General features: G+C 61.8%; 53 protein-coding genes (2 of these 53 cut by a window edge). 30 read left to right on the forward strand and 23 right to left on the reverse strand.

The features are described from left to right. The 3 genes in view from ACZ9HU_RS02600 to ACZ9HU_RS02610 are tightly spaced (at most 6 nt apart) and all read left to right on the forward strand, a layout consistent with a single transcriptional unit that may run on beyond the window. A protein-coding gene (locus ACZ9HU_RS02600) for a polysaccharide deacetylase family protein (protein ID WP_476102002.1) crosses the window boundary here: on the forward strand, window positions 1-485 show its 3' portion. 400 nt of this gene lie to the left of the window's left edge; only the last 485 of its 885 coding nucleotides appear in the window; its start codon lies off the left edge, out of view; it ends in the stop codon at window positions 483-485. Continuing rightward, entirely contained in the window at window positions 482-1402 is a 921-nt protein-coding gene (locus ACZ9HU_RS02605) for a polysaccharide deacetylase family protein (protein ID WP_476102004.1), read from the forward strand. Before ACZ9HU_RS02600 ends, ACZ9HU_RS02605 begins: the two co-directional genes overlap by 4 nt. Before the next feature lie 6 nt (window positions 1403-1408). After that, window positions 1409-2428 (forward strand): zinc-dependent alcohol dehydrogenase family protein, encoded by a 1020-nt coding sequence (locus ACZ9HU_RS02610; protein ID WP_476102006.1) that lies wholly within the window; start codon window positions 1409-1411, stop codon window positions 2426-2428. An 18-nt stretch (window positions 2429-2446) separates the two neighbouring features. Here ACZ9HU_RS02610 and ACZ9HU_RS02615 read toward each other — a convergent pair whose 3' ends face one another. Genes ACZ9HU_RS02615 through ACZ9HU_RS02645 form a run of 7 tightly spaced genes read right to left on the reverse strand, consistent with a single transcriptional unit; the run spans window position 2447 to window position 8632 of the window. Continuing rightward, entirely contained in the window at window positions 2447-3682 is a 1236-nt protein-coding gene (locus ACZ9HU_RS02615) for an MFS transporter (protein WP_476102008.1), read from the reverse strand. Then, window positions 3682-4404, reverse strand: coding sequence for a hypothetical protein (locus tag ACZ9HU_RS02620; protein WP_476102010.1), 723 nt, complete (start codon window positions 4402-4404; stop codon window positions 3682-3684). The genes ACZ9HU_RS02615 and ACZ9HU_RS02620 overlap by 1 nt, the downstream gene beginning before the upstream one ends. A 17-nt stretch (window positions 4405-4421) precedes the next feature. Then, entirely contained in the window at window positions 4422-5264 is an 843-nt protein-coding gene (locus ACZ9HU_RS02625; protein WP_476102012.1) for an alpha/beta fold hydrolase, read from the reverse strand. Beyond that, a complete protein-coding gene (locus tag ACZ9HU_RS02630) occupies window positions 5261-6142 on the reverse strand; it encodes a VOC family protein (RefSeq protein ID WP_476102014.1) in 882 nt (293 codons plus the stop codon). The genes ACZ9HU_RS02625 and ACZ9HU_RS02630 overlap by 4 nt, the downstream gene beginning before the upstream one ends. Next, a complete protein-coding gene (locus tag ACZ9HU_RS02635) occupies window positions 6139-7500 on the reverse strand; it encodes an MmgE/PrpD family protein (RefSeq protein ID WP_476102016.1) in 1362 nt (453 codons plus the stop codon). The genes ACZ9HU_RS02630 and ACZ9HU_RS02635 overlap by 4 nt, the downstream gene beginning before the upstream one ends. Further along, window positions 7500-8327: an SDR family NAD(P)-dependent oxidoreductase gene (locus ACZ9HU_RS02640; RefSeq protein ID WP_476102018.1), complete on the reverse strand. Its 828-nt coding sequence runs from the start codon at window positions 8325-8327 to the stop codon at window positions 7500-7502. Before ACZ9HU_RS02640 ends, ACZ9HU_RS02635 begins: the two co-directional genes overlap by 1 nt. After that, complete coding sequence (locus ACZ9HU_RS02645) at window positions 8324-8632, reverse strand: REDY-like protein HapK (RefSeq protein WP_476102020.1); 309 nt, start codon at window positions 8630-8632, stop codon at window positions 8324-8326. The genes ACZ9HU_RS02640 and ACZ9HU_RS02645 overlap by 4 nt, the downstream gene beginning before the upstream one ends. Window positions 8633-8825: 193 nt before the next feature. On the opposite strand from ACZ9HU_RS02645, the gene ACZ9HU_RS02650 reads away from it, so the two are divergent. The 10 genes from ACZ9HU_RS02650 to ACZ9HU_RS02695 all read left to right on the forward strand — a co-directional run bounded on the left by ACZ9HU_RS02650 (window position 8826) and on the right by ACZ9HU_RS02695 (window position 19464). Next, window positions 8826-10052, forward strand: coding sequence for a class I SAM-dependent methyltransferase (locus tag ACZ9HU_RS02650; protein ID WP_476102022.1), 1227 nt, complete (start codon window positions 8826-8828; stop codon window positions 10050-10052). After that, a complete protein-coding gene (locus ACZ9HU_RS02655) occupies window positions 10049-10411 on the forward strand; it encodes a hypothetical protein (protein WP_476102024.1) in 363 nt (120 codons plus the stop codon). The genes ACZ9HU_RS02650 and ACZ9HU_RS02655 overlap by 4 nt, the downstream gene beginning before the upstream one ends. Next, complete coding sequence (locus tag ACZ9HU_RS02660) at window positions 10411-11781, forward strand: FAD-dependent oxidoreductase (RefSeq protein WP_476102026.1); 1371 nt, start codon at window positions 10411-10413, stop codon at window positions 11779-11781. The genes ACZ9HU_RS02655 and ACZ9HU_RS02660 overlap by 1 nt, the downstream gene beginning before the upstream one ends. A 94-nt stretch (window positions 11782-11875) precedes the next feature. Then, window positions 11876-13483 carry an FAD-binding oxidoreductase gene (locus tag ACZ9HU_RS02665; protein WP_476102028.1) on the forward strand — a complete coding sequence of 536 codons (1608 nt, stop codon included), beginning with the start codon at window positions 11876-11878 and terminating at the stop codon, window positions 13481-13483. After that, window positions 13480-14493: a zinc-binding dehydrogenase gene (locus tag ACZ9HU_RS02670; protein ID WP_476102030.1), complete on the forward strand. Its 1014-nt coding sequence runs from the start codon at window positions 13480-13482 to the stop codon at window positions 14491-14493. The genes ACZ9HU_RS02665 and ACZ9HU_RS02670 overlap by 4 nt, the downstream gene beginning before the upstream one ends. Beyond that, the gene (locus ACZ9HU_RS02675; protein ID WP_476102032.1) at window positions 14493-15875 is read left to right on the forward strand and encodes a 3-isopropylmalate dehydratase large subunit; all 1383 of its coding nucleotides are present in this window, start codon (window positions 14493-14495) and stop codon (window positions 15873-15875) included. The genes ACZ9HU_RS02670 and ACZ9HU_RS02675 overlap by 1 nt, the downstream gene beginning before the upstream one ends. Then, window positions 15872-16459, forward strand: a complete 588-nt coding sequence (gene leuD / locus ACZ9HU_RS02680; RefSeq protein ID WP_476102034.1) for a 3-isopropylmalate dehydratase small subunit — start codon at window positions 15872-15874, stop codon at window positions 16457-16459. The genes ACZ9HU_RS02675 and leuD (ACZ9HU_RS02680) overlap by 4 nt, the downstream gene beginning before the upstream one ends. After that, window positions 16456-17373, forward strand: a complete 918-nt coding sequence (locus ACZ9HU_RS02685; RefSeq protein ID WP_476102036.1) for a hydroxymethylglutaryl-CoA lyase — start codon at window positions 16456-16458, stop codon at window positions 17371-17373. Before leuD (ACZ9HU_RS02680) ends, ACZ9HU_RS02685 begins: the two co-directional genes overlap by 4 nt. Further along, the gene (locus ACZ9HU_RS02690; RefSeq protein ID WP_476102038.1) at window positions 17370-18551 is read left to right on the forward strand and encodes a CaiB/BaiF CoA transferase family protein; all 1182 of its coding nucleotides are present in this window, start codon (window positions 17370-17372) and stop codon (window positions 18549-18551) included. The genes ACZ9HU_RS02685 and ACZ9HU_RS02690 overlap by 4 nt, the downstream gene beginning before the upstream one ends. Before the next feature lie 22 nt (window positions 18552-18573). Beyond that, on the forward strand, window positions 18574-19464 hold the full coding sequence (locus tag ACZ9HU_RS02695; RefSeq protein ID WP_476102040.1) for a hypothetical protein: 891 nt from the start codon (window positions 18574-18576) through the stop codon (window positions 19462-19464). Window positions 19465-19620: 156 nt separating this feature from the next. On the opposite strand, the gene ACZ9HU_RS02700 is transcribed toward ACZ9HU_RS02695, so the two are convergent. The 3 genes from ACZ9HU_RS02700 to ACZ9HU_RS02710 form a co-directional block, all read right to left on the reverse strand. Then, window positions 19621-20298, reverse strand: coding sequence for a hypothetical protein (locus ACZ9HU_RS02700; RefSeq protein ID WP_476102042.1), 678 nt, complete (start codon window positions 20296-20298; stop codon window positions 19621-19623). A gap of 192 nt (window positions 20299-20490) precedes the next feature. Beyond that, complete coding sequence (locus ACZ9HU_RS02705; protein ID WP_476102044.1) at window positions 20491-21237, reverse strand: maleate cis-trans isomerase family protein; 747 nt, start codon at window positions 21235-21237, stop codon at window positions 20491-20493. A 93-nt stretch (window positions 21238-21330) separates the two neighbouring features. Beyond that, window positions 21331-22536: an FAD-dependent oxidoreductase gene (locus tag ACZ9HU_RS02710; RefSeq protein WP_476102046.1), complete on the reverse strand. Its 1206-nt coding sequence runs from the start codon at window positions 22534-22536 to the stop codon at window positions 21331-21333. A gap of 161 nt (window positions 22537-22697) precedes the next feature. On the opposite strand from ACZ9HU_RS02710, the gene ACZ9HU_RS02715 reads away from it, so the two are divergent. After that, window positions 22698-23921: a serine hydrolase domain-containing protein gene (locus tag ACZ9HU_RS02715; protein ID WP_476102048.1), complete on the forward strand. Its 1224-nt coding sequence runs from the start codon at window positions 22698-22700 to the stop codon at window positions 23919-23921. Here the strand turns inward: ACZ9HU_RS02715 and ACZ9HU_RS02720 are convergent. The 4 genes from ACZ9HU_RS02720 to ACZ9HU_RS02735 are packed head-to-tail and all read right to left on the reverse strand — an operon-like array spanning window position 23911 to window position 28233. Continuing rightward, window positions 23911-24879 carry an alpha/beta fold hydrolase gene (locus tag ACZ9HU_RS02720; protein WP_476102050.1) on the reverse strand — a complete coding sequence of 323 codons (969 nt, stop codon included), beginning with the start codon at window positions 24877-24879 and terminating at the stop codon, window positions 23911-23913. The two genes, ACZ9HU_RS02715 and ACZ9HU_RS02720, sit on opposite strands and share 11 nt — an antisense overlap. Then, window positions 24876-26120 (reverse strand): LLM class flavin-dependent oxidoreductase, encoded by a 1245-nt coding sequence (locus ACZ9HU_RS02725; RefSeq protein ID WP_476102052.1) that lies wholly within the window; start codon window positions 26118-26120, stop codon window positions 24876-24878. Before ACZ9HU_RS02725 ends, ACZ9HU_RS02720 begins: the two co-directional genes overlap by 4 nt. Beyond that, window positions 26120-26938 (reverse strand): LLM class flavin-dependent oxidoreductase, encoded by an 819-nt coding sequence (locus tag ACZ9HU_RS02730; RefSeq protein WP_476102054.1) that lies wholly within the window; start codon window positions 26936-26938, stop codon window positions 26120-26122. The genes ACZ9HU_RS02725 and ACZ9HU_RS02730 overlap by 1 nt, the downstream gene beginning before the upstream one ends. Beyond that, window positions 26935-28233 (reverse strand): M24 family metallopeptidase, encoded by a 1299-nt coding sequence (locus ACZ9HU_RS02735; RefSeq protein WP_476102055.1) that lies wholly within the window; start codon window positions 28231-28233, stop codon window positions 26935-26937. The genes ACZ9HU_RS02730 and ACZ9HU_RS02735 overlap by 4 nt, the downstream gene beginning before the upstream one ends. Before the next feature lie 119 nt (window positions 28234-28352). Here ACZ9HU_RS02735 and ACZ9HU_RS02740 point away from each other — a divergent pair, with 119 nt between their 5' ends. Both ACZ9HU_RS02740 and ACZ9HU_RS02745 read left to right on the forward strand, forming a co-directional pair. After that, window positions 28353-29207, forward strand: a complete 855-nt coding sequence (locus ACZ9HU_RS02740) for an alpha/beta fold hydrolase (RefSeq protein ID WP_476102057.1) — start codon at window positions 28353-28355, stop codon at window positions 29205-29207. Then, window positions 29204-30550: an MFS transporter gene (locus tag ACZ9HU_RS02745; protein ID WP_476102059.1), complete on the forward strand. Its 1347-nt coding sequence runs from the start codon at window positions 29204-29206 to the stop codon at window positions 30548-30550. The genes ACZ9HU_RS02740 and ACZ9HU_RS02745 overlap by 4 nt, the downstream gene beginning before the upstream one ends. Window positions 30551-30602: 52 nt before the next feature. Here ACZ9HU_RS02745 and ACZ9HU_RS02750 read toward each other — a convergent pair whose 3' ends face one another. After that, window positions 30603-31820: an alpha/beta hydrolase gene (locus tag ACZ9HU_RS02750; protein WP_476102061.1), complete on the reverse strand. Its 1218-nt coding sequence runs from the start codon at window positions 31818-31820 to the stop codon at window positions 30603-30605. A 96-nt stretch (window positions 31821-31916) separates the two neighbouring features. After that, window positions 31917-33422 carry an aldehyde dehydrogenase family protein gene (locus ACZ9HU_RS02755; protein WP_476102063.1) on the reverse strand — a complete coding sequence of 502 codons (1506 nt, stop codon included), beginning with the start codon at window positions 33420-33422 and terminating at the stop codon, window positions 31917-31919. 258 nt (window positions 33423-33680) lie between these two features. Here ACZ9HU_RS02755 and ACZ9HU_RS02760 point away from each other — a divergent pair, with 258 nt between their 5' ends. The 5 genes from ACZ9HU_RS02760 to ACZ9HU_RS02780 all read left to right on the forward strand — a co-directional run bounded on the left by ACZ9HU_RS02760 (window position 33681) and on the right by ACZ9HU_RS02780 (window position 40559). Further along, entirely contained in the window at window positions 33681-35729 is a 2049-nt protein-coding gene (locus tag ACZ9HU_RS02760; protein ID WP_476102065.1) for a hydantoinase/oxoprolinase family protein, read from the forward strand. Between the two features lie 16 nt (window positions 35730-35745). Further along, window positions 35746-37608 (forward strand): hydantoinase B/oxoprolinase family protein, encoded by a 1863-nt coding sequence (locus ACZ9HU_RS02765; protein WP_476102067.1) that lies wholly within the window; start codon window positions 35746-35748, stop codon window positions 37606-37608. A 62-nt stretch (window positions 37609-37670) separates the two neighbouring features. Beyond that, the gene (locus tag ACZ9HU_RS02770) at window positions 37671-38525 is read left to right on the forward strand and encodes an isocitrate lyase/PEP mutase family protein (protein ID WP_476102069.1); all 855 of its coding nucleotides are present in this window, start codon (window positions 37671-37673) and stop codon (window positions 38523-38525) included. Between the two features lie 4 nt (window positions 38526-38529). Beyond that, entirely contained in the window at window positions 38530-39651 is a 1122-nt protein-coding gene (locus ACZ9HU_RS02775) for a zinc-binding dehydrogenase (protein ID WP_476102071.1), read from the forward strand. A gap of 113 nt (window positions 39652-39764) precedes the next feature. Beyond that, the gene (locus ACZ9HU_RS02780) at window positions 39765-40559 is read left to right on the forward strand and encodes an IclR family transcriptional regulator (protein ID WP_476102073.1); all 795 of its coding nucleotides are present in this window, start codon (window positions 39765-39767) and stop codon (window positions 40557-40559) included. A gap of 61 nt (window positions 40560-40620) precedes the next feature. Here the strand turns inward: ACZ9HU_RS02780 and ACZ9HU_RS02785 are convergent, their stop codons facing one another. From ACZ9HU_RS02785 to ACZ9HU_RS02800, 4 genes are all read right to left on the reverse strand, one after another. Continuing rightward, a complete protein-coding gene (locus ACZ9HU_RS02785) occupies window positions 40621-42123 on the reverse strand; it encodes an aldehyde dehydrogenase family protein (RefSeq protein WP_476102075.1) in 1503 nt (500 codons plus the stop codon). Next, window positions 42120-43271: an FAD-dependent monooxygenase gene (locus tag ACZ9HU_RS02790; RefSeq protein WP_476102077.1), complete on the reverse strand. Its 1152-nt coding sequence runs from the start codon at window positions 43269-43271 to the stop codon at window positions 42120-42122. Before ACZ9HU_RS02790 ends, ACZ9HU_RS02785 begins: the two co-directional genes overlap by 4 nt. Then, entirely contained in the window at window positions 43268-44194 is a 927-nt protein-coding gene (locus tag ACZ9HU_RS02795) for a polysaccharide deacetylase family protein (RefSeq protein ID WP_476102079.1), read from the reverse strand. The genes ACZ9HU_RS02790 and ACZ9HU_RS02795 overlap by 4 nt, the downstream gene beginning before the upstream one ends. A 104-nt stretch (window positions 44195-44298) precedes the next feature. After that, window positions 44299-45753, reverse strand: coding sequence for a flavin monoamine oxidase family protein (locus tag ACZ9HU_RS02800; RefSeq protein WP_476102081.1), 1455 nt, complete (start codon window positions 45751-45753; stop codon window positions 44299-44301). Window positions 45754-45990: 237 nt separating this feature from the next. Here ACZ9HU_RS02800 and ACZ9HU_RS02805 point away from each other — a divergent pair, with 237 nt between their 5' ends. Genes ACZ9HU_RS02805 through ACZ9HU_RS02820 form a run of 4 tightly spaced genes read left to right on the forward strand, consistent with a single transcriptional unit; the run spans window position 45991 to window position 49661 of the window. Further along, window positions 45991-46983, forward strand: coding sequence for an alpha/beta fold hydrolase (locus tag ACZ9HU_RS02805; RefSeq protein WP_476102083.1), 993 nt, complete (start codon window positions 45991-45993; stop codon window positions 46981-46983). Window position 46984: 1 nt separating this feature from the next. Further along, window positions 46985-48415: a 3-isopropylmalate dehydratase large subunit gene (gene leuC / locus ACZ9HU_RS02810; RefSeq protein ID WP_476102085.1), complete on the forward strand. Its 1431-nt coding sequence runs from the start codon at window positions 46985-46987 to the stop codon at window positions 48413-48415. After that, window positions 48412-49035: a 3-isopropylmalate dehydratase small subunit gene (gene leuD, locus ACZ9HU_RS02815; RefSeq protein ID WP_476102087.1), complete on the forward strand. Its 624-nt coding sequence runs from the start codon at window positions 48412-48414 to the stop codon at window positions 49033-49035. The genes leuC and leuD (ACZ9HU_RS02815) overlap by 4 nt, the downstream gene beginning before the upstream one ends. Beyond that, on the forward strand, window positions 49032-49661 hold the full coding sequence (locus ACZ9HU_RS02820) for an isochorismatase family protein (protein WP_476102089.1): 630 nt from the start codon (window positions 49032-49034) through the stop codon (window positions 49659-49661). Before leuD (ACZ9HU_RS02815) ends, ACZ9HU_RS02820 begins: the two co-directional genes overlap by 4 nt. On the opposite strand, the gene ACZ9HU_RS02825 is transcribed toward ACZ9HU_RS02820, so the two are convergent. Next, window positions 49648-50607 (reverse strand): VOC family protein, encoded by a 960-nt coding sequence (locus tag ACZ9HU_RS02825; protein ID WP_476102091.1) that lies wholly within the window; start codon window positions 50605-50607, stop codon window positions 49648-49650. The genes ACZ9HU_RS02820 and ACZ9HU_RS02825 overlap by 14 nt on opposite strands. A 118-nt stretch (window positions 50608-50725) precedes the next feature. On the opposite strand from ACZ9HU_RS02825, the gene ACZ9HU_RS02830 reads away from it, so the two are divergent. Both ACZ9HU_RS02830 and ACZ9HU_RS02835 read left to right on the forward strand, forming a co-directional pair. Next, on the forward strand, window positions 50726-51490 hold the full coding sequence (locus ACZ9HU_RS02830; protein ID WP_476102093.1) for an SDR family NAD(P)-dependent oxidoreductase: 765 nt from the start codon (window positions 50726-50728) through the stop codon (window positions 51488-51490). Window positions 51491-51514: 24 nt separating this feature from the next. Continuing rightward, a complete protein-coding gene (locus ACZ9HU_RS02835) occupies window positions 51515-52417 on the forward strand; it encodes a DUF1838 family protein (protein ID WP_476102095.1) in 903 nt (300 codons plus the stop codon). A gap of 40 nt (window positions 52418-52457) precedes the next feature. On the opposite strand, the gene ACZ9HU_RS02840 is transcribed toward ACZ9HU_RS02835, so the two are convergent. Further along, complete coding sequence (locus tag ACZ9HU_RS02840) at window positions 52458-53291, reverse strand: formylglycine-generating enzyme family protein (RefSeq protein ID WP_476102097.1); 834 nt, start codon at window positions 53289-53291, stop codon at window positions 52458-52460. Then, window positions 53285-54313, reverse strand: a complete 1029-nt coding sequence (locus ACZ9HU_RS02845; RefSeq protein ID WP_476102099.1) for a Gfo/Idh/MocA family protein — start codon at window positions 54311-54313, stop codon at window positions 53285-53287. Before ACZ9HU_RS02845 ends, ACZ9HU_RS02840 begins: the two co-directional genes overlap by 7 nt. A gap of 167 nt (window positions 54314-54480) precedes the next feature. Here ACZ9HU_RS02845 and ACZ9HU_RS02850 point away from each other — a divergent pair, with 167 nt between their 5' ends. The 3 genes in view from ACZ9HU_RS02850 to ACZ9HU_RS02860 are tightly spaced (each overlapping or abutting the next) and all read left to right on the forward strand, a layout consistent with a single transcriptional unit that may run on beyond the window. Then, the gene (locus ACZ9HU_RS02850; RefSeq protein WP_476102101.1) at window positions 54481-55281 is read left to right on the forward strand and encodes an alpha/beta fold hydrolase; all 801 of its coding nucleotides are present in this window, start codon (window positions 54481-54483) and stop codon (window positions 55279-55281) included. Further along, entirely contained in the window at window positions 55256-56269 is a 1014-nt protein-coding gene (locus ACZ9HU_RS02855) for a phosphotransferase enzyme family protein (protein WP_476102103.1), read from the forward strand. Before ACZ9HU_RS02850 ends, ACZ9HU_RS02855 begins: the two co-directional genes overlap by 26 nt. Further along, on the forward strand, window positions 56269-56774 hold the start of the coding sequence (locus tag ACZ9HU_RS02860) for an MFS transporter (RefSeq protein WP_476102105.1). It continues 829 nt past the right edge of the window; only the first 506 of its 1335 coding nucleotides appear in the window; its start codon is at window positions 56269-56271; its stop codon lies off the right edge, out of view. Before ACZ9HU_RS02855 ends, ACZ9HU_RS02860 begins: the two co-directional genes overlap by 1 nt.

Consider the following 56774-nt stretch of genomic DNA (forward strand, 5'->3'; position numbering starts at 1 on the left):
AGCGCGCCATCATCGAGGATTCCATCCGCACCGTGCGCGAGGCCACCGGGCAGACGATCCGGGGCTGGCTTGCGCCCGCGCTGACGCATACGCCGCGCACGCTCGATCTGATTGCCGAATATGGCATGGATTACACCTGCGACCTCTATCACGATGACCAACCGTTTCCGGTCAAGGTGAACAAGGGCCGCCTGCTGTCGATGCCCTACAGCCTTGAGGTCAATGACCACTATGGCTTCTTCATCTATAACATGAGCCCGCGCGAATATGCCCAGACCCTGATCCGCCAATATGAGCGGCTCGCGGCTGAGGAAAGCGGCACCGTCATGTGCATCCCGCTCCATTCCTATCTGATCGGCCAACCCCACCGCATTGGCGCCTTTGAGGAAGTCTTGCGCCATATCGCGCAAGACGATCGCGCATGGATCACCCGCGCCGGCGACATCGCGGACGCATGGTATGCCGTTCAGGGAGAAGCGCAATGAGCCTCGACCCCACCTATCTGGAATATACCAAGCGCGGATTGGGCTATGACCATTCGCTTTATCCCTATGCCACCCTGCCCAGCCGCCCGCCGCTGAATTGGCCCTCGGGCAAGCGCGTGGCGGTGTGGTTCACCGTCAGCCTGGAGTGGTTTCCCATCACGCCGTCGGACACGCCTTTCCGCGCTCCGGGGCATATGCAGACCGCCTATCCCGATTACCGCCATTACACGTCGCGCGAATATGGCACGCGGGTGGGATTCTATCGCCTGCTCGATGCGTTCGACAAAGTGGGGGCCAAGGTCAGCGTCGCGGTCAATGCCGCGATTGCCGAGCGTTACCCCCAGATCATCGCCGATATTGTGGCGGCCGGTCACGAAATCATCGCCCATTCCACCGATATGAACGGCACCATCGCCTCCACCCTGCCGGTGGAACAGGAGCGCGCCCTGATCGCGCAAAGCCTGAACACGCTGGAGGCGGCCACCGGGCAGCGCCCGCGTGGCTGGCATTCGATAGCCCGATCACAAAGTTTCGCGACGGTCGATCTGCTCAAGGAAGCGGGCGTCGAATATTGCGTCGATTGGGCCAATGACGAAATGCCCTTTGCCTTCAACAATGGCCTCGTGAACGTACCGCTCAATCACGAATTGTCCGACCGCCAGATCATCAATGTTCAGCAGCAGTCGGTCGACAGTTACGCCCAGCAGGTGCTCGACGCCCATGACTGGCTGAGTGCCGAGGCGCTGGCGCAGGGTGGCGGGCGGATGCTGCCGCTGCATATCACGCCCTATATCATCGGCCTGCCCTATCGCATGGATGCGTTCGAAGGCTTGCTGGCGGACCTCGCCGCCCGCCCCGACACATGGTTCGCGCGCGGCGGCGACATTTTCGATGCCTTTGTGGCAAACCAAGGATAATCCGACATGAAAGCCTATGAAATCGGCCCCCAAACCGGGCTGGACAGTTTGCGCGCCGTAACGCGCGAAACCCCCAAGCCGGGCTTTGGCGAAGTGCTGCTCAAAACCCGCCTCGTTGCGCTCAACAATCGCGACATTCAGGTGCTGGAAGGCCGTTATGGCGCGAAAAAGCCCGAGGACCGCATCCCCGTCTCCGAAGGTGTGGGCGAAGTGGTGGAACTGGGCGAAGGCGTCAACGGTCTGGCACTGGGCGACCGCGCGGTCTTTGCCCATTTCGTCAATTGGATCGATGGGGCGTTTTCGCTTTCACATTTCGGCACCGATTACGGCATGACCCATGATGGCTGGCTGGCCGAGTATATCAAGGTTCCCGCCGCCGCACTGGTAAAAGTGCCCGAAAGCCTGTCCGATGAACAGGCCGCACCTTTGGCCTCATCGGCTCTGACCGCTTGGCATGCCGTGGTCGAAGTAGGCGCGATCAAGGCCAGCGACACCGTGCTGGCGCTGGGCACCGGGGGCGTGGCGATCTGGGCGCTGCAAATCGCCAAGGCGCATGGGGCGCGGGTCATCATCACCAGTTCGAGCGATGAAAAGCTGGAACTGGCGCGCAAGCTGGGCGCGGATATCACCATCAACTATCGCACCCATCCCGATTGGGAAGCCGAAGTGATGAAGGCAACGAATGGCGCGGGGGCCGACATCATCGTTGAAACCGGTGGCTATGACACTCATGCCAAATCGGTGCTTGCCGCCGCGGCCAACGCCCGCATCAGCTTTATCAGCGTAGCCCCGCGTGAAGGCGCCCCGGCGATCAACGTGGGGCTGGTGATCTATAAGAATCTGGTTCTCAAGGGCATTGCCGAGGGCAGCCGGGCAATGCTGACACGCTTGGTTCGCACGATCGAGCAGCAGAACATCCAGCCGGTGATCGACAGCACCTTTGCCTTTGACGATGCACCTGCCGCCTATGCCCACCTCAAATCGGGCAGCCATGTCGGCAAGATCCTGATCCGCGTCGCGTCCTAAAACCCCAAAGGGGCGGGTTTAATCGCCCGCCCCTTCGTCCTGCGCCGGATAGGCGCCCATGCCCAGCAACAGCAGCGCCGAGAGCAAAATACAGCCCATGCCGCCCATCAGCGCGGCACGATAGGCCCCGGTCATATCAAAGACCTTGCCATAGGCGACCGGCCCGATCCCGGCCCCAATCGCGATCATCACATAGAAAATGCCGTAGATCGCGCCATAGTGCTTCTGGCCAAAATAGCGCGCGACCAAATAGGCCAGCAGGTCAAATTCAAACCCAGACCCCAACCCCATGCCGATGATGGCCAGTGTCGCCATGCCGGTCGACACCCCATGTCCCGCCAGAACCCAGTTACCCAAAATCGGCAGGATCAAGACCCCGAAAGCCGCACCCGGCGCCCAGACCCGGTCCAACACCCAGCCCCCGGCCACCCGCCCGGCCACCACGGCCAACCCGAATGCCGAAGCCACCGCACCGATCTGGGGCAAGGTGAAGCCCTGCGTTTTGAGGATGTTTTCCAGATTGGGAATCGGTGCCGTCAGGGCAAAGGGCAGCAGCAAAAAGGCAACCGCCATCAGCCAGAATTGCCGCCCGACCATCACCATTTTCAATGATGGCCCGCGTTCAACCGGCAAAGCCCCCTTGACCTGAGCCACCGGAGGATCACGGAACAAGGCAAAGACAACCGGCCAAGCGACAATCAACGGCAAGGCCCCGATCACCGCAAAGCCTGTCCGCCAGCCATATTGGCCAATGAGCCAAGCGGTAAAAGGCTTGATCAAAAAGCCCGTCACGCCGGTCCCGGCGCTGACCAAACCAATCGCCAACCCACGATGGCGAAAGAACCACGCATTGGCCAACCGCGTCCATGTCGCATTGAGCGTTCCGGCCCCGACCAACCCCATCACCGCCCATTGCGCATAGAACAATGGCAAGGAACCATTGGTCAGCGCCAGGCTCATGAAGGAAAAGGCAAACAGCGGCACCGACCACAGCGCCACCGCCCGCGCACCAAACCGATCCAGCGCAAAACCCGCCAGCGGCCCCGACAGCATGACCATCGCGGTCTGTACTGTCAGGCAAGTCATCAATTCGGTAAAGGTCCAGCCAAATTCTCGCGCCAATTCGGGCGCGAACATGCCCACAGTGTAAAAGGGCACCGGGCTAAGCCCCAGCGCGATGCCCACCATGGCGGCAAAAACCACGCTCCACCCGCGAGCGCTGTCGATGGGGCTGCGATCGGCGGCGGCGACCATCAGCGTGTCAACTCAACCAGTTCGTACCAGGTCTGCATATAGCCACCCACGCCGCCCTGAACGAAAATCGCGTCATCATCGGCCGTAACCCACAATTCATAGGGCGGATGCGGTTGCCCCCCTGATACCATCGCACCGTGGGGATCGGTAAATTCATACTTGTGGCAATCAAAAGTTCCGGCCGGAACGGTGATCGTTTCACTGCCGCAATAGCCAAGGCGCATCACACTTTCGGCGATAACCGGCGGGGTTGCCCCGCGATGGTCGGGCGAAGGCAGGAAGCAACGGAAATTGCGTGGCTCAGTCGACGAATTGTCGATCTTGCGGGTGATATAGGCGTCGGCCACGATGGGGTGCGTGCCGAATCCGTCAAATTCACCCTCAATCGGCATGCGTTGTGACAAACGCCCGATAGAGGGGCCATAGCTTTCGCATTCCACCATATCCGGCGTAAAGCGGAACCAGCCCGACCCCATGAACTTGTCCCCGATCACCAGCCGGACGAAGCAATCCATCGGCATGTCGTTTTCGTCCATGCTATAGGTGATGTCGCGGTGGACGGTGGGCGCGGGCTCATCAATCTCGCAGCGTGCGCGCAATGTCTTCTTGCCATCGTGGTGATGGGTCCATGTGAAGAATTCACGGCCGCGCTCTTCGCCTTCGCGCCCCGGCTTGCGCGAGGTATAGAGGATCTTGCCGGTGATCGTGCGGTGTTGCTGCATGGGTTTCTCCGTAAAATTCAGGCAGGCGCGGCCAGAGACAGGATCAGGTCACGGCGCGCGGCGACATACTCGGGCGCATCAAACCGGGGCAGCGGCGCAAAAGTCCGCCCCGCATCACGCGCCACATTGGCGGTTGCATCAAATAGAGGATCATTGGCGCCGCAAGTCACGACCATCGGACATTGAACCAAAGGCAACCTGTCACGCCCGCGCCAGCGAAACGCCGCGTGATAGGCGCTGGCATACGAGCCCCGCGACTTGAGCACGTCGTCCACCCAGCCATAGAGATCATCGGCAGGCGGCAGGCCCGTGTCACGGCGCGCCTTGGCATTACGGGCATACCAGGGGAAAAACAGAAACTGGTCGCGACAGAACTGGAACATGCGGGTCAGGCTGGCCCCATCAAGATCAGCCTCAAAGCGCGGGGCATAGTGGGCCAGCACATCATCAAGCGCCGCCCCATCGAAATCGGACAGGCCATCGACAACCACCCCCGCCACACGATCAGGCGCAAGGATTGCCAGTTCCGCAGCAATCGCCGCGCCCGTATGCATGCCGTAAACCAGCACCCGGCCCAGCCCCAGAGCGTGGATCAGATCCCGCAGGGCCGCCGCATAATCGGCCATCGAAGGATTATCACCGGGCAACGGGTCACTGTCCCCGCAGCCTGCGGTATCGGGGGCAATCACCCGTCCAAGGGCCGACAGGCCATCGACCATCCGCACCATCTGCCGCGATGACACCGGCGAGGGATGCAAGACCAGCAAAGCATCCGCCACCCCCGCAAAGGCGCCCGTGCCGGCATGCCGATAATGCATCTGACCATGGGCCAGATCGGCAAAGGCGCGGCGCAGGCTCACGCCTCGATCACCTCCAGCAGAGCGCCTTCCGGGGTCAGCAACATGCCGGTGCGCCGCCCTTGATACATCACGCCTTCACGCGGTGCGGGCGGCACCGCCCAATGCGCGGAAAGGCGGGAAAAGTCGGGATGCTCCATCGTTGTTATCGCCACGCCGGGGGGCAATTGCCCCTCGATACGGGGGCGGGGGCAAGCACCTTGCGGATATTGGTCAAATTCCAGAAAAACGTGATCGCCCCAACGCCCGGTCGAAATCTCCGTCTTCTGCCCGTCGGGCAGATCAAAGCTCTTGGCGATCATCGAATATCGAATGGCAATCGGGTCGATCACCTCAAGCCCCAGAACGTCACGCGCCCACGCCATCGCCGCGCGCAGATCGGGGCAGGCCAGCACCATGATAAATGGCCGGTCCACCAATGACTGGGGTGCGGGCAATCCGTGTTCGGCCCCCGGCGCAAGGATCTGGGTCAGATAGACCACTTCCTTGTCCGCACCCTTGACCTGCATCGGCTTGACGATGGCAAAGCCGTCAAGGGGCTTGGGCGGCCCGATAATCTCGAAGGGGGACGCCGCCATGCGTTCGTTCACCGCATTGACATCGGTGACGCAAAGCTCGATCGCGGCCCAGCCATAGCTGCGGATCGGTTCATATTCCGCCACCTCATCGCCTTCGACAAAGCGCAGATAGGTCGTGGCGCCAGAGGCCGGTTGCAGCATGGCATAGCGCTTGCCCGCGCTGTTCGGGGCCATCCATGACGCGGCCAAGGCGGCATCCACCGTCCCGCTTTCCACAACCGCATAATCCATCCACGACGCATAACGCGCCACGGCAAGGTCAAGATCGGCCACAACATGCGTGGCGCATTTCAGCAAAGTCATCCCATCACTCCCGATGCGCGGATCGCGGCCATGGCGTCAGGCGCCGCCGCGAAACCGGCAATGGCCTGTGCCAAAGGTGTGGCCACCCCGCCCATTCCCGCAAAATCCAGACATGCCCGCGCCTTGGCACCATGTTCCTGTGGCGAAAGCGGCCATGAGGGCGAACCGAATTGCGCGGCAACGTCTTCGATCATCTGTGTGCCATTGGTCAGCCTGACGATAGCGCTGGCCGGAACAAAGGCTGCGGCGTCGGGATTGTCATCGGCGACAACGCGGATCTTTTTCGCCATTGCCAGAACCGCCGGATCATCCAACGCCTCCCGCGTGAAATCGCCAAGGCCGATACTTCCGCGAACCAGAACGCTGGCGGTCAAATAGGCCAGACAAAGCCGCGCATAGCCCGGTTCCATCCCCGCCTTTGCCGGCCTGCCGACAAGGCGGTGGATCAAAGGCGGCGCATGATATTCAAGGCTTTCCACCGCATCGGCCGTCAAACCGCGCGCCATCAACCGTTGCACCGCGACAATCCCGCCATGGCCTGCTCGACCCGTAGGGAATGGTTTCCAGCTCACCTCGGCAATCCGATGCCCCTGCGCCAAAAGGCCCAGCGCGGAATCGAGCTCCTCACGCACCTCCATCAACGGGAAATAGCCAAAAGGCCCGACAAGAGGATCGCGCACCCCCGGCATCCCGGCGCGGGCCAGATCCACGGCGATCAGCGCATTGCGCGCGGCAGCGGCCACCTGCACCGGCAAGGCGGGCTTACCCTCCAGATGCGCCTGCATCGTGCCGGAAACCAGCGCCAGTGCATGACCAAACGCGTTCAACGCGACATCGCGGTCCATCCCGCGCATCGCGGCAATACCGGCAACACAGCCGAATATACCCGCCGTTGCGGGCCGGAAAAACCGCAGGGCACCCGGCGCGGCAAGGCCAAGCGTCACCGCAACATCGACCCCGGCAACGATAGCGGTTAGAAACCGCTCGCCGCTCACCACCTCACCGCGCTGCGCCTCGGCCATCAAGGCGGCCAGCAATGTGGCCATCGGATGCAGAACCGCCGGTTCGTGGACGCAATCAAATTCCTGTCCGTGGATCTGATAGGCATTCACAAATGCGGCGGAGGCCGACGGCAGGCGAACATCGGGGCGCCCCAGAACGCCCGCCTGATCCCCCGCGCCCCAGCCCTGCGCCATGGCCAGAACGCCATCGGCATGGGCCGCCCCCACCCCCGCCGCGCCAACGGCCAGCGAGTCATGCAGGAAGGTCAAAGCCTTGTCCCGCGCAACCATCGGCACATCGGCCCAGCGCAGGTTCAGCGCATGATCGACCAAAACCTCTGCGGGATTGGGCGCCATCAATGCGGCTCCTCGCCGCCCGAGACGTTCATGCTTTCACCCGTGATATAGGCGCCATCATCGCTGCACAGGAAAGCCACTGCGCCCGCCGTATCGCCCGGCAAACCGGGGCGGCCCAGTGGGATACGCGCGGCCATGCGCTTCAAATATTCCTCAACGCTGATGCCTTGCAACTCGGCAAAATGCTCATTCTGCCACGCGCCAAGGCCGGTCGTGACATGGTTGGGGCAAACATTGTTGACCGTGATCCCATGTTCGCCAAGCTCAATGGCGGCCGAGCGGGTCAGACCTACCAAACCATGCTTGGAGGCGGTATAGGCCTGCGCATGGGGAAAGCCCGACTTGGCGGCCTGGCTGGCGATATTGATGATGCGCCCGCCGCGTCCCTGGCGGACCATGATCTCGGCGGCAGCCTGAAGGCCAAACCATGCGCCCGTCAGGTTGACGTCGATCACCGCGCGCCAATCCTGCGGCGAAACCTCGGCCAGAGGCTTCATGATATAGCCGATACCCGCATTGTTGACCCAGATATCGAGCGAACCATGCGTGGCCACCGCGTGATCGGCCAGAGCCTTGACACTGTCGGGATCGCGCACATCGCAGACGCAGGTGCTGGCCGGATTGGGCAGGCTGGCCGCGATGGCCTTCATCTCATCGGCGGCGCCAATCATATTGTCCGGCGTGGCGACGTCGCGACTGGCGCCAATGTCGGAGATGACAAGGGTCGCGCCCTCTTCGCTCAACCGACGCGCAATCGCCTCGCCCAGACCGCCCCGGCGGCCCGAGCCGGTGACAACCGCCACCTTGCCCGCGAAACGCCCGCTCATGCGACGATCTCATCGGTGGTGATGAAGGTCACATCGACCATGTCCTGAAACGCGGCGGCAACGGCCTGCATTGCCTCGGTCGCCACATCGCGGCCAAATTGATCCATGTCGGCAATGTCGAGCACTTCGATATGGCTGTACGGCGGCTTGGCATCGCTGCCCAGCAGGCCGGTGGTCTTGAACAGGCGGAACGAGTCAATCGAGGGCAGCCCATTGGCCGTGGGCAGATCCACCGTTTTGGCCCATTGCGTATAGGCGGCTTCATCCACGCCGGGCTTCAGATTGAACAGGGCGAAAATCCGCATCAAATTTCTCCGCATCTGGGTGTGGCGGGGAAATTGGGCCGGATTGGGCGCGCGATGCAGGGGCGCGCGGATGTGTAACCGCCTGTCGGTCAGGTCCGGGGTGGTTTTCGGATGAAACGTCCGGGCGGGCTAGTTTGCGCCCCGCGACAAGGCAATCGATCCCCTATTCTTTCCCTTATCAAGGACTCTGCCCGTGGCCGAAGTAAAGCGCCCCAACAGTCCCGCCGCATCCTATGACGGCCCGCCCGATTACCGGGTGATTGGCCGACACGGCGTCTTTCCCCAGACGAACCATGACGAGATCGAGCGGATCAATTTCCTTGCCCAGATGAACCGCCATCTGGCCGCGCGTGTCGTGCCCGGCGTCAAGGCCGCCTATGATGCCCGCGTCGTTCCCGCATTTGCCGCCACCCATGGCCGCCCCATCGCCAACCGCCACGAAGCGCGCAAGGCGATGCTGGAGGATCAGGCGTTTTGCACATGGTCGGCCCTGCGCCGCATGACGATGGAACAGCGTCAGCAGGCTGGCCGCTGGACCGTGATCCGCCAGCGAGAGGAACTGAATGCGCGCGGCAAGGAACTGATCGAGGGCGATGACCGTCTGGTGCTGAACCCCGCCCTCGACATTCCGCGCTATGTTTCGGCGGTCGATCACCATTGCATGCCGGGCAGTTATCACACCGAATATGCGCCCGACGATTTCACCAATGGCGCCAATTATGACCATGCCGGATTTGTCACCACGGGCGGCCTGCTGGGCAAATATTCCGATGGCGGCGGCCATGCCGTCGTACAGTGGGTCAAAAAGAACCTGCCCGATTTCGCGCCCAAGAAGATCCTCGAATTTGGCGGCACGGTGGGGCATTCCAGCCTGCCTCTGGCGCAGGCTTTTCCCGATGCCGAACTGACGATCGTGGACCTTGGCGCGCCGATGCTGCGCTATGGTCTGGCGCGGGCCAAATCGCTTGGCATCAACAATGTCCGTTTCGTTCAGGCCAGCGCCGAGAACCTGAAGGGCATTTTCGAGGATGCCAGTTTCGACTGGGTGCAGACGACGATGTTTCTGCACGAATTGTCCACCCGCGCGCTGCGCAACATCTTTGCCGAAAGCCACCGCCTTCTGCGCCCCGGCGGCATCGTGCTGCATGTCGAACAGCCGCAATATGCCCCCGATATGCCGCTGTTTGAACAGGCGATGCGCGACTGGGACGCGTTCTACAACAACGAGCCGTTCTGGAGCCGGATGCACGAGATGGATCTGGACGCGGAAATGGAACTGGCCGGGTTTGACCGGGCCAAGATCATCCATGGCGGCGTTTACGGCGTGGTGGACCGCGAAATCTTCCCCGACGCCGCCGAGGACAACACCGAGGATTATGGCCGCAAGGCCGCATGGCATGTGATCGGAGCCGTGGCATGAGCTTTAACGACGCCTTGAACGAAGCCGGGGCCAAGCCCGCCGGCAAGCGCCCCTATTTCCTTGAACCGCAGGTCGAGCGCGTTCTGGCCATCACCATGAGCATCGCGCAGGAACTGGCCGTGGCGCATCAGCGCGCCGATACGCTGGAACGCTTGCTCAAGGCCAAGGGCATTCTGGTGGAAGGCGAGATCGACGCCTTTACCCCCGATGCCGCCGCCAGCGCCGAGCGCCAGATGTGGAATCAGGAATATATCGCCCGCATCCTGCGCATTGTTCAGCAGGAAAACGAGGCCGCCGCCCTGTCAAATGATGTGGCCAGCGGCGAAATGGCCGATGACATGGTACGGGAAACCAATTGATGGAGTTTGAATTTTCCATCCCCGTTCTGGTAGTGGGAGGGGGCGCTTGCGGTTGCATCGCAGCGCTCTCCGCCCGCGATGCCGGGGCCGAAGTCCTGCTGGTCGAAGCCGATGAACGCCCGATGGGCACGACCGGCATGTCGATGGGCCTGATCTGTGCCGCAGGCACGCGCGCGCAGGCCGAAAAGGGTATCAGCGACAGCGCGGATGCCTATTTCAACGACATCATGGCCAAGACCCGCGGACAGACCGATCCCGTCATCGCCCGCGCGATTGCCGACCATTCCGGGCCGACGCTTGACTGGATGGCGGATCGTCTGTCCATGCCTTGGGAACTGGATATGGGGTTCCGCCCCTCCTATGGCCTGTCCACCTATCGCATGCATGGCTGGCACGGCCATGATGGCCAGGACATGGTGGATCTGTTGCACCAGCGTCTTGAAGATGAAGGCGTCATGGTCATGCTCGGCGCGCGGCTGGAGGAGGTTCATGCCGATGATGAAGGCCGCGTTCTGGGCGTCAGCCTGAGGCGGCCCGATGGCTCGGTCGAACATGTGGGCTGCGAAACCTTGATTCTGGCCAGCGGCGGCTATGCGGCCAACCACGAATTGCTGGCGCGCTATATCCCCTCGATGGCCGATGGCCGCAACAATGGCCATGAGGGCAGCGACGGCACAGCGGTGCTGGTCGGCCAGAAGCTGGGCGCGGCATTGGGCGACATGGGGGCCTATCAAGGCTATGCCATGTTGACCGATCCGCAAGGGATCTCCGTGGTACCCGGTGTGATCGTCGATGGCGGCATCATCGTGAATGCCAAGGGCGAACGCTTTTGCGACGAGAGCGAAGACATTGCCGGGATGGTCCATCCGGTCATGGCGCAAGGGGGGCCGTGCTGGGTCATCCTTGATGAACGCATTGAAGCGGTACAGGCCTATACGCCTGAGATGAAGACTCTGGCCGACCTGAATGCGGCCAAAAGGGGCGCTGACGCGGCGACTTTGGCACAGGCCATCGGGGTGCCGGATGCAGCGCTGACGAATGCTCTGACGCAAGCTGCACAGGCCAAGGCACAGGGCGTAGCCGATACGCAAGGGCGCCGATGGGATGACGCCACACCGCCCCAAGGCGCGTTGCTGGCCTTCAAGGTCGTTGGCGCGATCTATCACACACAGGGCGGACTTCAGATTGACGGCAATGCCCGTGTGCTGCGTGAGGACGGCTCGCCCCTGCCCAATCTGTTTGCCGGCGGCGGCGCGGCGCGCAGCGTCTCTGGCCCGGCCCATTGGGGTTATCTGCCTGCGATGGGGCTTTGCACGGCGGTCACTCTGGGGCGGCTTGCGGGCCTGTCCGCGGCGCGGTTGGCGGGCTGATCACTTCATCCGACAGGAGGATAGTTCAGCCGCCTGCCCCCCGCCTCATCATCAATTTCCATATTCATCGATCAAATCGATCCGAAAGGCCGTCATGTCTCAGGAAACCGCCACTCTCTCCGCCACCTGCCCTGCCGACCTGCGTTCGCGCCTTGCCTCAATCGTGGGTGAAGCCAATCTGCGCGAGGATGAAGCAAGCCGCCGCCTGTTCAGCGAAGATATCTGGAGCGCGTCGGATCACACGGTGATGATGATCGTTGCGCCGGGCAATACGGCGGAACTGGCCGCGGTGGTCAAGGCCGCCGCCGAAGCGGGCGTCGATCTGGCGCCGCGCGGCGCGGGCATGAGCTATACCAGCGGCTATATCCCGGCGACCGGCACGACGATCTCCATCGATACCCTTCGAATGAACCGCATCCTTTCGATCCGCGAAGAGGATATGACGATCACCGTCGAGGCGGGCGCGTCATGGAAGAGCATTGATGACGCATTGAAGCCGCTTGGCCTGCGCCTGCCATTCTGGGGGCCGATGAGCGGGATCTGGTCCACCATCGGCGGGGGGCTGTCGAACCATAACGCCATGTTCGGTTGTGGCCATTACGGCACGTCGACGGAAAGCGTGATCGCGATCACGATGGTGCTGGCCGATGGATCGGTGTTGAAAACGGGCGCGCGCGGGCCTGATGGGGAAACGCCTTTCTATCGCCACTTTGGCCCCGATCTGGCGGGCCTGTTCATGGGCGATGCCGGAACGCTGGGGATCAAGGCCGAGGTCACCTTCCGCATGATGCGCCGCCCGCAATTCGAGGACAGCGTCAGCTTCAGCTTCAAGACCGGGCCGGTCATGCTGGAGGCTCTGGCCGAAATGGCCCGCGCGGGGATTGCCTCGGAAACCTGCGGCTTTGATCCGGGGCTGACCAAAGTGCGGATGCGCCGCATGGGCATGACCAATGACGTCAAGGCTCTGGGCGCGGTCATGGCCAAGGAAAAGTCGGTGTTCGGCGCGATCAAGGCAGGCCTGAAAATCGCCACCGCCGGGCGCAGCTTTATCGAGGAGGAGGAATACCCCCTCCACATCAGCGCCGAGGGCCGCTGCAAGGAAGCGGTGGCCGCCGATATCGCCACAGCGCGTGAAATTGCCGCGAAATATGATGGCGTCGAGATCGCCAACACCATCGCCAAGGTGATCCGGGCGATGCCCTTCCCGCCGCCCAACTCGATCCTTGGGCCGGATGGCGAAAGCTGGATCCCGGTCCATGGTCAGGTCTCGCTGTCCAATGCGCCCAAGATGTTTGCTGACATCAAGGCCTATTTCGACGGGATGCAGACCGAGTTTGACTGTCTGGGTATCCACACCGGCTTCCTCTTTTCCACGCTGCACAACAATGCCGTGGTGATCGAGCCGGTGTTCTTCTGGCCGCAGGGCTATCGCCCAGTGCATGAAAGCTTTGTCGAACCGGCCCATCTGGCGCGCCTGAAGCAATTGGGCGAGGCACCCGAAGCCACCGCCGTCGTCCATGCCGCGCGCGAAAAGGTGAAACGCATCGCCGAAAGCTATGGCTGCGCCCATTTCCAGATCGGGCGGGCGTATAAATATCGCGAGAGCCGTGACGAGGCTTTCCTGCGCGTGCTGGATGCGGTCAAGGCGGTGGTCGATCCCAAGGGTCAGTTCAACCCCGGCTGTCTGGGTTTCCCCGCGTGAGTACCTATCGCGCAATCCGTCTGGAAACCATCGCGCCTTCGTTCCGCGAAGGCTGCGTCATCCGTGAATTGCCTCTGACCGATCCTGCCCCGGGGGAATTGCGCGTGCGCAACCTCTATTGCGGCATCAACGGCATATTCGACACACAGATTGCGCGTAATGCGGTGGATTACGTCAAGATTGCCCTGCCCACCTACACCGGGGTCGAAGCACTGGGCGTGGTTGAGGCAGTGGGCGCGGACGTAACGGACTTTGCGACGGGCGATGCAGTGGTGACGACGCGTTTTACCGGCGGCTATCGTGAAGCCAACATTGCCCCTGCCGCCAATTTCCTGAAAGTGCCTTCGACCAATCCCGACTGGCTGGCGCTGTGCAGCACCGGGGTTTCGGCCATGGTGGCGCTGGACGCCATTGGCGAATTGAAACCGGGCGAAACCATCGCCATTTCGGCGGCGGCCGGTGGGCTGGGCCATTTTCTGGTCCAGATTGCCGCCGCACGCGGATGTCATGTCGTTGCCGTTTGCGGCGGCCCGGAAAAGGCCGAATTTGTCCGAAGTCTGGGCGCCGCGCGCGTAATCGATTACCGCGCCGAGGATGTCCGCGCCGTTTTGGACGCGGAATATCACAATGCCATCGACGTGGCGGTCGATACGGTTTCAGGCGCCATCCATGATGCATTTCTGGCCAATCTGGCCAACCATGGGCGATTGGTGGTGGGTGGGGCGGCGGCCGACCTCAACGGACGCCCCGAAATCATCAACGGCCCGCGCATTGCCAATGCGATCTATTACAAAGGCGCTTCGGTGCGCGGCTTTATGAACGGCCTGATGACGGCCCATTGGCCAGAGGCGCGTGAAAAGCTCTTCGCCCTTTATGAAAGTGGCAAGATCGCCGTTCATTTCGACCAGCCCCGTTTCAGCGGACTGGAAGGGATTTATGACGCCGTTGAACGCCTTTTGTCGGGCGCCTCATCGGGCAAGGTCATCGTTGATCTGGGAGGCGCAGAGTGATGGCGCAAAATATGCCTTTGACCTTGGCCGACAAGATCTGGGACGCGCATGTTACGACCACAACGCCTGCGGGCGCCGATCTGGTGGCGATTGACCGCGTCTTTCTGCACGAACGAACCGGCGCTTCGGCGCTCAAAAGCATGGCGGCAGCAGGCAGGCCGGTGGTTGATCCAAGGCGCGTCTTTGCGGTGATGGATCATATCGTCGATACACGCCCCGGACGCGGCGATCAGACATTGATGCAGGGCGGACAGGCCTTCATCACCGAAACCCGCGCGTCGGCGCTGGCGGCGGGCATCACCCTGTTTGACGTGAACGATCCCGATCAGGGTATCACCCATGTCATCTCGCCCGAATTGGGCATTGTCCTGCCCGGATGCACGCTGGTTGCGCCCGACAGCCATACCTGCACGCAGGGCGCTCTGGGCGCGCTGGCATGGGGCATTGGTTCATCCGAGGCCGAACATGCCATGGCCACCGGCGTCCTGCGCCTGCCTCGGCCCAAAACGATGTTGGTGCGGTTTGAGGGCGAATTGGGCACCGGCGTGACGGCCAAGGATATGGCGCTGGCGCTGCTGGGTTCCTATGGCGCGGGCGGCGGCGCGGGCCATGTGGTCGAATTTGCCGGGTCCGCCGTCACGGCCCTCGATATCGAGGCCCGGATGACCTTGTGCAATATGGCGACCGAATTTGCCGCCATGGCCGCCATCATCGCGCCCGATGCCAAGACTTTCGCCTATCTGGCGGGGCGGCGTTATGCTCCGGCTGATTTCGATGCTCCCTATTGGCAGGGTTTGCATTCGGACGAAGGGGCCAATTTCGACCGCGAGATCGTGATCGATGCCGCCAGCATCGCCCCCATGATCACGTGGGGCACCAGCCCGGAACATGCCATCCCCATCGACGCCGCCGTACCCCAAGGGCCGCAGCGCGCCCATGACTATATCGGCCTTGCACCCGGCGCCTTGATCGAGGGCACGCCAATCGATGTTGCCTTCATCGGTTCCTGCACCAATGCACGCCTGTCCGACCTGCGCCGCGCCGCAGCCTTGACCAAGGGGCGCCATATCGCGCCGTCGATCAAAAAGGCGATGGTCGTGCCCGGCAGCGGGTCCGTCAAGCACGCCGCCGAAGCCGAAGGGTTGGACAAAATATTCGAGGCCGCCGGTTTTGAATGGCGCGAAAGCGGCTGCTCGCTCTGCTTCTTTGCCGGGGGCGAGAGCTTTCCCGCGGGCAGTCGCAGCATATCGAGCACCAACCGCAATTTCGAAGGCCGCCAAGGCCCCGGCATCCGCACCCATATCGCCAGCCCCGAAGTCGTCGTGGCCAGCGCCATTGCCGGTGTGATCGCCGATCCGCGCAAGCTGGAGATTCTGGCATGACGCCTTTTACCACCCTTTCGGCGGTCGCCGCGCCGCTTCTGGCCGACAATGTCGACACCGATGCGATCATTCCCAGCCGCGAGATGAAATCAACCGGACGCACCGGCCTTGCCGAGGGTCTGTTCGCGCCGTGGCGTTATATCGAAGGGCGCGTCCCCAACCCGGATTTCGTTCTGAACCAAAACGCCTATGCCGGCGCGCAAATCATCGCGGGCGGGTCCAACTTCGGCTGCGGGTCAAGCCGTGAACATGCCGTATGGGCTTTGGCCGAATATGGCGTGCGCTGTGTGATCGCCTCCAGCTTTGCCCCCATCTTTGCGGCCAACTGCATTCGTAACGGCCTGTTGCCGCTGGTCTTGCCGCGCGAGGCGGTGGAAAGCGTCGCAGGCCAGATGGTCCATATCGATCTGGCAAGCCAGACGCTCACCTGCGGCGATGCCAACCATCCTTTTCCGATCGAGGCCGAAGCCAAGGATATGCTCCTTGAAGGGCTCGACGCCATTGACCTCACCCTGAAATCGCGCCCCGCCATTGCCGCATGGCACGATGCGGACCGCGTGGCGCGCCCATGGATTTACCTATGACTTTCATCACCCTATCCGAAGTTGGCCCACGCGATGGGCTGCAATCGATCAAGGCGGTCATGCCGTTGGAGGCCAAAAAGGCCTGGATCGCGGCCGAAGCGGCCTGCGGCGTGCCCGAAATCGAGGTGGGCAGCTTTGTGCCCCCCAGCCTCTTGCCGCAAATGGCCGATACCGCCGAACTGGTACGCTTTGCGCGCGGTATTCAGGGGTTGAACGTCGTGGCGCTGGTGCCCAATGCCAAGGGTGCAGCGCGTGCCGTCGAGGCCGGCGTCCACGGGTTTTCCGCCCCCTTTTCGATGAGCGAAACCCATTCGATCCGAAATGTCCGCAAGGACCACGCGCAAATGATCGAAGAGATCCGCGCCATGGCCAATATTGCGCGCGATGGCGGCGTGCATTTTGCGGTGGGCCTTTCCACCGCCTTTGGCTGCACCATCGAGGGCGCGGTTCCGGAGGCAACCGTTGTCCGCATGGCCGTGGCCAGCATAGAGGCGGGCGCCCAGGAACTCTCGCTATCCGACACCACCGGCTATGCCGATCCGGCGCAGGTCCGCCGTTTGGTGCGCGCCGTTCGGGCAGAGGTGGGTGAGGCGCTGACCACTCTCCACCTGCATAACACCCGCGGGCTTGGGCTGGCCAATGCGCTGGCCGGGCTGGACGAAGGGATCACCACGTTGGATGCCTCGCTGGGTGGCCTTGGCGGATGTCCCTATGCGCCGGGGGCGTCGGGCAATCTGGTGACCGAGGATCTGGTGCTGATGCTCAACGCCATGGGCTATCAGACCGGCATCGATCTGGAAAAGCTGCTGAAAGTTCGCGGCATTCTGGCCGAAGCCCTGCCCGGCGAGCCTTTATACGGTTTCACCCCGGATGGGGGCGTGATGATGGATTATCATGAAAGGATGGCCAAATGAGCCAGAACCCCACCCCTCTGGCGGGCCTGCGCGTTATTGAATTCACCCACATGGTGATGGGGCCTGCGGTTGGCCATATTATGGCCAGCCTTGGTGCAGAAGTCATCCGCATCGAACCGATTGGCGGGGATGCCACGCGGCGTCTGCTGGGTTCGGGATCGGGCTATTTCCCCATGTATAACCGGGGCAAGCAATCGATCTGCCTCGACCTCAAGTCGCCCGAAGGGGTGGCCGTAGCGCGCGATCTGGTCGTTGGTGCCGACATTCTGGTCGAGAATTTCCGCCCCGGCGCGCTCGACCGCATGGGCCTGTCCTATGAAGCCATGAGTGAGGCCAACCCGCGCCTCATCTATTGCAGCGAAAAGGGCTTTTTGCCCGGCCCGTACGAAAACCGCACCGCGCTGGACGAAGTGGCGCAGATGATGGGCGGCCTTGCCTATATGACCGGGCCTCCGGGGCGGCCTTTGCGCGCCGGATCCAGCGTGATCGACGTGACGGGCGCGATGTTTGGCGTGATCGGCATCCTGGCCGCGTTGGAAGAACGCCACCGCACCGGGCGCGGCCAAAAGGTCGTGGCCAGCCTGTTTGAAACAACCGCCTATCTGGTCGGTCAGCACATGGCCCAATTTGCCGTGACCGGAAAGCCTGCCGCACCCATGCCCGCGCGCATTTCCGCATGGGCGATCTATGACGTGTTTGAAACCCAGGATTTGCCGGTTTTCATCGGTGTTGTTTCCGACACGCTTTGGGAAAAATTCTGCGCGCTGCTGGGCTTTGACGATTTGTGGGCCGATGAAACCATCCGCGCCAACAACCAGCGTGTTTTGGCCCGCGATCGCATTCTGCCCATCGTACGCGAAAAGGTGGCCACCTTTACCCGCGCAGACATCATCGCGCGGTTGGAAGGCACCGGCATCCCCTTTGCCCCGGTCAGCAAGCCCGAAGAATTGTTTGAAGACCCGCAGTTGGTGGCGGGCGGTTTGGAAACGGTGTTTCTGGACGATGGCCGCGAAACGCAATTGCCAACGGTTCCCCTTGAAATGGCGGGCAAACGAACCGGGGGAGAAAACCATCTGCCCATGCCCGGGCGTGACGCGCGCCAAGTGTTAGGCGCCCTCGGCTATCATCACGATAAAATTGAAGAATTGATCGGGTCCGGGGCGGTTGGCGCCCTGTAATTCCGACAATGGGGGAAAAGCGATGAGCGATACTTGCGATGAAACACTGCTCCTGAGCCGCCGCATGCTGATGGCAAGTGGCGCGATGCTGGGCGCGGCCATGGCTATGCCGGAAATGGCATCTGCCGCCTCGATCAGCCGCGAAGAGGGTATCCCCACCGACGCAGCCGCCCGTATCGCCATCATGCGGCGGATGCGGATGCGTACCGATGCAGGCCCGGTGTTCTGGTGGTTCCGCGGGCGTAACTATGCCCAGCAAGGTGCCAAACTGATCCCGATCTGCGACATGATCTATGGCGCTTTGATGGACATTCGCCCGACCGCCGACGGGGGTTTGTCCACCACGCAGTATGAATTGGCGTTCCGTTGCGCGCTGGACACCGGCGTGCGCGCGGAAAAGCTGTACAACCCGATCACCGACACGATGGTCGATGTGCCCTTTGCCCCCGTTGGCCCGACCACGGTGTCTTATTCGCCCGACAATACGCTGCAATTGCCCTCCAGCATTGGCGGATCGACCTTTACGGCCGAACATGTCCCCGAACTGTTCTACCGCCTTGGCGACACGGTCTGTTTCCAGACCCACAGCCGCGCCCGCGCACAGACGCCGGGCCAGACCGACCGCGTGCTCAACGATATGAGCATGATTTGCAGCCCGGCGGCTCAGGCGCTTGACCCGAAATGCGCCTTTGCCAGCGCGACTGCCTATGGCACGGATGTCACCGATTATGCGCGCTGGTGGAAAATGCCGGCGGGATCCGGCACGCAAACGCTGCGCAGCGCCGGGCAAAAGGTCGCGCGCTATGCCGACATGCCCGAAGACTGGCGCGCGATGGTGGCCAAGGCGGATCCGGCAATGGCGGCCGATCCGCTGGGCGTTTTGAAGCGCGCCGCAACAACCTATCGCAATTAAGCATCGGGGGCCTTTGCTCCCAAACCTACCCGCACTTGACCCCGGCGCCTCGCATCCGAAGCGCCGGGGTTCTTTTGTTGGCGCATAAAGAAAGTGCGGCAGGTCGCCCCGCCGCACTTCATTTGGACCGATGTCCTGCCCTTTGAGCGGGTTTCCTCAGATCGGCTTGACCGTGCCGAGGAAGCAGATGCCCGAAATCGTGATCCAATAGACATAGGCCATGCAGCGCCCAAGGAAGAAGTCGCGTTCAAGAACGGCTTCGATCTTGGGGTTCGGGCCTTGGGCCAGAATGCGGAACGCCGTGGTCCAGCGGCGCATGATCCAGCGCAGACCAAGACCGATGCACAACGTAAAGCCGTAAAGCGTGAACTTGGTGGCATACCAGCGCTGGCCTTCACCCGCCTCGAACGGACCGTGGCCCAGCAGCGAGGAAATCCCGACAAAGAAGATCGTGGGGATCAGGAAATAGCGCACCGCTTCATCGATCTTGGTCAGTTTGATACCAATATCGGTTTCACGCTTGATGAACGCGCCCCAGCACAGGCCAAGCCACAAAGCGACGAAAATCCACATCCCGGTCAGGAAGTTGCCGCCATAGGGCTGAAGCCCATAGATGTTGCCCATATGCAGCCCCAGCGGCAGCAGCGTGATAATGCCGGTACGCGCCAGAATATCGATGCGATAGGCCGTTTCCATATGGCGACGGCGCTCTTCCATCGAAAGATTGCGGTTGAGGATATTATAGCTGGTTTGAAACACACCCCATTCGCCGCCCAGCCAATAGACCATGCAGATGATGTGCACCCAGCGCAGTACGAGAACTTCCTGAATCACGGTTTTCTCCCTGAGTTGGGACCGGATGGCGGCGATCGCGCCGTCCGGTCCGTCACCGGCGGGTCGGGCGGTTGATGGCCACGACCTCCTGCTGTGCCCGATGCCTGCCATGAATTGCGCAGGTTCAGGTAGGTGTCCCCAAGTCTTCTCTCGCCTGTCGGTCAGGCAACTTCACCTATCGGATAAATGGGCTCAGAACTCTGCCAACAGGCGGCCCACGCCCTCGATTTTGTCTTGGATGCCGCAGGCGCGCAGGCCGTGCCAATAGGTGGCCGTGTTTATGGCGATCACCGGCTTGGAGAGCTTTTGCTCATATTCGACCGCCAGATCGACCATTGAAAGGTTGGTGCCGACCTGAACAATGGCGTCCACATCGTCGCCGTCCAAATAATCCAGCACCGGACGCAAGTCGTCGGGCGTCACCTTGGCGATGTCGGTCCAGCGCTTGCATTCCAGCGGCTTGTCGCGCTTCACCTCAAAGCCTGATTCCTCAAGGAAACGGCGGACTTCTGTGTTGGCCACCGGATAGTAGGGCGAAACGAAGCTGACAGTCTTCACCCCGCCATAGGCTTTCAAGGCAGCGGCGACCGATTCGGCGCCCGTGCTGGCGCCAACGCCCGCGACGGCCTCGACATCGGCCTTCCACTTTTTGCTGCCTTCAACGCCACCATAGAAAGTGACCGCCGACATGCCCAGAACCAGATAATCAACCTTGGCCGTCATCACGCTGCGCACCGCATCATGGGTGGCGTCGGAAATGGCCTGCGTTCCGACCAGGAAATCCTCGTTCGACAACGCCAGCGGGTCCTCGACATAGATGCGGCTGAAATGGTTCGTCACGCCGACGGGGCGCATACGCTCCATGTCGGGCTGCACCGTCGTGTTGGTCGAAGGCGCGATCACCCCCATCAGCTTGCGCCAGCCCAGAACGTCACCCATGCGAATATACTCCTTGTTACAGGCAGGACGGGGGACCGTGCCCAGATTGGATAGAAAAAGGGCGGAGCGTTTCATCGCCCCGCCCCGAATGGATCAATCGACCAGCGCGGCCTGTGACAGGCTTTCATACATCGCCTGACGCATCAAATAGGCGCGGCGCTTTTCATCATCGGCCTTGAGCGCCAGCATCGCCTGACGACGGCGGGTATGCGCTTCGTCGGCGCCGCCCTTGATAAAGGCCATGTTTTCGATCGTCTGCTGCTGGGTAAAGCTGTGCGTTACCGTGCGGCGCTGACGATCATAAAGCGCGAGGTTGTCCTTGGACTTGGTGCCCTTGAGCACAGGGTCGAGCTTTTCGAACAGGTTGAAGGCGTCATGCACGCCCGAATTCATCCCGAACCCACCCAACGGATTGTTGAGATGCGCAGCGTCCCCGGCCAGATAGACGCGGCCATTGCCAAAGCTCTTGGCCACGCGTTGATGCACGCGGTACAAGGTGCGATGGCCGGTTTCGACGTGGATGTCGCTGCCCAACAGGCGTTGGAAAATGCCGTCCTTGAACTCGTCGGATTTCAGATAGTCATCGCCCAACGACGCATCGGTCGGCACCAGAACGCGCCACACCGACGGCACGCGCAGCAGAACCAGCCATTCCGACGGATCCGACACATAGTTCACATAAGCCAGATTAGGCAGATAGTCCGCCAGTTCCAGCTTCGTCGAAAGCGTCAGGAAGCGTTCGGGATAGGTAAAGCCGTCAAATTCGATGCCAAGCCATTTCCGGACCACCGAATTCGCACCGTCCGCGCCAATGACGAAGTCACAGCGGAAGCGCTTAATATCCGTCATGGTTTCCACGCACAGGTTCACCCCTGTATCGTCCTGCTCCAGCGTCAGCAGACGATGGCCGAACAAAACAGTTGCGTTGGGATATTGATCCAGCCCCTCGGCCAACCCGCGCGAAAGGTGATACTGTTCGCATTGAATGCGATAAGGGTAGCGCGTGACATCGGCAATTTCGGAAAGGTCAAAATCGACCACTTCGCCCGACGAACGGTCGCGCCAGTGATAGATCGGCGCCTTGAGCCCACGATCCAGCAGCATTTGCGTGATGCCAATTTCATCCAGCATTTCCAGCGTCGAGGGATGGAACGTGGAAGCGCGCAAATCCTGCGCACAATCCAGCCCCGCCTCGAACACCACCACGTCATAGCCAGCCTTGGCCAGCAGGGTGGCCGTCACTGTGCCAACGGGACCTGCCCCCACGATAGCAACCTGGCACCGTTCTACCCCTGTCATAGCTCATGCACTCCAAACATCGGATTTGCACTGGATATGGACGCTTGGCCCGGTTGAGGTGCGTCATGTGCTGGAATTATCCGCACAGTGGGGATTGGCGGGTCCTGCACATGCTTGCACAAAGCCGCGCGGCACAGTGCAATTCTTCATGACAACAAGGGATGCGCGAAACTATGGGCGTGAAATGGGAAAAGCTGGCCGTGACGGCGGCTATGGTGGGCTTGATGGCAGGTTCGGCCCTGGCGCAAAAAGTTGCAGGCGACGAGACCGTCTATCAACAGAGATTCGCCCAGTTCCTCAAGGATCCGGGCAATTTCCCCTATGCCCCGATGGAAAAGCTGATCGGGGCAAAGACATGGACGCCCATGACGGCCAAGTCCGATCCTGCGCTGGACGGCGCAATTTTCGCAAAGGGCGACGCCTATGCCGCCGCTATGCGGTCCAGCGCATTTCTCGTCTGGCACAAGGGCGATCTGGTCCACAGCTGGTATGGCCCGGGCATGAATGCGCAAACGCCGATGCTGTCCAAATCGCTCTCGAAACCCATTACCGCATTGGCTGTCGGGCGGGCCATTGCCTTGGGCCGGATAAAAGGTCTGGATCAGCCGCTGGCAGAGATCATCCCCGAATTGAAGGGCACGCAAAAGGGACGCATTTTGGTGCGCCATCTGCTCGACATGCGTTCGGGCATGCTGGATCAGGGCTTTTCTCCCGATCCCGCACACCCGCTCAACACCGCCTATCTTTCGACCGAGCATGACCGCGAGATCATCGAAAAATATCCGATGACGGCAGAACCGGGCACCAAATACGCCTATGCTAATGCGCCCTCGGACATGGTTGCCTTGGTGATTGAGCGCGCCACAGGCCGCCGTTATGGCGAATTTGTCGGCACCGAAGTGCTGGCCAAGATCGGGGCAGCAGGCGGCACAATCTGGGTGGACCGCGAAGGCGGCCTGGCCCATTCGGGCTGTTGCACCTATCTCCCGGCGGAAACCTATCTGCGTTTGGCGATGTTTATCCACGCCGATGGCATTTGGGGTGGCAAGCGTCTGCTGCCCAAGGGATATACCGCCCAAATGCGCAAGGGCACGCCGCAAAATCCCAATTTCGGCCTCGGTCTTTGGATCGGAGAACCTTATCATCAGCGCCGCGGTTTTGGCGCGCCCGGCACCCTTGGCCCGCAAGTCCTGCACAGCGAGCCCTATCTTGACCCGGCCATGTATCTGTTTGACGGCAATTCGAATCAGGTGGTCTATATTTCGCCCAAATATGACCTGATCGTGCTGCGTATCGGGGCCACCCCGCCCGCGCCGTCACCGACACAGGCGGAATGGGACAATGCCTATCTGCCCAATCTTTTGATCCGGGCGATCAAACCTTAATTCGGCGCAGAAAAGCCTTTAGATCGCGGGTGAACAGCTTGGGATTTTCCCACATGGGGAAATGCCCAAGCGTGGGATATTCGATATATTCCACCCGCGCATTGGGGAAGCGCGCCTTGGATTCCGCCGCGCTCTGGCTGATTACCGTGTCATAGGTGCACCATTGCAGCAACACCGGCACGGTGACGGCCTCGGTCTCGCGCTTGACGATATCGGTCTTGAACAATTCGACATTGGCGGCAAGGAAAGATGCCTGATTGCGATAGGCGTCGGGCAGATTGTCCGCATCGAAAATGCTGTCCACCATCCAATCGGTCGGTTCGAAACCGGGCGGCGTGGTGTCTTTCAATACTTCGCGGAAAAAGGCATGGCTGCGCCATTCGGGCGTCTTGGCCTTCTGTTCGGCGATCAGTTCCATCATCCGCGCCCCGACCTTTCGCGTCTGGCTGGGGCGTTCCAGCGGCAGGATGGAAAACGCCATCGCCGTCACATGCCCCGGATAGGCCCGGTTATATTCCAGCGCGACATTGGCCCCGTTGCTGGTCGAAACCAGCGCGAAACGGTCATGGCCAAGCTGGCGCATCAATCCGTCCATCAGTTCGGCGGCGCGAGGCGTGGTATAGACGCCCTTGGGGTCCGGCCCCGACAGGCCATAGGGCGGCCAGTCGAACCGAACCACCCGATAGTCCCGCTTAAGCAAGGGCACGACCAGATCCCATTCGTGCAGGTTCACAATCGAACCATGCAGCAAGACCACAACCGGCGCGCCCTTGCGCCCTTCTTCGCGCACATGGATCGGCACGCCATCGACGGTCACGAAACGCGAAGGCGCCCCGGCCCAACGCTTTACAACCGCCGCGCGGTCCGTATGGACATTGGGTGTTTCGGGGGGCGTTTCGGGGGAGGCCGCATACGCCCCGCCCCCGATCAACGCCAGCGCCGCGATCAGCGCCTTCACGCGGCCATATCCGCAGGCCAGCGCGGCAGGCCCATCGATTCACGCAAAGTCGTGCCCGGATATTCGCTGCGCAGCGCGCCCGCCGCCTGAAGGATTGGCACCACTTCTTCGACAAAGATTTCCAGTTCGCCCGGCATATAGGCTGGTTGCAGGGTGAAGCCGTCACAGGCCCCTGCCTCGACCCACTGGATCATCATATTGGCCAATTGGGCCGCCGTCCCGCGAAACACGTTGTGCCCGCGCGGCGTGCGGACATAGCCCGAAGCAAATTTGCCCAGCGGCAGGCCAATTGATGCAGGCTTTTCCAGCGCGCGGCCAATATCGGCCTTGGGGAAACAGGTCTGTTCCAGAATGTGACCAACCGGGATGGGACCGGCCGGATCAAAACCCGTCAAATCACAATTGAGCGATTCCGACAGATATTCAATGCAAAGCGCCTCATCGGCCAGATCGAGGATCGCCTGATCCTTGGCAATCGCCGCCGCTTCGGTCTCAGCCAGGATGAAGGAAAGACCCGGCATGATCTTGACCGCATCGGGGTCACGTCCTGCCGCAGCGACGCGCGCGCGCATGTCAGTGCGAAAAGCGATACCCTCCTCCATCGTGGGGGCGGAACAGAAAATCGCTTCGGCAATGCTGGCGGCAAAGTCGCGGCCATCGGACGACTGACCGGCCTGCACAAAAACAGGGCGAGCCTGCGGCGATGTACCCAAGGCGGCGTTCTTTTCACGCCAGATCGCCTGCGCCTGCGTCACCGTTTCGGCCGCCATTTTATAGCGCAGTGATTTTTCCGGCAGTTCGTCATCGCCAAAATTCGGGGCGGTGTCCGGGTGCGCGGTGGTGACAATATTCCACCCCGCACGCCCACCGCTCATCCGGTCCATGGTGGCAAAACGCTCGGCCAAACCTTCAGGCGTCCAATAGGTGGTCGAGAGCGTGTTGACGAGTCCAATATGGCTGGTCACCGAAGCAATAGCGGACAGCAACGCCATGGGATCAAGCGTCGGCATGGCCAGATGTTCAGGCGTGCGGCCACGGACGCCGCGCGACTGCAACTGATCGCCGAACACGATGGCGTCAAACCGGCCCTTTTCGACCAGACGGCCAACACGGGCGTAATAGTCCATGTTGAACACACCCTCCGGCTCTGCACCGGCATGACGCCAACCGCTGGGGTAATGGCCGATGCCCTGCAAAAAGGCCCAAAGGTGCATGGCGGGGGCATTCTGCGAACGGGGCATCAGGCAATCTCCTCATGGGCCGCGCGCATCGTCAGGCCCAGTCTTTCACGCAAGGTTTCGCCATATGGGCGGCCAAGGGTCAGCGATGCCAACGCCTCGCCCAAAGCGGGCAATTGGGCGCGCGGATTGGTCAGGTCGATGTGCAGACCATCGATATCGCCCGCTTCGTAACGGCCAGCGACAGCGGCAACATCGAACCCCGATTCCGCGCGCAACAGTCGGCGCGCGGCGGCCGGGAACGCCTGCCCTTCGGACGCGATCACCACATCGACGCCCGGCACGGCAAAGGGCGATGCGGCATCACACACCAACACCGGATGGCCCTGTTTTGGGCGCATCGCATTGACCGGCCCACGCGTGCTGTAATGCGTTCCGACATAATTGCTGGGGCGCACCTTGGACGTGTCCAGATAGCGCCCGCTTTCCTTGTCGATGATCAGGCAATCATCATCCCAACCGTCCCATAGCGAGCGCGTCGCCCGCACCAGATCGGCCAGTTGCGCCGCGCTGCCCCCTTGGGCCACCGGGCACCAGCCCAGCAAGCCGCCCGACAGATAGTCGATCGCCGACAAGGAGCGGGCGACGTGGAACGGATGGGCAATCCGGGTCGACACCACCGGCACCAGCCCCAGGCGCGACACACGCGGCGCGCCCCATGCGGCAATCACCTGCGGATCAAAGGGCAGGCTGTCATGACGGCCCAGCATCAACAGATCGACCCCCGCGGCCTCGGCCATGGGCAGGATTTGCGCGGCATAGGCCGGATCGGCCAGCGCCGGATCGCCGATGCTGGCGGAAAGGATAAAGCTTCTGGTCATACGACAATCACCGCTGAAAGAGAGGAATGGATGGTTTCACAGCCATCGGGCGTGATAAGCACGAGGTCTTCGCAATGGGCCGAACCGCCGACGCCGGAATCCAGCACCGGGCAATCGACCGAAATCACCATGCCGGGGCGCAGTTCCAGATCGGGCTTGCGCCAGAACCCGCCTTGGAAATCATTGGCATCTTCGCCCGGTTCATCGGTATGGGCCAAACCGCAGGAATGCGGACCAAAGCCGACCTGAACATCAAAGCCGCCGCGCTTAAGCGCGTCCTGCCCGATCCGCACGATATCGGAAAAGCGCAAGCCCGGACGCAAGGCCTCGCGCACCGCCTGCCAGCCATAGGCAGCGGCATCGGCCGCACGCGCCGCCGATTTCGTGGGTTCGCCGACAAAGATCGTGCGGGCAATATCGCCGTGGTAATTCTGAAAATGGCTGACCGCGTCGAGGAACAGCGCCTGACCATCGGCAATGCGATGCGGGTTAGATTCCGAGGATGACCGATCAACGTTCAGGAAGACCGCCGTATTGCCCCGCGCCGCCGTTTCCGCCCGGAACAAGCCATGCAGGTCGCGATAGGTCGCCCCGGCCCGCACGGCTTGCGCCACCGCCACAAGGGCCTCGGCATTGGCATCGGCGGCGCGGCGCATCAACGCAATTTCCTGCGGCGATTTGATAAGGCGAATTTCGCGCATGGCATTGTCGGCGGCAATGCTCTCGCCCCGATGATCATGCCGCGCCAGAACACCCGCGATCAAGGGATCATCCCAACCGATACGCCCGCCCCATGCGCCCAATTCCCGCAAAGCCGCCACCAGCGCACCGCCCGCATGGCGATAGGCGGCGCGATGCTTCAACGCGGCCCCGCTGATGGCGAAACGATGCTGTTCCATGGCCGAAAGCGGGGCAAAGCCGCGATCCGGGCACAGCGGAAAATCGCCATTCTGCCCCAGATCGTCCCCATCGCTCAGATCATCGTATAGAAACGCCTCCACCGGCCCGCGACCATCGGCATAGGTGTAAAAATGGAGGAACCGGCTGGTCACCAAAACCGGTTTTTCCATGTGGCGACGCGTCAGAATGGCAAACGTTCCGGCAGGTTGCCCCATGCGGGTGCGGCCAATTTGCGGCCAGTGGCCCAGAGCATGGAACACATTGACCGGCTGCGCACAAACCAGCGCGTCCAGCCCCCAGCGCTCCATCACGGCATAGGCTTCGTCCAGATTGATCGGCCCTGCGGCATTCAACCCGTCGAAAAGGACATCATCATTGGAGCCGGTCTGTAACATGGCTGCAAATTGACCATGCAAAACTCGCGCTGCCCTGTGACAAAAGGCTTCTATCCGCCTGCTGGATAAGGTCAGGATGCGACAAGTCCGCGCAGGGATGCGGGTTAGCTTCGCTGTCCATGACTTCGATCAAATCCCCCGCCATCATGCGTGCTTTCGTCACTTTGGACGAAGGACAGATCCACCTGCGCCAGATGGAAGGAAGCGGTGTGCCGCTGCTCCTGCTCCACGCCTCACCCGCGTCGGGCTGGTTCAGCCAGCCTTTGATGCGGGCCTTGCGTGCCGCCGGGCATCAGGGACCGATCCTGGCGCCCGATACGCTGGGCAATGGCGACAGCGCTCCGCCCGCGCCCGAACATCCCGATATTGCCTATTTCGCCGGATCGATGGTGCGGATGCTGGACACGCTGGGGATTGATAAGGTCGATGTTTACGGCACGCATACCGGCGCACGCATCGCCTGTGAAATGGCGGCGGGGCATCTCGACCGCGTTCGCCGGGTGATATTGGACGGCATCACCGAATATTCCGACGAATTGCGCGCCGCCGTGATCGAAAATTACGCGCCCCTCGTCGAACCGGATGCCTATGGCCGCCACCTGATCTGGGCCTTCAATTTTTGCCGCGATCAGGCGCTGTTCTTTCCCCATTTCATGCAGGATCCGGCCCACCGCCTTTCGGTGCCCATGCCGCCGCCCGAAATCCTGCACCGCATCACGCTGGATGTGCTGAAATCTTGGGACACTTATTCAAAACCCTATATCGCGGCCTTTGAATATCGCGCCTTTGAGCGGATGGGCCTGATTGATGCCCCGACCTTGCTGCTCAAGCCGGAAAGTGAACTGGCCTTGCTCAATGCCTCTGTGGCGCGGGCGTTGGAGATCCTGCCCCATGGGCGGGCCGCCGCCATTCCCCCCGGCGATGGCGCAAAGGCCGCCGCGATCCTCCATTTCCTAGCCGGAGATAAAGCATGACCGCCGACCGTTTGCCGATCAGGACCTGCCTTGGCTTTGGCATTGGCACGGTGGGCGTGTCGATCATGCTCAACGCCGTGACCGCCTATTACCCCGCCTTCATGACCACGGTTCTGGGTCAATCGCCCGAAATCGCGGGCTATCTGATGATGGGGGCGAAACTGTATGACGCGGTGGTCGACATGATCATCGGATCAATGAGCGACAAGACCCGCAGCCGCTGGGGCCGCCGCCGTCCGTTCATGATGCTGGGCGCGTTTCTGTCGGCGGCATCCTTCCTGATGCTCTTTGCCCCGCCCGCGCTCAGCCAAGGCGCGTTGATCGCCTATATGATCGCGGCACAAGTGATCTATTCCACGGCTTATTCTCTGTTTGCCGTGCCCTATATGGCGTTGCCCGCTGAACTCACCGAGGGCTTTGCCGAAAGAACGCGGCTTTTGTCCTTCCGCACGGTTTTTGTGTCGATCGGGCAAATGCTGGCGACCGCCGGAGCGGCGGCGATCATCAAATCAGGCGGCGCGGGCGGCCCGGCCTATGCCACCATGGGTCTGGTGATGGCGCTGGTGATTTTCGGGGCGATGACCGCCACGGTGCTTTCAGTGCCGTCAACCCATGCGCAAGAGGAAAAGGTCGACGCCCCACCTGCCCTTTCCTTGCCGCGTCAGATCGCGCTGATGACACGCAACCGGCCCTACATGCTGCTGCTGGGCGCCAAAGTGTTTCAATTTCTGGCCTTTGCCAGCATCGGCTCCTGCGGCCTTTTGTTTCTGCTCAACGTGCTGAATGTGGGTTACAGTGGCCAGATTCTGCTGACTTCGGTGCAGAATATCACCACCGCCCTGTCGATGCCGATCTGGGTGTGGAGCGGCAAGAAGATCGGCAAGCGCGGCACCTATCTGATCGGTGTGTTCATCTTCTGCGCCACGGCGTTGAGCTGGCTGGCCGCCCCTAATGCACCGGGCAGCAGCGAACTGATTTTGCGCGGCATTTCTTCGGGCTTTGGTTCGGGGGCGCTGATCCTGATGTCAATCTCGATGCTGGGCGACACGATGGTCTATGACCGGGTGATCACCGGCATGGGCCGCGAGGGCCTGCTGTCCTCCACCGCCGCAGTTCTGGAAAAGGCCAGTTTCGCTTTGGGCGTGGCGATATTGGGCATCTTCCTGCGTGCGGCACACTATATCCCAACCTTGGGGGGCAAGCTGGTCACGCAACCGGACAGTGCGATCTTTGCATTGACCATGGGCTATGCCGTCATCCCGGCGGCCATGTTTGTGGTGAACGGGGTTTTCCTGTGGCTCTATGATCTGGACGAGGCCAAGCTGGCGGCGGCGCGGGGCTGATCGGGCGTTCTTAACAAGGCCGGGATGGGCAAACATCCCGGCCTTTGCTTTATCAGCGCTTACCCCCCGTCTGGAAAAGGCGCGGCGCGAAATCATTCAAATAGTCGCGCCAATTGACCCAGGTGTGGCCGCCCTCGCTTTCATGATAGACGTGTTTGATGCCAAAACGGTCAAACACTTCGCGGGTCGGCTTGACCGAGGCGTAGAGGAAGTCCTCCTTGCCCATCGCGAAATAGACCAGATGCATGTCATGCGCCGCCTGTTTCAAGGCGGCGGCATTTTCGGTAGTGTATTCCTCGATCCGCTTGGGATCGACGCCGGTCTGGCTGCCGATGCCCACGCCCATGGAAAATATGCCGATCCAGTGGAACATGCCCGTACGGGTCAACCCTTCACGGATCGTGTGTGAACCGCCCATCGACAGGCCCGCCATTGCCCGCGCATCGGCTCGCGCATCCGTGCGATAGGTGGCATCGATCAGGGGGATCAAATCCTTGGTCAGATCATCGCCAAAATCATGGGCGTGAAAATCAATGGCGCGGGCCGCATCCGGCGTATGCCCATCAGGCATGACAACGATCATCGGCTTGACCTTGCCCGCCGCGATCAACCGGTCGAGGATCTGGTTCGCGTGGCCGATCCCGGTCCAGCTTTCATCATTGTCGCCCGCGCCATGGACCAGATAAAGCACGGGATAGCGCTGGGCGCTGCCTTTTTCATAACCGGGCGGCGTATAGACATGGGCGCGCCGCCGGGCCTTGAGCGATTTGGACCAATAATCCACGCTGGCCACCGTGCCGTGGGGCAGGTTAGCGTCCCACGCCTGAAACTGGCTGCCGGGGATTTCCAGCACGGCTTCGATGCCATAGCGCGTGCGCGAAAATGCCTGAGCATAGGGATCGGCGGTACGCACGCCATCCACCCGGAAGCCATAGCGATAGGGGCCGGGCTTGAAGGGTTTCGCGCTGGTGCCGGTCCACAATCCGGTGGCATCGCGGGTCAGAGCCAACCCCTGCGGCGTTCCGGCGGGAAAGCCCATCGGGATCACATCACCGGCATCCGAACTGGTGGCCAACACTTCCTGGGCCATCGGCGCGCAAAGGCGAAAGGTCACACGCCCATCGGGCAGCACTTCTACCGATTGCACCGGCGGAGCCGCAACGGTGAACCAAATCTTTTGGCAAGTCGCACCTTGCGCATGAACCGGGCCAATGATGGCAACAGAGGCGCTGGCAAAGAGCAGAGCAGATAGAAGGCGATTTCCCCGCATGGATTACTTCCCTTTCAACAAGAAAGGGAAAGCTGAAGGCGCGGGGGCCAATCACAACGCCCCGCGCCCTCCTATCCACCTATCGGGTATGAACCATCAAACGACGGCGCAAACGGTCTTCCATTCAAGGTAATTGTCCATGGCCTGCTTGCCCGAATCCCGGCCCCAGCCCGACGCCTTGACCCCGCCAATGGCCAGCGAAGCATCATACATCGCGTGGCAATTGATCCACACGGTTCCCGCGCGAATGTCGCTGGTCATACGGTGGGCGTGGCTCAGGCTTTCGGTCCAAACGCTGGCGGCAAGGCCATATTCGCTGGCATTGGCGGCGGCCACGACTTCTTCAACGTCGTCAAAGGCCTGCGCCACCAGAACCGGGCCAAAGATTTCCTCGCGCACGATTTCAAAGTCGGGCTTTACATCAACCACGACCGTCGGCGTGATGAAGGTGCCCGCCTCTCCGGTACGTTCGCCCCCGGCCAGCATGGTCGCACCCTGCGCCTTGGCGCGGGTGATGAAACCTTCGACACGTTCGGCATGGCGGGCCGAGACGACCGGCCCCATTTGCGTGTCGGGCAACAGGCCATGGCCCAGCTTGATGCTCTTGGCATAATTGGCCACGCCTTCGACCACCTGATCATGGATCGAGCGGTGGACATAAAGGCGGCTGCCCGCGATGCAGACCTGTCCGGCATTGAAAAAGATCGCGTTGGCAACGCCGGGGATGGCCAGATTGAGATCGGCGTCCGGCATGACAATCGAAGGCGACTTGCCGCCCAGTTCCAGCGTCACGCGCTTGAAATTGGTCTTGGCGGCATCAAGGATCGCTCGGCCCGTGACGGTCGATCCGGTAAAGGCCACCTTGTCCACGCCGGGATGATTGGCCAGCGCTGCCCCGGTTTCGGAACCCAGCCCCGTCACCACATTCAACACGCCCGCCGGAACGCCCGCTTCGGCCATCAGTTCGGCCAAACGCAGCGCGGTGAGCGAGGTATCCTCCGCAGGCTTCAGAACGATGGTGCAACCCGCCGCCAGCGCCGGGGCCAGCTTCATCGCGGTCAGAACCAAGGGCGAATTCCACGGCACGATGGCCGCGACCACGCCCACGGCCTCGCGCACCGTCCAGGACCGCATCTGTTTTCCGGCGGGCTGATAATTGATCGAATTCTCGATCGTATTGCCCTCGATGGTCATGGCTTGTCCGGCAAAAAAGCGAAACTGGTTGACCGCGCCGGGGATTTCGGCCCAGCGCCCGACATAAAGCGGCTTACCCTGATCGAGCGTTTCGAGCTCGGCCAGTTCATCGATGTGCGCTTCGATCAGATCGGCGATTTTCCACAGGATGCGTGCGCGTTCGACCGGCACAGTGGCGCGCCATGCGGGCAAAGCCGCACGCGCCGCTTCAACCGCGGCTTCGACATCGGCCACACTGGCTGCGGCAATTTCGGCGGTCTGGGTGCCCGTTGCCGGGTCCAGCGTCGGCAGCGTGCGTCCGCCGTCCGCCTTTTGCCACTGGCCCGCGATAAACAGCCCCTCACCCGAACCGCGCCGGGCCAGAAATTCACGCGAATCGCCGCGCAGAGTGTTCAGATCGAGGGGCATTGTTCTTTCTCCATGAATGGCGCGTCCACCTTGCGGTCGAAACTGCCCATGGGGCGGGCGAATGACCACTGCGCGAGGCCAAAAATTCGCTTGGCGGATAGTCCGCTCCCAAACCGGAGCCAAGCGCGGGGATTGCGTTACGCCTTCATCCCATTGGCGCTGACGATGACGTCACGGCCTTAGAGCATCTGTAGCCGGAAAGCCAAGGCATTGCGCCAAGGTGGCCGGGCCACGAAACCAAAGGAAGCCGGGGAAAATATGACCTACCGATTGGGTGTAGACGTTGGGGGGACGTTCACCGACCTCCTGCTTTTCGATCAGACCAGCGGCAAATTCTGGCGCCACAAGACGCCTTCGACGCCGCATGACAGTTCGGAAGGCATCCTTAACGGCGTGACCGCGATCTGCGAAAAGGCCGGGATCAGCCCTTCGGATGTCGAATTTTTCCTGCACGGCACCACGGTTGCCACCAATGCCGTCCTTGAAGGCAAGGGCGCGCGCGTTGGCCTCATCACCACGCAGGGCTATCGCCAGGTGATGCAGATCGCGCGCTCGTTCGTACCCGGCGGCCTTGCCGGCTGGATCGTGTGGCCCAAGCCCGAACCGCTGGCCGCGTTGCAGGATACGGTCGAAATCGCCGGTCGCATGGATGCCGACGGTAATGAAATCAGCCCCATCAACGAAGACGAAATCCGCGCCTCGCTGACCGCCCTGCGCGATGCGGGTGTTCAGGCGCTGACCGTTTCGCTCGTCAACGCTTACCTCAACGGCGCGCATGAAAAGCGCGTGGGCGAGCTGGCCGCCGAAATCATGCCGGAAATCCCAGTTTCGCTCAGCCACGAAGTTTTGCCCGAAATGCAGGAATATGAGCGCACCCTGACCACGGTGGCGAATGCCAGCGTCCGTCCGGTGATGCGCCGCTATATCCGCAACCTGCGCGACAAGCTGCGCGGTGCGGGCATGGCCGGGTCGCTCTCGCTGCTGCGTTCGGACGGCGGCTTGATGTCCTCGGAAAAGTCGGAAGAGCATCCCGTCTCGCTGCTGATGTCGGGTCCGGCGGGCGGCGTGACCGGCGCGATCTGGGTGGGCCGCAATGCGGGCATCAAGAACATTCTGACGCTGGACGTTGGCGGCACCTCGACCGACGTGGCGCTGATCGAGGGCCTTGAAGCCCGCCGCCAGCGTGACACCGAAGTGGGCCATTTGAAGGTTCGCGCCTCGGCTCTGGACGTAAAGACCGTAGGCGCGGGCGGCGGCTCGATCGCCTATGTGCCCGAATTGACCAAGGCTCTGCGCGTGGGTCCGCAATCGGCGGGCGCCGTGCCGGGTCCGGTGGCCTATCAGAAGGGCGGCACGCTGCCGACCGTGACCGACGCCAACGTGGTTTTGGGCTATCTGCCCGAAAACCTGCTGGGCGGCACGTTCCAGTTGGACCGCGAAGGCGCCAAGAAGGCCGTGCAGACCATCGCCGACGCGCTGGGCATCGGCCTGATGGAAGCGGCGCGCGGCATCATCGACATCGTCAACGAAAACATGTTCGGCGCGCTGCGCATGATTTCGGTTCAGCAGGGCTATGACCCCCGTGACTTCGCGCTGATGGGCTTTGGCGGCGCTGGTCCGCTCCACGTCAACGCCGTGGCGCGTCTAACGGGTTCGTGGCCTGCGGTGTCGCCGGTTTCGCCGGGCGTGCTGTGCGCTCTGGGCGATGCGACGACGCGTATGCGCACCGAAACGGCGCGTTCGTTCTCAAAGCGGGTTGCCGATACGGCCGAAGACGCGGTCATCGCCATCCTGTCGGAAATGGCCGAACAGACCCGCGCCGAACTGCGCGCCGAAGGCATTGATGATGCCGACATCACCAGCCAGTTCGAACTGGACGTGCGTTATGAAGGCCAGGCCTTTGAAGTGCCGCTCTCGATCGATCCGGAAACGCTCAAGCGCGATGGTCTGAAGGCTGTGACGGATCGCTTTGATGCCGAGCATCTGCGCCTCTTCACCTTCAACATGGATTCGGCCCACGAACTGGTGAACCTGCGCGCCGTGGCCATGGGTCCGGCGCTCGATCTGCCCGCGCCCGAATTGCCCAAGTCCGACGGCAATGTCGACCGCGCCAAGATCCGCGATCATCAGCTTTGGGCCGATGGCGCGATGGTGCCCGCCGCGATCTATGACCGCGCGCTGCTGCAATCGGGCGATGTCATCCCCGGTCCCGCCATCGTCGTCGAAATGGACTCCACCACGCTGATCGAAGCGGGCTGTAACGGCACCGTCGATCACGTCGGCAACATCCTCATCAACCTCGCCTGAGAAGGAGGCAAAGCACATGCCCGCACAGATCATTCAGGCCAATGAAACGCCTTTCGCCACCGTGGCCGTAGATCCGGTCACGCTGGACATCATCGAAAACGCCCTGCGCAACGCCCGCATCGAAATGGATGCCACGCTGGTGCGCACCGCCATGTCGCCCGGCATCCGCGAACAGGGCGACGCCTTCCCTCTGATCGCCGACTATCAGGGCCGCATGATTGTGGGCCAGTTCGGCTCGTACATCGGCCCCTTCCTCGAAGGGTTCGACAGCACGGTTGAGGATGGCGACCTGATCTTCCTGTCCGACCCCTATTCGGTGGGCGGGGCGATCTCGCACTGCAACGACTGGCTGGTGCTGCTGCCGGTGTTCAAGGACGGGCGCCTGATCGCCTATACCTCGATGTTCGGCCACCAGAGCGACATCGGCGGCATGGTGCCCGGATCGATGCCGATCCACGCCACCTCGATCTTTCAGGAAGGCGTCCGCATTCCGCCTGTCAAGATCTGGAAGAAGGGCGTCTATAACGAAGACCTCATCAAGCTGGTCATGCACCAAAGCCGTACGGCCGACTGGTGCAAGGCGGACCTTAACGCGCTGATCGCAAGCTGCCGCGTGGCGGCCGCCCGCGTGGTGGAAATGGCCGAACGCTTTGGCGACGACATGTTCACCTCGGCGACGGACCTGCTGCTTGAACGCAACTACCGCGCGATGAAGCATCTGATCGAGACCTCGATCGGCGAGGACAAGGTCAGCTTCGAAGACTATATCTGCGACGACGGCATGGGCTTTGGCCCGTACAAGATCAAGTGCACGATGTGGCGCGAAAACGGTCGCGTGGTGCTGGATTTCGACGGCACCGACCCCCAGTCGCAAGCCTCGATCAACATGCTGCTCAACGAGAACATGATGCGCATGTTCTTTGGCATCTACATGATCATGGTCTTCGATCCCCAGATCCTGTTCAATGACGGTTATTACGACCTCATCGATGTCCGCATTCCGGAAGGCTCGCTCCTCAAGCCCAAGTTCCCCGCCGCTTTGTCGGGCCGTACCCACGTCCTGGGCCGGTTGTTCGACATTCTGGGCGGCCTGCTGGGCCAGAAGACGCCGGAATTCCTCAACGCCGCGGGCTTCTCGTCGTCTCCCCACCTGTTTTATGCGGGCACGGACAAGGCGGGCAAGTGGTTCCAGTTGTTCCAGATCGGCTTTGGCGGCATTCCGGGCCGTCCGATGGGCGACGGGCCGGACGGCCATTCGCTCTTCCCCGGCTTTACCAACGTGCCCAACGAGTTCCTCGAACGCTACTTCCCGCTCATCATCGAGCGTTATGAAACGGTGGCCGATTCGGGCGGCGCGGGTCTGCATCGCGGCGGTAATGGCATCGACATGGTCTATCGCTTCCTTGAAGACGGCGTGATCGCTATCCATGACGACCGCTGGTTCGTGCCGCCTTGGGGCGTGAACGGCGGCGAACCGGGCGCCCGCGCACGCAAGGTTCTGGTCAAGAAGGACGGCACCGAGATCGTCGTCGGCAACAAGCTGGAGGACTATCCGGTCGAGGCCGGCGATCGCCTGCACTTCATCACCTGGGGCGGCGGCGGCTGGGGCGACCCGCTCGATCGCGACCCCGCGCTGCTGGCCAAGGAATTGGCGCAGGGGCTGGTGACCGAAAAGGGCGCGCTGCGTTACGGCGTCGTGCTGGTCGACGGCGCGGTGGATGAAACCGCAACCAAAGCTCTGCGCGCCAAGATGCGCGAAGAGCGCGGCTCGATCGAAACTTTCAACTTTGGCCCGGACCTCGAAACGCTGCGCGCCAATTGTCTGGCCGAAACCGGCCTGCCCGCGCCGCAAGCGCCCAAGTGGGCCACTGTTGCCTAACATTCCCGGCCCCGGCAGCGCATCGCTTCCGGGGCCGATCTACCATTTGCAGGAAGAACATAATGGCTAATCCTATCCTTCGCCAAAAGCTGGAAAGCGGCAAATTCTTCGTCATTCCCGGCATTCAGGACATGATCACCGCCGCCATCGCCAACAAGGTGGGCTTCGACATCGTTTATGGCACCGGCTACTGGCTGACGGCCAGCGCATGGGGCCTGCCGGACGCGGGCATCGCCACCTATACCGAAATGCTCAACCGCATGACCACGCTGGTGCGTACCAGCAACAGCGCGGTGATCGCCGATGGCGACACCGGCTACGGCGGGCTGCTCAACGTCCATCACACGGTCAAGGGCTATGAGGCGGCCGGCGTCACCTGCATCCAGCTCGAAGATCAGGAATTCCCCAAGAAGTGCGGCCACACGCCCTTCCGCCGCTGCATCCCGGTTGAAGACATGGTCGACAAGATCAAGGTCGCCGTCGCCGCGCGTGAGAGCGAAGACTTCCTCATCATCGCCCGCAGCGACGCGCGCCAGAGCGAAGGTTTCGACGCCCTGATGCGCCGCATGGAGGCCTATGACAAGGCCGGTGCCCACATCATCTTCCCCGAAGCGCTGGAAAGCGAAGAGGAAATGGCCAAGGCTTGCGCCATGTTTGAAAAGCCGGTGATGGCCAACATGGCCAATGGCGGTTCGACCCCCATCCCCAATACCAGCGTGCTGGAAGAGATCGGCTATGCCTATGCCATCTATCCCTCGCTGACCTCGCTGGTGGCGGCCACGGCCATGGAAAAGTGCCTGCGCGATCTTAAGGATCACGGCATTGGCGAGCCCGAAGGCATTTTCAATTTCAAGGAATTCTGCGGCCTGATCGGCTTCAACGAAGTCTGGGATTTTGAAAAGAAGTGGGCGAAGTAAAGCCATGAACACCCGCACCATCACCGCCGCTGTTTTGAACCAGAGCGGCAACAATCCCGCGCCCTATGGCGCCAACAAGCCGCTGGACGTGAAATCGGTCGAACTGGCCGATCCGCTGCCCGGCGAATTGCTGGTGCGGATTGACGCGGCGGGCCTGTGCCATTCGGATCTGTCGGTCATCAACGGGGATCGCCCCCGCCCGATGCCGATGGCGCTGGGGCATGAGGCGGCGGCGACGGTGCTGGCCATTGGTGATCCCAATGAGCGGGACATCGCCGTGGGCGACCGGGTGGTGCTGGTGTTCCTGCCCTCCTGCGGCCAATGTGTCGCGTGCCAATCGGGCGAAGGCTACCTCTGCCCCAATGGCGCGGCGGCCAATGGCCGGGGCGAATTGATGCGCGGGGGGCATCGCCTGTCGTGTGACGGTGCGCATGTCCATCACCACCTGGGCGTCTCGGCCTTTGCCAGTCACGCCGTGGTGGACCGGCGCAGCGTGGTGAAGGTGGACGCCGACATTCCGGCCGAAACCGCCGCCTTGTTCGGCTGCGCGGTGCTGACGGGCGTGGGCGCGGTGATGAACACCGCCGCCGTTCGTCCGGGGGAAAGCGTGCTGATCTATGGTCTTGGCGGGGTGGGCCTGGCTGCGCTGCTGGGCGCTTTGGCGTCCGGCGCGCAGCCTGTCTATGCCGTCGATCCCAGCGCGGAAAAGCGGGCGTTGGCGCTCGAACTGGGCGCGGCGGGGGCCTTTGCGCCGGGCGAAGAAGGTGCGGCACTGGGCGCGGATGTCGTCGTTGAAACCGTGGGCAAGGCGGTTGTCTTGGCCACCGCCTATAAGGCGGCGCGGCGCGGGGGGCGAATCGTCACGGTCGGCCTTCCCAATCCTTCCGAGTCGCTGGAGATCAATGCGCTCTCCTTGGTCGCCGACGGCAAAGTGTTAATGGGCAGCTATATGGGCTCCTCGATCCCGTCGCGTGATATTCCTCGCTACATCGCTTTGTGGCGCGCTGGGCGTCTGCCCGTCGAAAAGCTGCTTACCTCGATCAGTCCGCTGTCGGAAATCAACAGTTTGATGGACAAATTGGCCAGCGGTGCGGCGATCCGGCAGGTGGTTATTCCGGGGGCCTGATCGGACATACGCCAGACTGCGTATCCGCCTGTCGGATAAAGTGGCGCGGAATTCGGAAAAATGACAATCTCCTGACACTCTCGTTTCAACAGAGTTTCAGGGAGAATACGGTCATGGAAAAGGGAGTTCCGATTCGCTCGATCACGCGGTCGATTGCAGCGCTCAAGGCGATCAACAGACACGGCTCGCTTTCGATGATGGAAATCGCGAAGGCGAGCCAGGTGCCCTATCCCACGGCATGTCGTATCGTGCAGACGTTGCTGTATGAAGGCCTGATCGAGCAGGAGCCGGCCCGCAAGCGTTACCGCGCCACCGCGCTGGTCCAGACATTGGCCACCGGGTTTCAGCATGACGATGAATTGGTGCGCATCGCCCGCCCGCATATTGTTGCATTGACCAAGCGCGTGGGTTGGCCGGTATCGGTGGCCATTCGCGTAGGGCGCGACATGATGCTGCGCGATTCCACCCACGCGAATTCCTCGCTGACCTTTGAACATTATTATCCCGGCTTCACCCTGCCCATTCTGGACAGCGCATCGGGCAAAGTGTCGATGGCCTTTGCCGATGATGAAGATCGCGAGATGATCCTGCGCTTCATGCGCGTGTCACAGGATATCGACCTCAACTATCTGGCCACCGCCGAAGTCGGGCTGGACGTCGAACGTATCCGCACGGAAGGCTATGCGGTACAGGGTCGTAACCACCACAATCTGACGCCGGGCAAGACCTCGTCGATTGCCGTGCCGATCTTCAAGAACGGCCATTTTGAAGCGGCGATGACGCTGGCCTTCTTTGTCGCGGCGATGAAATTGTCCACCGCGCTCGAACGCTACCTCGACGATTTGAAGGCGACGGCGGCGGCCATCAGCCATGATCTGTCGAACGGCGCGCCGCTGGGCAGCGCATAAGAAAAAAGGCGGCGGGACCCGACCGTTCCCGCCGCCTTTCCTTTATTTTTCGACGATGGCGTCAAAGACGCGCCGTTACCGCCTTGGTTTCGAGATAGGCGTCCAGCCCATCCTTGCCAAATTCGCGCCCCCAACCCGATTGGCCAAAGCCGCCAAAGGGGATATTGGTGCCGACGGCCCCGTGACAGTTGATCGAGACATGACCCGAACGGATGCGTTTCACCATGCGATGCGCGGTGGAAAGATCCTTGGTCCACACGCTGCCCGACAGGCCAAAGGGCGTGTCATTGGCCAGTTCGGCAATTCCGTCGAGGTCGGTGGTCGAAAACTTCTGGACCGACATGACCGGGCCAAAGATTTCGTCACGCACGATCGACATATCCGGGCGGCAATCGGTAAAGATCGTGGGCGGGATAAAATTGCCGGGCCGATCCAGCTTTTCCCCACCGCAGACCAGCGTCGCGCCTTCTGCCTTGCCTGCCTCGATGTAGCCCATCACCTTGGCGCTATGGGCGTCCGAGATCATAGGGCCCTGTAACGTCGCAGGATCAAGGCCGTGACCAAGCTTCATATTCGCGGCAAACGCAGCCACGCCTTCGACCAACGCATCATGGATGGCTTCATGCGCAAAGATGCGCGTGCCCGCCATACAATTCTGCCCCTGAAGGAAGAAAGTGGCCAGCGCCACGCCCGGCACCGCCAGAGCAAGATCCGCGTCGGGCATCACCACCACTGGCGACTTGCCACCCAGTTCAAGGCTGACCTTTTTGAGGTTGCCAAGGGCGGCCTGAACGATCTTCTTCCCCGTCACGGTCGATCCGGTAAAGCTGATCTTGTCCACGTCGGGATGCGCCGCCAGCGCAGCGCCGCAATCACCGCCAAAACCATTGACGATATTGACCACGCCCGCCGGAAAACCAGCGTCCAAAATCATCTGCCCCAGCGCCAGCACCGAAAGCGGGGTTTCCTCCGAAGGCTTCATCACCACCGTACAACCCGCCGCCAGCGCAGGCGCCAGTTTCAGGATGGCGGTGGACAGCGGAACATTCCACGGCACAATCAGACCTGCAACGCCCACCGGCTCACGCAAGGTATAGGTCAGCGCTTCGGTCTCGGCGGCGATATGGCGCGGCGGGGCGGTGGTTGTGCCCTCGATCCGCATCACGGCGCCGGCGTAATAATCGACCATTTCCACGCAATTGGCCGTGGTCAGCCCCGCGATAAAGCTGGGCATGCCATTGTCGATGATGTCCAGCTCGGTCAAAAGCTGCGCGTTGGCCTCCATGATCCGGGCGAGGCGGAACAGGATCGCAGTGCGGTCGGAAACCGTCATCCGCCCCCATGCACCATTAAAGGCGCGGCGGGCGGCCTTTACGGCAGCGTCGACTTCCGCCGCACCGCCCGTGGCGAAACGGGCCAGTTCAAGGCCCGTGGCAGGGTCGCGGGTGACATGCTCGCCGCTGCCATCAACCCATGCCCCATCGATCAGCAGCCGATGCTGCTGGCCCAGAAAGGTGGCGGTTTCGGGCGCGATGGCGTGACCGTCAAAGGGCTGCACGTTCATACTTCGACATTCCTTGGATCATACAGGAACAGGCCAAGCGATTCCTCATCCTTCATACCTTCAAGGCCGAAGAAATCGGTGTTCTGCCCCTGCATGCGGTCAGCGTTGGCGTTCGATTCCTGCTGGATGAACGTGGCCCGTTCGTGGCGGGCCTTTTCATAACGGGCAAGGCCTTCGGCAGCAGAATCAGCCGCGGCCAGCGCGCGGGCCAACACCACCGCATCCTCGATCCCGCATGCCGCGCCATGGCCAAGGAAAGGCGTCATCGCATGGGCCGCATCACCGATCAACGTGACATTGCCGTCGAGCACCCAGGTCGGCATTGGCTTACGCGCGTTAATCGCCCATTTGAACAATGGCTGCGCAATCGCTGCCTTCAGCAGGCGCTGCGCATCCTCACACCAATGGCCGTAAATCGCCTGAAGCTCTTCGGGATCGGCGGGCGTGGTCCAGCCTTCCTGATTCCAGCCTTCCTGCCGGGCGAAGAAGACGAAGTTCATCACCTTTGAACCGCGCACATTATAGCGGTTCATCATCGCGCCGGGACCGATGATGATGCCGGGAAAATCGGAAAGATCCTGAATTTCCGGCGTCACCGGCACAAGGCAGCGCCATGCGACATGGCCCGTGAAATGCGGGGCATCATCGCCAAAGCGCTGGCGGATAACGCTCTTTACGCCATCCGCGCCGACCAGAACATCCGCGCTGAATTGCCGCCCGTCGGCGAGCGTCACGGTGGTTCCCTCGCTCGAAACGACCTGCGCTCCGGCGATCATTTCCACCCCGGCGCGCTGCGCCGCGCTTGTCATCACCCCGTGCAGATCGGCCCGGTGAACGGTGATATAGGGGGCACCATATTTCTCACGCTGAGTCGAGCGGTCAAATGCCACCAGCGTGCGCCCATCCTGCCAGTGCTGGATGCGCTGGCGGGTGGGTTCAACGGCAACCGCTGCCGCTTCCTCACAGATGCCGATGAAATCCAGCCCCTTCATCGCGTTGGGCGTCAGGGTCAACCCTGCGCCAATTTCGCCGAACTGGGGCGCGGATTCGAGCAGCGTCACCTTGAAACCCTGCTGGGCCAGCGCGGCCGAGGCGGTCATGCCCGCCACGCCGCCGCCAACGATCAGGATGGTCTGCGGCTTGCTCACTTTGCACCGCCTTCAAGCTGGCCGGGGATGTGGCTCTCATGATTGGCCAGATACCATTCGGCGATCTCTTCGCGCGTGGCCCACCACACGCCGGGCAGGCTCTTGGCATGTTCGATGAATTCACGCAGCGCCCGGACGCGGTGGGCGCGACCCGACACATGCGGGTGGAGGCCGACATTCATGATCCGGCCCGTCTTCGCGCCCTCGGCATAAAGCACGTCGAGTTCCTCGATCAGCGCATCACGGAACTGATCGGTGGTGAAGTTCTTGCGGGTGATGAAGGTAAAATCGTTGATTTCATTCGAATATGGCACCGAAACAATCGGCCCGTTCGGCGTCTTCAGCAGGTAAGGCTGATCATCGTTCATGATGTCGCAGTAGAATTTGCAGCCATATTCGGCCAGAATATCGGCCGTCTGCATCGTCCCGCGCAGCGAGGACGAGAGCCAGCCCTTCGACTTGCGCCCGGTGTATTTTTCGAACTGATCCAACGAACGCAGGATGATGTCGCGCTCTTTTTCCGGCTGATGGGCGAAAGAGGTCAACAATTCGCCCTGTTCCCAATTGTGGGTCAGCAATTCCCAGCCACGCTCAAGGCACGCATCGGTCATCGCCTTGCGGCGTTCGAACGTGACGGCATTGGTGGTGCAGCTCGCCTTGACGCCCAATTCGTCGAACAGGTCGAACAGACGCCAAATGCCTACCCGCTGACCATATTCGCGCCAGGTGAAATTGGGGAAATCGGGCGTGTTGGCCGGCAGCGAATCCGGCAGGATTGCGGGCCCGCCCGCATAATAGGGCTTGTCGCTGTCCTTGGTTAGATCCCACGTCTCAAGGTTGAAGGTCAGGATCAGCGCGACCCGCGCCCCGTTCGGCCACTTCAAAGGCTGGCGGGCGGGAAGGGGAATGTAGTCATATTCCATGAGACGTTACTCGCTTGGCAAAATATGTTGTGGCGACCCAATCACTATTGACCCGCCGATCCCATCATCAAGGGACGACTCTCCGCAATGCGAACAAATGCGCATCAGGCGGACAGGATCTCCAGCGCGACGCGTTCGGAAGATTCCAGCGCGCCTTCCAGCCCGCGCGCGCCTGTGGCGGTGTGCTCGCCGCAGAAATGCAGGCGGCCCGCAGGCTTGCCGATCTCGGTCATCACGCCCGCCACCTGTCCGGGGCTGAAATAGGCCCAATCGCCCTGATTGAAGCGTTCGCCCACCCAGCTGAAATAGGCCGCGCCGCGCAATTTGCCCTTGGTGGAGGGGCGGATCGCCTCGATCCCGGCGATGATGGTGGCCAAGGCCGCCTCTTTGCCCATACCATCCCAGTAATGGGCCATCGCGCCGCGCGCCTGTACGGTAAAGCCGGTGATTTCCTCCGGCGTTGCGCCGAAACGCTGGGGCGTCACCACGCCGGTCACACCATCGGTCCACATGCCGGGGGCCTGCTTGTCCTCTTCCCAGAAAGGCGCGGCGGCCGTCAGGAACGCGATGGAGAGCGGCTGATAAGGCATGGTGGCGACAGCGCGGGCCTGAACCCCCGACAGACCCGGCATCACATGCACATGGCGCAGCGTCGAAAAAGGCAGCGAGGAAACCACCCGGCCCGCCGTATGGACCGATCCATCCGCGCAGGTGACCGTGGCATTGGTGGCGGTGGTTTCAATCGCCACCACTTCCTTGCCCAGCAGAAGGTCGCCCTTCAACTGCTTGGCCATGGCGATGGGCAGGTTGAGATTGCCGCCCTTGATGGCCAACGACTTCATGCCCGTCGCCATCTGCGCCTTTACGAAGCCGTCATTATATTCCAGCATCAGCGCCGAAACATCATAGGCATTCGAACCGTAATAGGGCGAAACGTCATTGGCCAGATGGATCGCCTGATCCGACAGGCCCTGCGCCTTGAGCCATTCATAGAGCGAGATGTCGAGCGGGGCATTGGCCGCGTCCGCCCACTGGCTCCAGTCCTTCAATCGCGTGTGTTTGGCGATCAGCGTGTTGACCAGTTCGGCGGGCATGAAGGTCTTCATCGTATCGGGGAACGGGTTGCCCGGATGCTTGGCCCATTCCTCACGGCTCAGCAGCTTGCCGTTAATATAGAGCCCCGGCGCCCCGCCGATGCGATAGCGCGCGCCCACTTCCTCCAGAGCCACGCCAGCACGGGCCGCCGCGTCAATCCCGCGCCCATACCCCTCGGCCATCGAGTTAAAGCCCATTTCGGGATAGCCGGGCTGATCCATCAGGGTCATGATCCGCCCGCCGACGCGTTGACGCCCTTCCAGAACGGTGACTTTCAGCCCCTGTTGCTCAAGCAGCCAGGCCGTGTTCAGGCCCGAAATCCCCGCGCCCAGCACGATCACATCGGTGCCCCGCGGAGCGGCGGGCTTGGCGACCCTGGCCGCCCCCCGTGCAAGCGCGGGCGTTGCCGCCATCAGGCCCGCCATGCCAAGGCCAAAGGTAAATCCGCGCCGGTCAACGCCCATTGTCAAACTCCAAGAATTGCTTGCCTGCAATGCACACTTTGGGCGCAAGCCTGTCGATCCGGGCCCGCCCCATCACCACCTGTCGGATAGCGTGCTTTCCGTTTCGGAAATTGACGGGCAAAGCCATCATCATGTCCCTTGCAACGCGGGTGCCTGTTCGGGGCCGTTGTTGGACGCATTGCCGTAAAGCGCAAGCGACCCAATAGGTATTCGCACCCGATATAGGTGGAGAAAGCGATGAAGTGCCTGCGCCCTGCTTTGATGATCAGCTCGATGATGGCCGCCAGTGTCGGCGCCCTGCCGGTCCACGCCCAGAGCGCGCCGGTGCCTTCCGTCGCCCCGGCCCATCCCTATCTGTCGGTCGAACAATTGCGCGCCAAATATCGCGATCCGGCAAGCCGGTTCACGACGATCAAGGGCGTTGAGGTCCATTACAAGGACGAAGGCCCGCGCAATGCCCCCGTCCTCTATATGGTCCACGGTTCGGTCTCGACCCTGCGCACATGGGACGTGATCACGGCGCGGCTGAAAACCCGCTATCGCATCATCCGTTTTGACATTCCCGGCTATGGCCTGTCGGGCCGGATTTCCGATGACGTCGCGCAAAATGTTCAGCCGGTCGAGATTGCCGAAGGTCTGCTAGACGCGCTGCATGTGAAGAAGGTCACTTTTATCGGCGTGTCGAGCGGCGGCACGATGGGCATGTATCTGGCCGCAAAACGCCCCGAACTGGTCGAACGGCTGATCCTGTCGAACACGCCCAGCGATCCGGTCGACACCAGCCATCTGGTCATGCCCAAGAGCTTTGTCGACGGGATTGCCCGTGCCAAGGCCAATGGTGGCTATAACGACCGCCCCTATTGGGACGACTATCTGGGCTATTTCGCGGGCGATCCCAAGCGGATCAGCAAGAAAACCCGCGACGAATATTATGATTTCAACCGCCGTACTCCAGAAAAGTACCCCGTCGCTCTGGTCGCCCGCATTGGCGACGGCAAACAGGCCACGATTGAAATGGCCAAGGTCAAGGCCCCCACTTTCCTGATCTGGGGTACGGGTGACCCGCTTTTGCCGGAAATCGCGGCCAACCACATCGCGCGCTACCTGTCCAACGCCACGATCAGCCGCGTGCTGATGCCCGATGTCGGCCATTATCCTCCGCTCGAAGTGGGCGACCGCTTTGCCCAACTTATCGCCGCCTATGTCGAGGCCGGCACCCCCAAACGCTGAGATGTCCATGACTGCCCAAACGCTTTACGAAAAGCTGTGGAACGCCCATGCCGTGGCCGAACTGCCCGGCGGCGAGACGCTGCTCTATATCGACCGTCAAATCCTGCACGAAGTGTCCAGCCCGCAGGCCTTTGTCGCCATGCGCGAGGCGGGGCGCCAATTGCGCCGCCCGGAAACCCATATTGCCGTGGCCGACCATGCCGTACCAACACGCAGCCCGCGCGCCGATGGCATCCGCCATGGCACGATTGAGGATGCGCAGGCCGCCTCGCAAATTGCCGAGCTGGAAAGCAATGTCCGCGATTTTGCGGTGCCCTATGCCGAACTGGATGGCGCGGAACAGGGCATCGTCCATGTGATCGGGCCGGAAAGCGGCTTCACCCTGCCCGGTACCACTATCGTTTGCGGCGACAGCCATACCACCACGCATGGTGCTTTCGGAGCCTTGGCCTTCGGGATCGGCGCTTCGGAACAGGGCACCGTCATGGCGGCGCAATGTTTGCGCCAAAAACGCGCCAAGACCATGCGGATCGAGCTGTCGGGTCAACGCAACCCTCTGGTCTTTGCCAAGGACATAGCCCTGTCGATCATCGCCCGCATCGGTGCGGATGGTGCGACAGGCCATGCGGTGGAATTCACCGGCGAAGCGGTGCGCGCCATGAGCATGGCCGAGCGCATGACCTTGTGCAACATGATGATCGAAGCGGGCAGCCGCGTCGGTCTGGTCGCGCCAGATGACGTCACCTTCGCCTTCCTCAAGGGCCGTCGTCTTGCCCCCAAGGGCGCGCTGTGGGATCAGGCCGTCGCCGCATGGCGCCAATTGGCCAGCGACGAGGGCGCGGCCTATGACCGCGTGATCGAGATCGACGTCGCCACCCTTGTCCCGCAGGTCAGCTGGGGCACGACGCCCGATCAGACATTGCCCGTCGATGCCCCCCTGCCCGACCCCGCGCTGTTGCCCGAAGGGACAGAACGTCGTCAGGCCGAAAAGGCGCTGGCCTATATGGGGTTGGATGCGGGGCAAAGTCTGACCAGCGTGCCCATCACCCATGCCTTTATCGGGTCATGCACCAATGGCCGGATCGAGGACATCCGCGCCGCCGCAGCCGTCGCCAAGGGCCGCAAAGTGGCCCCCGGCATCAAGGCCATTGTCGTCCCCGGTTCCGCCGCCACCCGCGCCGCCGCCGAGGCCGAGGGGCTGGACAGCATTCTGATCGAGGCCGGGTTTGAATGGCGCCTTGCGGGATGTTCAATGTGCGTGGCGATGAATGATGACCGCCTGAAACCGGGCGAACGCTGCGCCAGCACCAGCAACCGCAATTTCGAGGGCCGTCAGGGTCCGGGCGGTCGCACCCATTTGATGAGCCCGGCCATGGCCGCCGCCGCCGCCATCGCGGGCCATATTGCCGATGTACGGGAGTTTGCGGCATGAGCCAGCCTTTCACCACCCTGTCGGGCCACGCCGCACCGATGCCGGAAGAGAATATCGACACCGATATCATCTTTCCCGCGCGTTTCCTGCTGATTACGGCCAAGGCCGGTCTGGGCCGCTATGCGTTCCATGATCGCCGGTATGATGGCGCGGGCAACGAAATCCCCGATTACGTTCTGAACCGTACGCCCTTCAACGCCGCGCCCTTTATCGTGGCCGGGGCCAATTTCGGTTCCGGCTCCAGCCGTGAACAGGCGGTCTGGGCGATTGCGGGCCTTGGTGTGCGCTGCATCATCGCCACCGGATTTGGCGAGATTTTTCATTCCAATTGCCAGCGCAACGGCATCCTGCCCATCACCTTGCCCGCCGAAACGGTGGCCGAATTGATGGTGGCCGCGCAAACCGAACAGAATTTCGCCGTCGATCTTGAGACGCAGAGCCTGACCGTCGGGAACCGCGCCTTTGACTTTGATATCGCGCCGGAACGCAAACTGGCCCTGCTCAACGGCTGGGATGAAACCGCGGTGCTGCTCAACCAATATGCGGGTGCGATCGACGCCTTTGAAACCAGCCAGAAGGCCGCATCGCCCTGGCTCTATGCCAAGGATGAAGCGAAATGAGCGACGACCTGCTCGAAAATTACAAGCGCGCCTATAACACAAGCGTTGGTTTCGGGAAAAAGCCCGCGCTGGTAATGATCGATTTTTGCCGCGCCTACTTCGAGGAAGATTGCGACCTCTATTGCGGCCAGCCCGTGTTCGACGCCATCGAGAGCGCCCTGCGCGTGCGCGAAGTGGCGCGCGAGGCGGGCGTCCCGGTCATCCTGACCTGCGTCGAATATCATGCCAGCGGCGTGGATGGCGGGCGCTTCTTTGAAAAGGCTGCTCCCCTGCGCTATTTCGTCAAGGGGCATCCGATGGCCGCATGGGGTCCGGGCCTCGAACCGTTTGAGGACGAACTGGTCATTCCCAAGCAATATCCCAGCGCCTTTTTCGGCACCTCGCTGGCCAGCACTCTGACCGCGATGGGTGTGGACAGCGTGTTCCTGACCGGCCTTTCAACCTCTGGCTGCGTTCGCGCCTCCTGCGTCGATGCGATGAGCCATGGGTTCAAAACCGCCGTCATCGCGGACGCATGCGGCGACCGTCATGCCGGGCCGCATGACGCCAACCTGTTCGACATGAACGCCAAATATGCCGATGTGGTCAGCGAGGCCGAAGCCATCGCTTACCTTAAGACGCTATAATTTCCTCAAAAGCCTCCAGCCGCGCACCCCAAGGGGTGATCGCGGCGGCGGCCAATCCGGCCCCATGCGGCGCCCAATGCGATGGCAGCGGGCCGATGATCCGGCAACCGCCCTGCTTTGCCCGATTGATGAAATCATCCACGTCGCTCACCGGAAAGCGCAGCGCGGCCCAACCCCGCATCGGCGGCTCAAAGCCTGAAAAATCGTGGCCGCGCACACCATATTCGATGATTTCCACCGAACCTTCCATGCGCCCTTGCGGGTGATAGATGCCGATCCGCATCGGTATCTGTGCCGCAATACCTTCGGGCAACCCCATGCAATTGGCCCCGCTTTCCTGCGCCGCCATGCCGTCGGTTTCCTGTACCGCAACCCATCCCAGACAATCGCGGTACAAATGTCGGGCGGCCTCGAAATCGGGCACCACCTGGGTCGAATTGAACACATAGCTGGCCGGGCCGGATACGCCATCATAGCCCTGCAACGGCGGGCGCACCCGTTCCATCAAGGCGATACAGATCCCATCGGCATCGCTGCTGACCACTTCACGCACAGCCAGAGGGCCAAAGTCCCAATCGGTGATCGGCGCATGGGCAACAAACCCCTGAGCAACCATGGCCTGTTGCAGCGCCTCGATAGAGGGCAAAGCGCGCAGATTGATATCGAAGATACCGCCCGGATCCCACGCCTGCCCACCTTCGCGGTTCAGACCCGCGACCGGCCCATCAATCTGAATCAGACGAATACGACCGCGCGCCACATCGGGATGGCCGATCAGAACCTCTTTGGCCCCGCCCTCTACGCCCAGCAACGCCAGCGCCCCGCCATCCACCGCGCCTTGGGCCAGTGGCACAAAGCCGGTTGCCGCGCAAAGTCGCGCCGCGCTTGCATGGGCGTCGGCGACAATTGCCACCGCTTCTTCGAAACCATTGTTCAATGCGATCATCCCTTATCGCTGCGCCCCGTTCCAACCCATCGCAACGCAGGGCACGCCCTTTTCCGACCAGCGGATAGAGTGCGCAAACAAATCCCTTCTCGCCCCGTCATTCATAGCCTGCTGCACCATGATCCAGTCACGACTTGGCGGTAAGACCGCCCTCATCACCGGCGCGGGCCTTGGCATTGGGCGCGCCTCCGCACTGCGCCTTGCCGAAGAGGGCGCGAGCCTGGTTCTTGTTGACCGAGACGAGGCAAGGCTTGCCGAAACGGCCCAATTGCTGGGCGATACGCCACATTTGACGATTCCCTGTGATGTCACAAGCGAGACCGAAGTTGCGGCCATGTTTGCGGCCGCTGTCGCGTGGCACCCAATCGACATCCTCATCAACAATGTCGGAGGCGGCCGGTCGGGCCGGATTGCGGATCTATCGCTGTCCGATTGGGAACAGACAATGGCGCTTTCCCTGCGCTCCATGTTCCTTTGCACCCGCGCCGCCGTACCCCATATGACCCAGCGCGCCTATGGTCGGATCGTATGCCTGTCATCGGGCGCGCGTAACGGCACGGTGTGGAACGCCTTTTATACAGGCTCCTCGCCCTATTCCACCGCCAAGGCCGGGGTGATCGGCTTTGTCCGGGCCTTGGCCATCGAATTGGGCGATACGGGCATCACCATCAACGCCGTGGCCCCCGGCCCTATCGATACGGAACTCGCCGGGCCCTATTTGCGCGCAATGGATGAAAAGGGGCTGGAATATGCCCCCAGCCGGATGGTGCCGATGCATCGCCTTGGCACATCGCGAGAAGTGGCCGACGCGATCCTGTTTCTGGCCAGCGATGAGGCCAGCTACATCACCGGCACCACGCTGGACGTGGCGGGCGGGCGATAATTTCAAACCGAGGAGCCTGAAGAGATGGATGATATCACCCGACGTTCTCTATTGGCCGGGGTGCCCGCCGTGGCGGGGTTTGGCCTTTTGCCCGCCGCCGCAATGGGGGCGACGCCGCGTCCGAATTTGGCCGACCCGGCCACTCGCGCCCGGATGCGCGCGCGCGTCATCGGTTCCTGCGCGCGCGAAACGGTGTTTTTGTTCTATCGCCTGCATATTTACGGCTATACCGGCGATGGAAATCTCGTCCCCTTCTTCACGATGAACCACCTCAACGTGTCAGAATGGACGCCGATGCCCGACAATCAGTATGAATCGCGCACCTATGAGGCGGGCGTCTATTGCCGGTTCAACAGTGATGAACCGCTGGACGAATGGGTCAACCCGATCACCGGCGAAAAGCGCAAGGTCTGGCAGTTCTATGGCGGCCCCTTCAGCGTGATGATTGGCCCGGACGGCATCGTGACGAAGGGTGCCGACCTTAACCCGGTGGTCCTGCCTATGGAGGATCTGGGCGGGATGGTGATTGTGCCCACGTCTTCGTCGGCGGCCTTTCCCAATGCGGCGACACCCGAAGCCTATCCCCATCTTTCCGCAGGCAAAACGATATTCTGGGAAAGCCACGCAACCTATGGCGCAAGGGCCGAGGATGCCCTCAACGAAAAGCTGACCAGCGCGCCCGCCTTCTGCACGTTCCAGAACATGGCGACGTGGCACCCTTGGCTGGGCATGGGCGGGCGAGCGGAAACCAAATCGGGCCGCACATGGGGCCGCGCCTATGGGGCAAAGATCAAAAGCCTGGATGAGATCCCGGCGGGCGCTCGCAAAGCATTGGAAAGCCACACGCCCGACATCTTCAAATGGAAGGAATGGACCGGGTTCCGCAATGACATGGGTGATTATCTCAAGACCGTGCCCAAGGGGTAAGGGAAACCGGGCCTCGCGAAATCCGCGAGGCCCGGAAATTTCAGGGCAAATCCCGCGCCACGCGAAAGCCCAGATGGGTGTTACGCGCCGCGATCGGATCACCGATCCTTTGCGCGACGCGTACGCTCCAATCCTTCAGGCTCCACCCACCACCGCGCACATTGCGCAATTTGCACTCCTGCCCCGCATCCCATGCCGTGCCATCGGTGGGCGCGCCGTCATAGGTTTCATGGTGGCAATCCCCCACCCATTGCGCAACGTTGGCGATCATATCGTGCAGGCCAAAGCCATTGGGCGGATAGGAACCGACAGGCGCCGTGCGATCATGGTTATTGCCGAAATTGGCACGCGCGGCATCAGGCGTATTGCCCCACGGATACCACGTCTGCGTTCCGGCGCGGGCGGCATATTCCCATTCGGCCTCGGACAAGAGGCGATAATTTTTGCCGGTTTTCTTCTTCAACCAGGCGACATAGGCATTCGCATCGGCATAATTGACGTTGATGACCGGGCGGCGACCGCGCCCCCATCCCGCGTCATCGGGCCGGTATCCATTGCATCCGCCATCGCCGACACAGGCATCCCATTGCGCAAAAGTAACGGCATACCGCCCCACGGCAAAGGAATAGCCGATCGACACTTTGTGCCTTGGCTCCTCCATATGATCGAACATCGCGATGACGCCCAGCGCCTTACGCTCCTGCGCGGTCGACCCCATGGTGAAGCTGCCCGCAGCGATCACCACCATTTCGGGAAGATCCGGCCCATCGGCAAAAGCAGCACCCGCGTATACCGGCGGGAAAGGCGGCGGCGGCGCGGGTTTGATCTCGGGCAAGGCGGGCGCGGTAGCGGCCAGAAGGGCGAGGATCAGCATGGCGCAAAGGCTCCATCAATGGCGTCAACCGAATGCGTGCGGGCGCTGGCCAGAACGCGGTCAATCAGATCGATCCCGCGCGCCGCATCGGTGCCCTGCACGATACGATTGGGCAATCCGCGCGTGGCGGCGATGAACTCTTCCATCTGGATGCGGAAGTAATGGGCCAGATCGCGCCCACCCATCGCCCGACCATCGCGCACAATGCCGGGGGCCGGTTCGACCAGAACCTTGCCGTTGAAAAGCAGCCGTTCTGTATCCTCAATCTCCACCACACCGCCGGAGAAATGCAGCACCTTGCGATCATAGACGCTGGGCTGGTTATAGCTGATGTGGATCTGCGCAATACGCCGCCCCGGATAGGCCAGCAGGATCATCGCCTCATCCTCACCCTGCCACCCGCTCTGCCATCGGGCCGCTTCTGCATGGACGCGGATCGGGTCATCCCCCCCCATGCATAATTGCAGGAAGTCCAGCGAATGGGGTGCGAACAGCGAGAGGATCAGACCTTCCTCGGCTTTGCGCTCGGCCCACCACGGGGCTTGCGGACCATCCCAATGGACGCAGGATGACAATTGCACGGACCGCAACGTGCCGAAATCATCCCAATGATCCTGAAGATAACGGACCGCCGGACAGTGACGGAACGTATGCCCGGCGGCAAAGACCACGCCCGCCTTCTGAGCCGCATCGGCCAAGGCGCGCGCCTCTACGCCCGTTGGGGCCACAGGTTTTTCCACCAGCACATGTTTGCCCGCCGCAATCGCGGCCATGGCCTGCTGTGCATGTAGCGCATTGGGGCTGGCGATCAGGACGGCCTCGACTTCCTCCATCGCCAGCGCCGATGCAAAGTCGGTCGTGGCCTGCGCGCCGAATGGTTCGGCTGCGGCCTGTGCTGCGGCGGAATCGCGATCCACCGCCACAACCAGACGAACCTTTTCCGCCAATTGCCGGACCGCGCCCAGATGCGCGCCCGAAATTCGCCCGCAACCCACCAGCGCTAAACCAAGCGGCCTGTTCATCTTATATCCTCCTGATGCGGCAAGTGTTCAGGATGGCGCGATGTTCACCAAATCCAGCCCGACATCGCCCGATTCTCCGCCCTGCGGAGAGTCGCACACCATCCCCTGTTGCCAAATCATGGCGCCTCCATCCTGTCGGCATAACTATACGGATACCCCGATCCGCCATGACAATGTCGCGCGCCTATACCACCTGCCGCTATGGCCAACTGCATTATCGGCAGGCGGGCGTGGACAGCGAACATCCGCCACTGTTGATGCTGCATCAAAACCCATCCTCTGGTTGGGAATATGAACCCTTGATCGAAGCCATGGCACAGGATCGGCGCGTCATCGCCTTTGACACGCCCGGCCATGGGATGAGCGATGCGCCGCCCGCGCCGCCGGGCATGGCGGGCTATGCCGCCGCCTTTGCCGATGGGTTGGCCTCGCTGGGGGTGGATGGGCCGATTGACCTTTATGGCTATCACACCGGATCGCTTTTGGCGGTGGAACTGGCGCTGGCGCTGCCCGATCAGGTGCGGCGGATGGGCCTGACCGGCGTCCCCATGTATCCGGCCGAGATCCGCGCCAAAAAACTGCGCGAGGCCGAGGAATTTCCCGCGCCCGATGAAGATGGCACGGTTATCCTCGACCTCCTCACCCGTCTGTGGGCCTATGTGGTCAAGGCGCGCGACCCGCGCCAGCCATTGGCCCGCGCGATCCGTCATTTTGCGGACAAGGCTTACATCCTTGACCGCTTCACATGGGCCTATCGCGGCGTATGGTCCTATGACTATGCTCGCCTTGGCCAGATCACCTGTCCGGTACTTTTGCTCCAACCGCATGAAGCGCTGCGTGAACCGGCGCTGGCGGCGGCGGCATTGATACCGGACGTCTCCATCCGCGATCTGCCCGAATTGGATCGCGATATTTTCGACATTGCTCCAGAGGTACTTGCCCGTGAATTACGTAACTTCTTTGGTTGAATCCGGCCTGCCGATTGCCGACATTTCGCATTCGGTGCTGCACCCTGACTTTATCGCTCGCGAGGTCAAGGCGCGCTATCCGGTGGTGGGCAAGCTGGACGTGTGGCTGCTCTATCGCGGCATGAATGACGTCTATCTGGTTCAGGATGAGAAGACGAAATACGCCCTTCGCGTGTGGCGCAAGACCTATCGCGATGTCGATGATGTTGCCTATGAACTCGACTTCCTTGCCTTCCTGAAAGACAAGGCTTTCCCGGCCAGCGTAGCCGTTCCCCAGCATGACGGCTCGCTCTACTGGAAAGCCGCGACGCCCGAAGGCGCGCGCGCGATTGCCATGTATGACTGGGCGCCGGGCCGCAAATTCGGTGATATGTTGAGCGAAGAAACCTCGTTCAAGATCGGCGCGGCTTTTGCGAATATGCACCTGCTGGGCTATGAATGGGCGGGTAAGGACCACAAGTTCACCACCGAGACGGCCAAGGATTACAATATCTGCATGCCGGCGCTGATCGACTTTGTGTATGATCGGCCCGACGATCTGCGCGACTATCCGATCATCGCGGCCAACATGGACAAGCGCCTTGACGAACTGGCCGCTGCGGGGGTCCCACTGGGCGTGTGCCACCGCGACTTTCACCCCTCCAACGTCCATGTCGATGAAACAGGCCGGATCACCCTGCTCGATTTCGATGCTGCGGGCGAGGATTTCCTGATGCAGGACGTGCAGAACTTCGTCTGGGGCAACCTGTTCTATGGCTTCTCGGAAAGCTATGGCACAGCCTTTGAGGACGGCTATCAGTCGGTGCGTCCCTTCACGGCGGAGGAAATCGCCAACAAGGAACTGTTCCTGATGGGCAAGGCGCTGCGTCTGGTGGCGGGCATGGCCCATTCCAGCACGGCGGTCGGGCGCGGCACGCTGCGTTTCCGCAACCTTGACTGGCTGGGCGATTACATCAAGACGCGCGCCCGCGCCTGCGGCCTGCTCTGATGTTGGCGCAGACCGAAAGCTGGCCTCGCGCCTCCACCGCATGGTGGATGGTGACGCTGCTGTTCCTGGCGGGGATCTGCTCGGTCATTGACCGGGCGATCCTGAACATGGTGGTCGATCCGGTCCGCCATGATCTGGGCATCGGCGATGGCGCGATCAGCCTTTTGCAGGGGCTGGCCTTTGGTCTGTTCTATGCCTTTATGGGCATGCCGATGGGTTTGGCGGCGGACCGGGTGTCGCGCCGCAACCTGTTGACGGGGGGCATCGCGCTCTGGTCGCTGGCCACTATCGGCAGCGGGCTTGCCGCCGGTTTTGGCCAATTGTTCGCCGCCCGTCTATTGGTAGGTCTGGGCGAAGCGGCGCTGGGGCCTTGCGCAATCTCGCTGATTTCCGACCTGTTCGCTCCGGAAAAACGCGGCCGCCCGATCAGCATCTACATGATGGGCCAATCTTTGGCGCAGGGTCTGGGCATCGCCTTTACCGGCTTTGTCCTGAGCGCGGCGGC

This window comes from Novosphingobium sp. Sphag1I (genome assembly GCF_056279125.1).

Coding starts and splice junctions, on each gene's coding strand:
- ACZ9HU_RS02605 (WP_476102004.1), top strand. CDS start 482: ATGAGCCTCGACCCCACCTATCTGGAATATACCAAGCGCGGATTGGGC.
- ACZ9HU_RS02610 (WP_476102006.1), top strand. CDS start 1,409: ATGAAAGCCTATGAAATCGGCCCCCAAACCGGGCTGGACAGTTTGCGC.
- ACZ9HU_RS02615 (WP_476102008.1), bottom strand. CDS start 3,682: ATGGTCGCCGCCGCCGATCGCAGCCCCATCGACAGCGCTCGCGGGTGG.
- ACZ9HU_RS02620 (WP_476102010.1), bottom strand. CDS start 4,404: ATGCAGCAACACCGCACGATCACCGGCAAGATCCTCTATACCTCGCGC.
- ACZ9HU_RS02630 (WP_476102014.1), bottom strand. CDS start 6,142: ATGACTTTGCTGAAATGCGCCACGCATGTTGTGGCCGATCTTGACCTT.
- ACZ9HU_RS02635 (WP_476102016.1), bottom strand. CDS start 7,500: ATGGCGCCCAATCCCGCAGAGGTTTTGGTCGATCATGCGCTGAACCTG.
- ACZ9HU_RS02640 (WP_476102018.1), bottom strand. CDS start 8,327: ATGAGCGGGCGTTTCGCGGGCAAGGTGGCGGTTGTCACCGGCTCGGGC.
- ACZ9HU_RS02645 (WP_476102020.1), bottom strand. CDS start 8,632: ATGCGGATTTTCGCCCTGTTCAATCTGAAGCCCGGCGTGGATGAAGCC.
- ACZ9HU_RS02655 (WP_476102024.1), top strand. CDS start 10,049: ATGAGCTTTAACGACGCCTTGAACGAAGCCGGGGCCAAGCCCGCCGGC.
- ACZ9HU_RS02660 (WP_476102026.1), top strand. CDS start 10,411: ATGGAGTTTGAATTTTCCATCCCCGTTCTGGTAGTGGGAGGGGGCGCT.
- ACZ9HU_RS02665 (WP_476102028.1), top strand. CDS start 11,876: ATGTCTCAGGAAACCGCCACTCTCTCCGCCACCTGCCCTGCCGACCTG.
- ACZ9HU_RS02675 (WP_476102032.1), top strand. CDS start 14,493: ATGGCGCAAAATATGCCTTTGACCTTGGCCGACAAGATCTGGGACGCG.
- leuD (WP_476102034.1), top strand. CDS start 15,872: ATGACGCCTTTTACCACCCTTTCGGCGGTCGCCGCGCCGCTTCTGGCC.
- ACZ9HU_RS02685 (WP_476102036.1), top strand. CDS start 16,456: ATGACTTTCATCACCCTATCCGAAGTTGGCCCACGCGATGGGCTGCAA.
- ACZ9HU_RS02690 (WP_476102038.1), top strand. CDS start 17,370: ATGAGCCAGAACCCCACCCCTCTGGCGGGCCTGCGCGTTATTGAATTC.
- ACZ9HU_RS02695 (WP_476102040.1), top strand. CDS start 18,574: ATGAGCGATACTTGCGATGAAACACTGCTCCTGAGCCGCCGCATGCTG.
- ACZ9HU_RS02705 (WP_476102044.1), bottom strand. CDS start 21,237: ATGGGTGACGTTCTGGGCTGGCGCAAGCTGATGGGGGTGATCGCGCCT.
- ACZ9HU_RS02710 (WP_476102046.1), bottom strand. CDS start 22,536: ATGACAGGGGTAGAACGGTGCCAGGTTGCTATCGTGGGGGCAGGTCCC.
- ACZ9HU_RS02715 (WP_476102048.1), top strand. CDS start 22,698: ATGCGCGAAACTATGGGCGTGAAATGGGAAAAGCTGGCCGTGACGGCG.
- ACZ9HU_RS02725 (WP_476102052.1), bottom strand. CDS start 26,120: ATGCCCCGTTCGCAGAATGCCCCCGCCATGCACCTTTGGGCCTTTTTG.
- ACZ9HU_RS02730 (WP_476102054.1), bottom strand. CDS start 26,938: ATGACCAGAAGCTTTATCCTTTCCGCCAGCATCGGCGATCCGGCGCTG.
- ACZ9HU_RS02735 (WP_476102055.1), bottom strand. CDS start 28,233: ATGTTACAGACCGGCTCCAATGATGATGTCCTTTTCGACGGGTTGAAT.
- ACZ9HU_RS02740 (WP_476102057.1), top strand. CDS start 28,353: ATGACTTCGATCAAATCCCCCGCCATCATGCGTGCTTTCGTCACTTTG.
- ACZ9HU_RS02745 (WP_476102059.1), top strand. CDS start 29,204: ATGACCGCCGACCGTTTGCCGATCAGGACCTGCCTTGGCTTTGGCATT.
- ACZ9HU_RS02750 (WP_476102061.1), bottom strand. CDS start 31,820: ATGCGGGGAAATCGCCTTCTATCTGCTCTGCTCTTTGCCAGCGCCTCT.
- ACZ9HU_RS02755 (WP_476102063.1), bottom strand. CDS start 33,422: ATGCCCCTCGATCTGAACACTCTGCGCGGCGATTCGCGTGAATTTCTG.
- ACZ9HU_RS02760 (WP_476102065.1), top strand. CDS start 33,681: ATGACCTACCGATTGGGTGTAGACGTTGGGGGGACGTTCACCGACCTC.
- ACZ9HU_RS02765 (WP_476102067.1), top strand. CDS start 35,746: ATGCCCGCACAGATCATTCAGGCCAATGAAACGCCTTTCGCCACCGTG.
- ACZ9HU_RS02770 (WP_476102069.1), top strand. CDS start 37,671: ATGGCTAATCCTATCCTTCGCCAAAAGCTGGAAAGCGGCAAATTCTTC.
- ACZ9HU_RS02775 (WP_476102071.1), top strand. CDS start 38,530: ATGAACACCCGCACCATCACCGCCGCTGTTTTGAACCAGAGCGGCAAC.
- ACZ9HU_RS02780 (WP_476102073.1), top strand. CDS start 39,765: ATGGAAAAGGGAGTTCCGATTCGCTCGATCACGCGGTCGATTGCAGCG.
- ACZ9HU_RS02785 (WP_476102075.1), bottom strand. CDS start 42,123: ATGAACGTGCAGCCCTTTGACGGTCACGCCATCGCGCCCGAAACCGCC.
- ACZ9HU_RS02795 (WP_476102079.1), bottom strand. CDS start 44,194: ATGGAATATGACTACATTCCCCTTCCCGCCCGCCAGCCTTTGAAGTGG.
- ACZ9HU_RS02800 (WP_476102081.1), bottom strand. CDS start 45,753: ATGGGCGTTGACCGGCGCGGATTTACCTTTGGCCTTGGCATGGCGGGC.
- ACZ9HU_RS02805 (WP_476102083.1), top strand. CDS start 45,991: ATGAAGTGCCTGCGCCCTGCTTTGATGATCAGCTCGATGATGGCCGCC.
- leuC (WP_476102085.1), top strand. CDS start 46,985: ATGTCCATGACTGCCCAAACGCTTTACGAAAAGCTGTGGAACGCCCAT.
- leuD (WP_476102087.1), top strand. CDS start 48,412: ATGAGCCAGCCTTTCACCACCCTGTCGGGCCACGCCGCACCGATGCCG.
- ACZ9HU_RS02820 (WP_476102089.1), top strand. CDS start 49,032: ATGAGCGACGACCTGCTCGAAAATTACAAGCGCGCCTATAACACAAGC.
- ACZ9HU_RS02825 (WP_476102091.1), bottom strand. CDS start 50,607: ATGATCGCATTGAACAATGGTTTCGAAGAAGCGGTGGCAATTGTCGCC.
- ACZ9HU_RS02830 (WP_476102093.1), top strand. CDS start 50,726: ATGATCCAGTCACGACTTGGCGGTAAGACCGCCCTCATCACCGGCGCG.
- ACZ9HU_RS02835 (WP_476102095.1), top strand. CDS start 51,515: ATGGATGATATCACCCGACGTTCTCTATTGGCCGGGGTGCCCGCCGTG.
- ACZ9HU_RS02840 (WP_476102097.1), bottom strand. CDS start 53,291: ATGCTGATCCTCGCCCTTCTGGCCGCTACCGCGCCCGCCTTGCCCGAG.
- ACZ9HU_RS02845 (WP_476102099.1), bottom strand. CDS start 54,313: ATGAACAGGCCGCTTGGTTTAGCGCTGGTGGGTTGCGGGCGAATTTCG.
- ACZ9HU_RS02850 (WP_476102101.1), top strand. CDS start 54,481: ATGACAATGTCGCGCGCCTATACCACCTGCCGCTATGGCCAACTGCAT.